The 57202-nt window shown below is 60.9% G+C and carries 54 protein-coding genes and 2 pseudogenes (1 of these 56 cut by a window edge); 28 read left to right on the forward strand and 28 right to left on the reverse strand.

Annotated features, from left to right (window positions below; genetic code table 11):
* Positions 1 to 101 precede the first annotated feature (101 nt).
* Positions 102 to 3122, forward strand: coding sequence for an FAD-binding and (Fe-S)-binding domain-containing protein (locus CO660_RS16880; RefSeq protein ID WP_097599689.1), 3021 nt, complete (start codon positions 102 to 104; stop codon positions 3120 to 3122).
* A gap of 337 nt (positions 3123 to 3459) precedes the next feature.
* Here the strand turns inward: CO660_RS16880 and CO660_RS16885 are convergent, their stop codons facing one another.
* Positions 3460 to 3798, reverse strand: coding sequence for a hypothetical protein (locus CO660_RS16885; protein WP_097599690.1), 339 nt, complete (start codon positions 3796 to 3798; stop codon positions 3460 to 3462).
* A 2019-nt stretch (positions 3799 to 5817) separates the two neighbouring features.
* Between CO660_RS16885 and CO660_RS16895 the strand changes: the two genes are divergently transcribed.
* The 9 genes from CO660_RS16895 (at position 5818) to CO660_RS16935 (ending at position 14624) form a co-directional block, all read left to right on the forward strand.
* On the forward strand, positions 5818 to 6174 hold the full coding sequence (locus tag CO660_RS16895) for a hypothetical protein (RefSeq protein ID WP_097599692.1): 357 nt from the start codon (positions 5818 to 5820) through the stop codon (positions 6172 to 6174).
* 96 nt (positions 6175 to 6270) lie between these two features.
* Positions 6271 to 6522 carry a hypothetical protein gene (locus CO660_RS16900; protein WP_183704250.1) on the forward strand — a complete coding sequence of 84 codons (252 nt, stop codon included), beginning with the start codon at positions 6271 to 6273 and terminating at the stop codon, positions 6520 to 6522.
* Between the two features lie 159 nt (positions 6523 to 6681).
* On the forward strand, positions 6682 to 9084 hold the full coding sequence (locus CO660_RS16905) for an FdhF/YdeP family oxidoreductase (RefSeq protein ID WP_097599694.1): 2403 nt from the start codon (positions 6682 to 6684) through the stop codon (positions 9082 to 9084).
* A gap of 221 nt (positions 9085 to 9305) precedes the next feature.
* A complete protein-coding gene (locus CO660_RS16910; protein ID WP_097599761.1) occupies positions 9306 to 9848 on the forward strand; it encodes a cytochrome c in 543 nt (180 codons plus the stop codon).
* On the forward strand, positions 9845 to 10828 hold the full coding sequence (gene coxB / locus CO660_RS16915) for a cytochrome c oxidase subunit II (RefSeq protein ID WP_097599695.1): 984 nt from the start codon (positions 9845 to 9847) through the stop codon (positions 10826 to 10828). The genes CO660_RS16910 and coxB overlap by 4 nt, the downstream gene beginning before the upstream one ends.
* Positions 10825 to 12738, forward strand: coding sequence for a cytochrome c oxidase subunit I (ctaD, locus tag CO660_RS16920; protein ID WP_097599696.1), 1914 nt, complete (start codon positions 10825 to 10827; stop codon positions 12736 to 12738). The genes coxB and ctaD overlap by 4 nt, the downstream gene beginning before the upstream one ends.
* The gene (locus CO660_RS16925) at positions 12735 to 13337 is read left to right on the forward strand and encodes a cytochrome c oxidase subunit 3 (RefSeq protein WP_097599697.1); all 603 of its coding nucleotides are present in this window, start codon (positions 12735 to 12737) and stop codon (positions 13335 to 13337) included. Before ctaD ends, CO660_RS16925 begins: the two co-directional genes overlap by 4 nt.
* Entirely contained in the window at positions 13334 to 14227 is an 894-nt protein-coding gene (locus CO660_RS16930; RefSeq protein WP_097599698.1) for a cytochrome c oxidase assembly protein, read from the forward strand. The genes CO660_RS16925 and CO660_RS16930 overlap by 4 nt, the downstream gene beginning before the upstream one ends.
* Positions 14202 to 14624 (forward strand): c-type cytochrome, encoded by a 423-nt coding sequence (locus CO660_RS16935; RefSeq protein ID WP_097599699.1) that lies wholly within the window; start codon positions 14202 to 14204, stop codon positions 14622 to 14624. The genes CO660_RS16930 and CO660_RS16935 overlap by 26 nt, the downstream gene beginning before the upstream one ends.
* A 392-nt stretch (positions 14625 to 15016) precedes the next feature.
* Here CO660_RS16935 and CO660_RS16940 read toward each other — a convergent pair whose 3' ends face one another.
* From CO660_RS16940 to CO660_RS16985, 10 genes are all read right to left on the reverse strand, one after another.
* On the reverse strand, positions 15017 to 16189 hold the full coding sequence (locus CO660_RS16940; RefSeq protein ID WP_097599700.1) for a helix-turn-helix domain-containing protein: 1173 nt from the start codon (positions 16187 to 16189) through the stop codon (positions 15017 to 15019).
* A gap of 147 nt (positions 16190 to 16336) precedes the next feature.
* Positions 16337 to 17251 (reverse strand): cytochrome c, encoded by a 915-nt coding sequence (locus CO660_RS16945; protein WP_097599701.1) that lies wholly within the window; start codon positions 17249 to 17251, stop codon positions 16337 to 16339.
* A 121-nt stretch (positions 17252 to 17372) separates the two neighbouring features.
* Complete coding sequence (locus CO660_RS16950) at positions 17373 to 18107, reverse strand: TIGR04290 family methyltransferase (RefSeq protein ID WP_097599702.1); 735 nt, start codon at positions 18105 to 18107, stop codon at positions 17373 to 17375.
* A 20-nt stretch (positions 18108 to 18127) separates the two neighbouring features.
* A complete protein-coding gene (locus CO660_RS16955; RefSeq protein WP_097599703.1) occupies positions 18128 to 19174 on the reverse strand; it encodes a UDP-glucuronic acid decarboxylase family protein in 1047 nt (348 codons plus the stop codon).
* A gap of 12 nt (positions 19175 to 19186) precedes the next feature.
* Entirely contained in the window at positions 19187 to 20287 is a 1101-nt protein-coding gene (locus CO660_RS16960; RefSeq protein ID WP_097599704.1) for a glycosyltransferase, read from the reverse strand.
* Positions 20284 to 21372 carry a glycosyltransferase gene (locus CO660_RS16965; protein WP_097599705.1) on the reverse strand — a complete coding sequence of 363 codons (1089 nt, stop codon included), beginning with the start codon at positions 21370 to 21372 and terminating at the stop codon, positions 20284 to 20286. Before CO660_RS16965 ends, CO660_RS16960 begins: the two co-directional genes overlap by 4 nt.
* The gene (locus CO660_RS16970) at positions 21369 to 22499 is read right to left on the reverse strand and encodes a glycosyltransferase (protein ID WP_097599706.1); all 1131 of its coding nucleotides are present in this window, start codon (positions 22497 to 22499) and stop codon (positions 21369 to 21371) included. Before CO660_RS16970 ends, CO660_RS16965 begins: the two co-directional genes overlap by 4 nt.
* A 2-nt stretch (positions 22500 to 22501) precedes the next feature.
* Positions 22502 to 23614: a glycosyltransferase family 4 protein gene (locus CO660_RS16975; RefSeq protein WP_245421337.1), complete on the reverse strand. Its 1113-nt coding sequence runs from the start codon at positions 23612 to 23614 to the stop codon at positions 22502 to 22504.
* Complete coding sequence (locus CO660_RS16980) at positions 23611 to 25653, reverse strand: NAD-dependent epimerase/dehydratase family protein (protein WP_097599707.1); 2043 nt, start codon at positions 25651 to 25653, stop codon at positions 23611 to 23613. The genes CO660_RS16975 and CO660_RS16980 overlap by 4 nt, the downstream gene beginning before the upstream one ends.
* Positions 25650 to 26753, reverse strand: a complete 1104-nt coding sequence (locus CO660_RS16985; protein ID WP_097599708.1) for an NAD-dependent epimerase/dehydratase family protein — start codon at positions 26751 to 26753, stop codon at positions 25650 to 25652. The genes CO660_RS16980 and CO660_RS16985 overlap by 4 nt, the downstream gene beginning before the upstream one ends.
* A 178-nt stretch (positions 26754 to 26931) precedes the next feature.
* Between CO660_RS16985 and CO660_RS16990 the strand changes: the two genes are divergently transcribed.
* Both CO660_RS16990 and CO660_RS16995 read left to right on the forward strand, forming a co-directional pair.
* Positions 26932 to 27921, forward strand: a complete 990-nt coding sequence (locus CO660_RS16990; protein WP_097599709.1) for a zinc-binding dehydrogenase — start codon at positions 26932 to 26934, stop codon at positions 27919 to 27921.
* Complete coding sequence (locus tag CO660_RS16995) at positions 27918 to 28943, forward strand: Gfo/Idh/MocA family oxidoreductase (RefSeq protein ID WP_097599710.1); 1026 nt, start codon at positions 27918 to 27920, stop codon at positions 28941 to 28943. Before CO660_RS16990 ends, CO660_RS16995 begins: the two co-directional genes overlap by 4 nt.
* 4 nt (positions 28944 to 28947) lie before the next feature.
* On the opposite strand, the gene CO660_RS33320 is transcribed toward CO660_RS16995, so the two are convergent.
* The 3 genes from CO660_RS33320 to CO660_RS17000 are packed head-to-tail and all read right to left on the reverse strand — an operon-like array spanning position 28948 to position 29530.
* Positions 28948 to 29118, reverse strand: coding sequence for a hypothetical protein (locus CO660_RS33320; protein ID WP_176536301.1), 171 nt, complete (start codon positions 29116 to 29118; stop codon positions 28948 to 28950).
* Complete coding sequence (locus tag CO660_RS32825) at positions 29115 to 29312, reverse strand: hypothetical protein (protein WP_141504863.1); 198 nt, start codon at positions 29310 to 29312, stop codon at positions 29115 to 29117. The genes CO660_RS33320 and CO660_RS32825 overlap by 4 nt, the downstream gene beginning before the upstream one ends.
* Positions 29309 to 29530 (reverse strand): hypothetical protein, encoded by a 222-nt coding sequence (locus CO660_RS17000; protein WP_097599711.1) that lies wholly within the window; start codon positions 29528 to 29530, stop codon positions 29309 to 29311. Before CO660_RS17000 ends, CO660_RS32825 begins: the two co-directional genes overlap by 4 nt.
* A 187-nt stretch (positions 29531 to 29717) precedes the next feature.
* Here CO660_RS17000 and CO660_RS17005 point away from each other — a divergent pair, with 187 nt between their 5' ends.
* Both CO660_RS17005 and CO660_RS17010 read left to right on the forward strand, forming a co-directional pair.
* On the forward strand, positions 29718 to 30524 hold the full coding sequence (locus CO660_RS17005; RefSeq protein WP_097599712.1) for a nucleotidyltransferase family protein: 807 nt from the start codon (positions 29718 to 29720) through the stop codon (positions 30522 to 30524).
* A gap of 10 nt (positions 30525 to 30534) precedes the next feature.
* On the forward strand, positions 30535 to 31257 hold the full coding sequence (locus CO660_RS17010) for a metallophosphoesterase (RefSeq protein WP_085781463.1): 723 nt from the start codon (positions 30535 to 30537) through the stop codon (positions 31255 to 31257).
* 18 nt (positions 31258 to 31275) lie between these two features.
* Here CO660_RS17010 and CO660_RS17015 read toward each other — a convergent pair whose 3' ends face one another.
* On the reverse strand, positions 31276 to 31482 hold the full coding sequence (locus CO660_RS17015; protein WP_097599713.1) for a hypothetical protein: 207 nt from the start codon (positions 31480 to 31482) through the stop codon (positions 31276 to 31278).
* 82 nt (positions 31483 to 31564) lie between these two features.
* Here CO660_RS17015 and CO660_RS33325 point away from each other — a divergent pair, with 82 nt between their 5' ends.
* The 3 genes from CO660_RS33325 to CO660_RS17025 are packed head-to-tail and all read left to right on the forward strand — an operon-like array spanning position 31565 to position 33734.
* On the forward strand, positions 31565 to 31756 hold the full coding sequence (locus CO660_RS33325; RefSeq protein ID WP_176536302.1) for a hypothetical protein: 192 nt from the start codon (positions 31565 to 31567) through the stop codon (positions 31754 to 31756).
* On the forward strand, positions 31753 to 32922 hold the full coding sequence (locus tag CO660_RS17020) for a zinc-dependent alcohol dehydrogenase (protein ID WP_097599763.1): 1170 nt from the start codon (positions 31753 to 31755) through the stop codon (positions 32920 to 32922). The genes CO660_RS33325 and CO660_RS17020 overlap by 4 nt, the downstream gene beginning before the upstream one ends.
* 11 nt (positions 32923 to 32933) lie before the next feature.
* Positions 32934 to 33734, forward strand: coding sequence for an SDR family NAD(P)-dependent oxidoreductase (locus CO660_RS17025; RefSeq protein WP_097599714.1), 801 nt, complete (start codon positions 32934 to 32936; stop codon positions 33732 to 33734).
* A gap of 71 nt (positions 33735 to 33805) precedes the next feature.
* On the opposite strand, the gene CO660_RS17030 is transcribed toward CO660_RS17025, so the two are convergent.
* From CO660_RS17030 to CO660_RS17040, 3 genes are all read right to left on the reverse strand, one after another.
* The gene (locus CO660_RS17030; protein ID WP_064712032.1) at positions 33806 to 34069 is read right to left on the reverse strand and encodes a hypothetical protein; all 264 of its coding nucleotides are present in this window, start codon (positions 34067 to 34069) and stop codon (positions 33806 to 33808) included.
* Positions 34070 to 34123: 54 nt separating this feature from the next.
* Positions 34124 to 34369 carry a hypothetical protein gene (locus CO660_RS17035; protein WP_097599715.1) on the reverse strand — a complete coding sequence of 82 codons (246 nt, stop codon included), beginning with the start codon at positions 34367 to 34369 and terminating at the stop codon, positions 34124 to 34126.
* A 75-nt stretch (positions 34370 to 34444) separates the two neighbouring features.
* On the reverse strand, positions 34445 to 36343 hold the full coding sequence (locus CO660_RS17040; RefSeq protein WP_097599716.1) for an APC family permease: 1899 nt from the start codon (positions 36341 to 36343) through the stop codon (positions 34445 to 34447).
* Positions 36344 to 36555: 212 nt separating this feature from the next.
* Between CO660_RS17040 and CO660_RS17045 the strand changes: the two genes are divergently transcribed.
* The 7 genes and pseudogenes from CO660_RS17045 (at position 36556) to CO660_RS17070 (ending at position 43591) form a co-directional block, all read left to right on the forward strand.
* Positions 36556 to 37962, forward strand: coding sequence for a cytochrome B6 (locus CO660_RS17045; protein WP_097599717.1), 1407 nt, complete (start codon positions 36556 to 36558; stop codon positions 37960 to 37962).
* 39 nt (positions 37963 to 38001) lie between these two features.
* Complete coding sequence (locus CO660_RS17050; RefSeq protein ID WP_245421338.1) at positions 38002 to 38607, forward strand: DUF4142 domain-containing protein; 606 nt, start codon at positions 38002 to 38004, stop codon at positions 38605 to 38607.
* Positions 38608 to 38668: 61 nt separating this feature from the next.
* Positions 38669 to 40651: a protein-L-isoaspartate(D-aspartate) O-methyltransferase gene (locus tag CO660_RS17055; protein WP_097599719.1), complete on the forward strand. Its 1983-nt coding sequence runs from the start codon at positions 38669 to 38671 to the stop codon at positions 40649 to 40651.
* Between the two features lie 102 nt (positions 40652 to 40753).
* Positions 40754 to 41281 (forward strand): DUF4142 domain-containing protein, encoded by a 528-nt coding sequence (locus CO660_RS17060; protein ID WP_097599720.1) that lies wholly within the window; start codon positions 40754 to 40756, stop codon positions 41279 to 41281.
* 51 nt (positions 41282 to 41332) lie between these two features.
* Positions 41333 to 41418: pseudogene (locus tag CO660_RS33855) on the forward strand (DUF2934 domain-containing protein); the annotation flags it as partial.
* A 52-nt stretch (positions 41419 to 41470) separates the two neighbouring features.
* Positions 41471 to 41728, forward strand: a complete 258-nt coding sequence (locus tag CO660_RS17065; protein ID WP_245362264.1) for a hypothetical protein — start codon at positions 41471 to 41473, stop codon at positions 41726 to 41728.
* A gap of 78 nt (positions 41729 to 41806) precedes the next feature.
* On the forward strand, positions 41807 to 43591 hold the full coding sequence (locus tag CO660_RS17070; RefSeq protein WP_097599722.1) for a thiamine pyrophosphate-requiring protein: 1785 nt from the start codon (positions 41807 to 41809) through the stop codon (positions 43589 to 43591).
* 63 nt (positions 43592 to 43654) lie between these two features.
* Here CO660_RS17070 and CO660_RS17075 read toward each other — a convergent pair whose 3' ends face one another.
* From CO660_RS17075 to CO660_RS17105, 7 genes are all read right to left on the reverse strand, one after another.
* Entirely contained in the window at positions 43655 to 44419 is a 765-nt protein-coding gene (locus CO660_RS17075) for a FadR/GntR family transcriptional regulator (protein WP_085781452.1), read from the reverse strand.
* 25 nt (positions 44420 to 44444) lie between these two features.
* Complete coding sequence (locus CO660_RS17080) at positions 44445 to 45509, reverse strand: four-carbon acid sugar kinase family protein (protein WP_097599723.1); 1065 nt, start codon at positions 45507 to 45509, stop codon at positions 44445 to 44447.
* Positions 45506 to 46498, reverse strand: coding sequence for an oligopeptide/dipeptide ABC transporter ATP-binding protein (locus tag CO660_RS17085; protein ID WP_097599724.1), 993 nt, complete (start codon positions 46496 to 46498; stop codon positions 45506 to 45508). The genes CO660_RS17080 and CO660_RS17085 overlap by 4 nt, the downstream gene beginning before the upstream one ends.
* A complete protein-coding gene (locus CO660_RS17090) occupies positions 46498 to 47505 on the reverse strand; it encodes an ABC transporter ATP-binding protein (protein ID WP_097599725.1) in 1008 nt (335 codons plus the stop codon). Before CO660_RS17090 ends, CO660_RS17085 begins: the two co-directional genes overlap by 1 nt.
* Entirely contained in the window at positions 47502 to 48461 is a 960-nt protein-coding gene (locus CO660_RS17095; RefSeq protein ID WP_097599726.1) for an ABC transporter permease, read from the reverse strand. The genes CO660_RS17090 and CO660_RS17095 overlap by 4 nt, the downstream gene beginning before the upstream one ends.
* Before the next feature lie 2 nt (positions 48462 to 48463).
* Complete coding sequence (locus CO660_RS17100; protein ID WP_097599727.1) at positions 48464 to 49420, reverse strand: ABC transporter permease; 957 nt, start codon at positions 49418 to 49420, stop codon at positions 48464 to 48466.
* Between the two features lie 132 nt (positions 49421 to 49552).
* On the reverse strand, positions 49553 to 51190 hold the full coding sequence (locus tag CO660_RS17105) for an ABC transporter substrate-binding protein (RefSeq protein ID WP_097599728.1): 1638 nt from the start codon (positions 51188 to 51190) through the stop codon (positions 49553 to 49555).
* 308 nt (positions 51191 to 51498) lie between these two features.
* Here CO660_RS17105 and CO660_RS17110 point away from each other — a divergent pair, with 308 nt between their 5' ends.
* The 4 genes from CO660_RS17110 to pdxA all read left to right on the forward strand — a co-directional run bounded on the left by CO660_RS17110 (position 51499) and on the right by pdxA (position 56095).
* Positions 51499 to 52404, forward strand: a complete 906-nt coding sequence (locus CO660_RS17110; RefSeq protein ID WP_097599729.1) for a dihydrodipicolinate synthase family protein — start codon at positions 51499 to 51501, stop codon at positions 52402 to 52404.
* A gap of 11 nt (positions 52405 to 52415) precedes the next feature.
* Complete coding sequence (locus CO660_RS17115; RefSeq protein ID WP_097599730.1) at positions 52416 to 53603, forward strand: exo-alpha-sialidase; 1188 nt, start codon at positions 52416 to 52418, stop codon at positions 53601 to 53603.
* Positions 53604 to 53949: 346 nt separating this feature from the next.
* Positions 53950 to 55083 (forward strand): iron-containing alcohol dehydrogenase, encoded by a 1134-nt coding sequence (locus CO660_RS17120; RefSeq protein ID WP_097599731.1) that lies wholly within the window; start codon positions 53950 to 53952, stop codon positions 55081 to 55083.
* A 25-nt stretch (positions 55084 to 55108) separates the two neighbouring features.
* A complete protein-coding gene (pdxA, locus tag CO660_RS17125; RefSeq protein ID WP_097599732.1) occupies positions 55109 to 56095 on the forward strand; it encodes a 4-hydroxythreonine-4-phosphate dehydrogenase PdxA in 987 nt (328 codons plus the stop codon).
* A 115-nt stretch (positions 56096 to 56210) separates the two neighbouring features.
* Here pdxA and CO660_RS34480 read toward each other — a convergent pair.
* The 3 genes and pseudogenes from CO660_RS34480 to CO660_RS17135 form a co-directional block, all read right to left on the reverse strand.
* Positions 56211 to 56399, reverse strand: a pseudogene (locus tag CO660_RS34480) (hypothetical protein); the annotation flags it as partial.
* Between the two features lie 23 nt (positions 56400 to 56422).
* Positions 56423 to 57193 (reverse strand): ABC transporter permease, encoded by a 771-nt coding sequence (locus CO660_RS17130; RefSeq protein WP_097599733.1) that lies wholly within the window; start codon positions 57191 to 57193, stop codon positions 56423 to 56425.
* On the reverse strand, positions 57190 to 57202 hold the end of the coding sequence (locus CO660_RS17135) for an ABC transporter ATP-binding protein (protein WP_097599734.1). It continues 776 nt past the right edge of the window; only the last 13 of its 789 coding nucleotides appear in the window; its start codon lies off the right edge, out of view — the gene reads right to left on this strand; it ends in the stop codon at positions 57190 to 57192. Before CO660_RS17135 ends, CO660_RS17130 begins: the two co-directional genes overlap by 4 nt.

Below are 57202 nucleotides of genomic sequence, written 5' to 3' on the forward strand. Positions count from 1 at the left end.
GACCGCGCCATGGCGGCCCGCGAAAGAGGTATGAAAGGGTTGATCTTGCCGACAGCGCGGAAACCTTTAATGCTGCTCTGGCGTTTCGGCAGCGATAAAAAATGATCCCTCGTATCAAGACTAGAGAATCGTCACTTCTTCCCGGAGCCGGCGTCTTCGAGCGGCTGCTCGAGGCGGGCTTTGCGGGTGATATCGAAACCAGCGCCGCCTCGCGCACCGTTCTTTCGACGGACAACTCGATCTATCAGGTAGAGCCGGCGGGGATCCTCTTTCCCAAGGATATCGAGGACATGAAGACCGTGATGCGGGTCCTCTCCGAAGACCCGTTCCGCGGTCTGCGCGTCGTCGCGCGCGGCGGCGGCACCGGCACCAATGGCCAATCGCTGACGGACGGCCTCGTCGTCGACTGCTCACGGCATATGAACCGGATCCTGGAGATCGATCCGGTGCGGCGTGTCGCTCGCGTCGAAGCCGGCGTCGTCAAGGACCAGCTCAATCGCGTCCTTGAGGATCATGGCCTGTTCTTCGCACCGGAACTTTCGACCTCCAATCGGGCGACGATCGGCGGCATGGTCTCGACCGATGCCTGCGGCCAGGGCTCCTGTCTCTACGGCAAAACGAGCAACCATGTGCTCGGCCTCAGGATCGTCCTGACCGACGCAACGGATTGGTGGTCGCGTCCTCTCGACGACGTGTCTCTCGCCGAAATCAAGTCACGCGGCGACCGCGTCGGGGAGATCCATCGGACGATCGACGGCATTGCGCGCGATAAGCGCGAGCGCATCGAGGAAATTTTTCCGCGCCTGAACCGCTACATGACGGGTTATGACCTCGCGCATATCCGCCGCGAGGACGGACGCTTCGATCTCAATGCGATTATGTGCGGCTCGGAAGGCACGCTGGCGATGATCGCCGAGATCGAGCTCAATCTGTTGCCGATCCCGAAATATGCGGCGCTGGTCAATATCCGCTATGACGACTTCAACACAGCCCTCGAAGACGCAAGGTCGCTGACCGCGCTGAATGTCGCCTCAGTGGAGACGATCGACGAGAAGGTGCTTGGCCTTGCCAAGGACGACATCGTGTGGAGCGGCATCGCCCGGTTTTTTCCGGACGATCCGCGCGGCGCGGCCAACGGCATCAATATCGCTGAGGTGTTGGCCGACGAACCGATGGAGTTGGAACAGAAGCTCATGGCGGTGACGTCGGCACTGGCCGGCGCCGATGTCGTCCGCAACATCGGCCTTACGATCGCCCGGGAGAAAGCGGACGTCGAGGCGATATGGGCCATGCGCAAGCGCGCAGTCGGCCTTCTCGGCAGTGTCGAAGGCCCGGTGCGCCCGGTGGCTTTCGTCGAGGATACTGCCGTCCCTCCCGACAATCTCGCCGCCTATATCCGCGAATTCCGCGCGCTCCTCGATGCCGCGGGCGTCTCCTACGGCATGTTCGGGCATGTGGATGCGGGCGTGCTTCACGTGCGGCCGGCCCTCGACCTGACGCGGGACGACCATGTCCCGCTCATCCGGGAAATCACCGACGCGGTGGTGGCGCTTACCCGCAAGCATGGCGGCGTTCTCTGGGGAGAGCACGGCAAGGGTGTGCGGTCAGAATATGTGCCGGAATTCTTCGAGGATCTCTATCCTAGCCTTCAGCAGATCAAAAAGGCGTTCGATCCGGAGAACCGCCTCAATCCGGGCAAGATCGCCACACCCGGCGATGGCGCACTGATGAAGATCGACGAGGTTCCCTTGCGTGGAAGCGTCGACCGCATCATTGGCAACGAGATCCGCGCAGCCTTCGACAATGCGGCCTATTGCAACGGAAACGGCGCCTGTTTCGATTTCGACGAGACCAGCCCGATGTGCCCGTCCTACAAGGCAACCCGCAACCGGCTCTACTCGCCGAAAGGGCGCGCCGCTTTGATGCGGGAATGGCTGCGGCTGCTCGTCGAGCAGGGCATCGATCCCCGTAAAGAAGCGGTTCGGCTCCGCAATTCCAACAAGGCGATCGGGTTCATCAGACGGGCGTTCAATTCGCTGAACCCGGCCAACCGCTCCGATTTTTCGCACGAAGTGCGGGCGGCCATGGATACCTGCCTTGCCTGCAAGGCCTGCGCCGGTCAATGTCCCGTCAAGGTCAGCGTCCCGGCGTTCCGGTCGAAGTTCCTGAACCTCTATTACGGCCGCTACCTCAGGCCGCTGAAAGATCCGCTGGTGGCCGGCATCGAGACGACGTTGCCGCTGATGGCGCAGATCCGTCCTCTCTACAATCTCCTTTCCGGAACGGCTGCCGGCCGCGCGGCGATGAAGCTTGTCGGCCTGACCGCGCTGCCGAAGATGCCGCCGGCATCGCTGGCCGGCCTCGGCGTCCCCGTCGCCGACGCGGAGCAGATTGTGACGATGTCTTCCGAGGCGCGCGCCCGCACCGTCGTCTTCGTTCCCGATGCCTTCACCGCGCATTTCGACCCCAAAGTGGTCGTCGCCGCCGTCGAGGTCGCCCGCAAGCTCGGCCTTGTGCCGTTGATCGCGCCGCCGCTCACCAACGGAAAGGCGCTGCATGTGCACGGTTATCTCGACCGCTTCGAAAAGGCGGCCGCCGCGACCTCGCGCTCTCTGGATCGTTTGGCGAAAACCGGCGTGCCGCTTGTCGGGCTGGACCCGTCCATGACCCTTGCTTATCGCAGCGAGTACAAGACCCTGCCGAAAGGGCCATCCCACGCATCCGTGCTGCTACCGCAGGAATGGCTCGCCGCAAACGGCAGGAACCTGGCGGAGGCGATCCGGCGGCAGGCCGGGGCGACGGTCCGGCTTCTGCCGCACTGCACCGAACGCACCAACATGCCCTCGGCGGTCGCGCAATGGAAAGCAGTCTTCCGCAGCCTCGGCATCGAGCTGCAGGTGGCCGATGCCGGCTGCTGCGGAATGGCGGGAACGTTCGGCCACGAAGTCCGCAACAGAGAGATTTCCGAAAAGCTCTATACGATGAGCTGGGCACAGATCACCGCCGGCGAGGAAGGGACCGTGGTCATGGCGAGCGGCTATTCCTGCCGGTCGCAGGTCAAGGAAATAGACCGCAGGACGATCCCCCATCCTCTGGAAGTCATCCGGGATCTGTTAGGTTGAAAACCCGGGTGCCGCAGGCAAGCAGCGAGACCGTGGAGTAGGATCGCGGTCGGTTTCGCGGCTATCCGAAACGAAGCTGCGGCGTCTCGCAGGGAAAGAGCCCGCACGCCAGTGCCGGCCTGCTGACAAACCACTGCAAAACCCGCGCTTCATCCCACGGTCTGTGCCGAGGATCTGCGCAGGCCGTCAGATGCTCGACACCAGGCCGAGCACGACGCGCGGCGATGTTGAACAGCCCACCACATGAATCAAGTTCCATAATTCAGCTTATGCCAGATTCGCCTGTGGCGGGGTACATTCTATTTCCAAGTGCGACATGCCAATGATTTCAATGGCTTCACTTTGGAGATTTTGCCGCCATCACGGGTGTTATCACCGTCGCCCCGCCCGCCGCCACGATGCTCGCTCCGATGATTTCAGCTAGTGCCGGCGCGAGCGCTGCTCCGGTAACGCCGCCCAAGAACTTGAGAGCCGAGTCTCGCAGTTGCTCCGGAAGGCCCTGAGTGGGATCGTCAGGCGTCGCCGCGCCAGTAAGCTGCCCCACGCCATCGATAATCATCGGGCCTACGTATTGCAGAGCCGGGTATTGGGGAAGGAGCTTAGCGAAGGCGGCCGCGATGGCTCCTACAACGTCAGCAACCTCTGCAAAATCATCCCACCCTCTCGTCTCAGCCATTTTTGGTTCTCCCTCTACGCCAGCGCTTGGCTAGAAAAACAATATTTCCGATGATCACGTAAGATGAAATGAACAAAATCGGAAGTTGAACAATTACAACGAGGTAGCTTCCGCTCCTGCAAATCCTCTGGACCGAAGAAGATATTAAAATAATTTTAGTATTATCGAATATCGTCGCAAATGGATAGCTAAAGAACACAAAGCATACGAGGACAAAAATAAACGTTGCTCGATCGAAGAAATAAGCAAATACGACAGAAGCCAAAGATAGTAGTATTAGTGCGAGCCCAGTATACGTATATACAAAAATAATTGCGTTTAATAACGCGGCGACTGAGCGATCGCATTCAATATAATTACCGCCAGCGTACACTATCGGAGCCCCAACTTGGTTGGCGTGGTAAATTGAGACAAAAATTACAGATACCGTTCCAATGGCGCTTAAACAAAGCGGGAGCAGACCCCACTCCTTGTGGAGCGACTTAGGCTCAGATGACATTTTGATTCCGCATTGTTAGAAATTTGTCAGGGTACGCGTCGACGCCAATCCAAATTGCAGGGATCGCGTCATTTTTGGGAGAGCGGATTGTCTTTGTCAAAGGCGCAAGACCGGACACATTTCGCAGTTTAATTTGGCATCATCTCAAATTGACAGACGACTTGCACACCGTGACCACGATACAGCAATCATCCTGGGAATTGCGATTGAGATTGGTCACGACCAACGCATAGGTCACCAAAGGTGACAGACTGAGTCGCTCGACTGCCACAAGTCCTGCGGCCTTCTCTGCGTCCAACCTGCGCCCATTTTCCTAGAGAGATGCAGTTGCCCTCATGCTCCTGTTGCAGCAGCATTCACGTCTTCCCCTACCCCGAGCTGCCTGATCGTAAGTTGTGTCCGAACAGCCACGACACAGCGGCGAGATTACAAGTTGAAAATGCGATTGCAAGTAGAATTTTTTTCTATTTGCTTGCGATGGTGGAGTCTTTTCACAGGCTGAACTCGCGTCTTCCGAAGTCGTTGAAACAGCTCTCGCCAAAGTACGGCAATTCCCGCGCGGCGGATGGCAAAAACTGCCCCGCTGTCGGCGTCCATCATCGCAACAAGGGCCGGCGAGCCCAGGGCGCTCCGATCCGAGCTCGTAGAGCGCCCTTTTCTTCATCATACGCAGCGCCTGCACAACACGGTAGAGCCGGTAGCCTCTCGCCTACCGATGATGACTGGATCTGGTGGATTCAAACGACCTGCATCGCTCCCCGCCAGGCGTCTGCGGTTCTTGGCACGCGCTACTACCGGATCGTCCGAGATCTCGAACTCACCGCTCAGCACCAGAGCACGCATGTCACCCGACAGCGTCATGCGCTCATAGGTTATGGCAGCGCAACTTCCCAAATAAGTCTCCTGTCTCTGTCAGATGCCTGGAATACTGGCGATTTGTATTGCCTGTATCCACGGGAGGCGCGGCGTTGTTTCAGCGCCGTGGAAATGGCGCTATTTGACCGGCCAATAACCCGACGAGTTGGTCCGCCATCATGGATTCACGGTCGGAGATATGAAATGGCGCCTCTGGCAGCGCTTCTCAGGAGTGTCGCGAATACTTTCAATGCAACCAGGTCATCGGATTTCAACGATTGTGGTGAACGCTTGTCCGGGTCCTGGGAAATCACAAACGATGCAGAGAGCGTATTGGCTTTCACGAGCCACATGGAGATGTGGCAGTGCGTGACGATCCCGCAACCCGTCTTCAAAGGCATCGTGGTTCGAATGGAGCAGAAGACAATTAAGACAAAGCTCTACTCGTTCAAAACGCCGGCGCTTTTTCAAACGGATACGCGAACGCCGTCAGGGCTGCAAAGAAGGCGGCAAAGGAGGCCAGGGCTCGGGCGGAAGAAGGCGGCCGGCCAGAGTCCGTCGCCTTCCCCGTCCTCACTCCCCGCCAAGCCGCGGAGGCTGAGTTCGAGGAGCCTGTCGCACAGCACATCAGCAACATCTTTGGCGAAGAGTAAAGGAGAGACGACGTGAAACGAGCTATCGGCTCCCACGAAGCAGAGCGCAGCCTGGCTGCGATCAATCACATCCGCGAGCAGCTTGACCCGGAACGCCTGGCGATCAACGACCGGCTTGCCGATATTTGGGAACCGTACCTTCCGCTGGCCCGCGACGAACTTCTCCACGAGGCTTTCAAAAGCCTCGTGGACAGCGTCACTACGCCGATCGAAGGGCGGCCTGACAAGCGGCGAATTCTCGCGATTTGTGGGCGATCGGGGGCCGGGAATGCCAACGTCAGGAGCAAGGACGACGACCTCCAGCCTGGCCGAAACCATGAGCGTTCGGAGTCGTCATATCAGGGCCAGACCGCCATGGGCCTGCTCTGACGAGGTGCGCAGGGAACGGAATCCGGGCAATCAGGTTAGTCCAAGGAAATGCGGCCTTTCGAGCCCTGGCGACGAGGTGAACCCGAGGAGCAGGTTGTGAATGTTGTAAGTTTTCCGCGCCAGCGCCGCGATGATCCCGATCGCGCTTTCGTCAGCACCGATGCAGATGAGCGACGGCTCTATAAATTTGCCCTGCAGTACGAAATGGATGGCAAGAGCTGGGCGACCGACATCTGGGCCTATTCATCCAAAGACGCCGAAGATCGCGTCGCTGCGATGCGGCGATCGCTGACGATGTGCGGTCAGCTCTATGCCGAGGTGGAGGCCAACGCTCCGACGCCGCTCTGAGCATTTGCGACGCGGCTATTGCCAATCGTCTTCCGTCATCGGCTATCGACAGCGCCGCTCGTCACTTTGCCGACTCGCCTGGAACAGTTTGTTTCTCGAAGAGTTTGGATCGCAAAATATCTGTCGGGGATTCTCCTTCGACAATATCGGGAGGCAAAAATGTCAGCGCGATCGAAACATCCGCCAACTATCGGCGAGAGCACGCATGCGGCTGGCGGATGGGCGGCGGCGCGATCTCTTGGAGAAATTCTTCTCCGCGAACACGTCCCCCGATCGGGGCCGTCACTGCTTTCCCATCACAACAAACCAGACGGCTACATGTGTGTCAGTTGCGCCTGGGCCAAGCCTGCAAAACCGCATGCGATGGAATTTTGCGAAAACGGCGCAAAGGCGACCGCCTGGGAGGTCACTTCCCGCCGCGCCGACCGCGCCTTCTTCGCCGCCCATACATTGCATGAGCTGGAGCAATGGAGCGATCACGATCTCGAAGAACAAGGTCGCCTGACCCATCCGATGCGGTGGAACCGCTCGACCGACAAATACGAGCCGGTGGACTGGAACGATGCATTCGCAGAAATCGGCGGGGAGCTCCGGTCAATTCCTCCGCGTGAGGTTGATTTCTATACGTCCGGGCGCGCCTCCCTCGAAACCTCTTACATGTATCAGCTTTTTGCCCGCATCTTCGGCAGCAATAACCTGCCCGATTCTTCCAACATGTGTCACGAAAGCTCCTCGGTCGGCCTGCCGGAAAGCATCGGAGCCTCCGTCGGCACGGCAATCCTGTCCGATTTCCAGAACTGCGATTGCATTTTCTACATGGCGCAGAACGTCGCCACCTCTTCCCCGCGGATGCTGCATGACTTGCAGGATGCCGTCGACCGGGGCGTGAAAATCGTCACCTTCAATTTGTTGCGCGAACCGGGCCTCGAACGTTTCACCAACCCGCAAATGCCGAGCCAGATGCTGACCGGCCGGTCGACGCCGATTTCGTCGGAATATTATCAGGTGAAGAACGGCGGCGACATTGCGGCCCTCTTCGGCGTCTGCAAAGCCTTGATCGAGGCCGACGATGCAATGAAGGAAATGGGGATGAGTAAGGTTTCCGGCTCCGATGCCGTGCCCCATAAACCGGATAATGCCGCGTCGGTGGCGTTCGCCGCTTCCATTGCGGCGGCCGACAAAAAGCATGTTCTCGACCACGATTTCATCAACACGCATACATCGGGTTTCGAGGAGTTTGCCGAAGCCGCCCGCCGATATGACTGGGCCGAACTGGAACGTGTTTCCGGCTTGACCCGCGAGCAGATGATCCAGGCAGCCCGCACCTATGCCCATTCGGAAGCGGTGCTGATGGTCTATGGCATGGGTCTGACGCAGCATGTGATGGGTGTCCAGAACGTTCATATGGTCGCCAATCTCGCGCTGCTGCGCGGCAATATCGGCAAGCCGGGCGCCAATATCTGCGCCGTGCGCGGCCACTCGAACGTGCAGGGCCAGCGCACGGTCGGGATAACGGAAAAGCCGGACCTCGTGCCGCTCGACAAACTGGCGCAACTCTACCAGTTCGAACCGCCACAATGGGAAGGACGCTCAACCGTCGACACCTGCAAGGCGATCATGGAGGGCGAGGCCAAAGCCTTCGTCAGCCTCGGCGGCAACTTCCTGCGCGCCGTCCCGGAAACGGAAGCGATGGAGGAGGCCTGGCGCAAACTCCGCCTGACCGTACAGATCGCGACGAAGCTCAATCGCAGCCACGTCATCCATGGCGAAATCGCCTATCTCCTTCCCTGTCTCGGCCGTATCGAAGTCGATGAACAAGCGAGCGGTCCGCAAGCCGTCTCCATCGAAAGTTCCGTGGCGCATTTCCATGGCTCGCGCGGCAAGGCGAAGCCCGCAAGCGAGGAGCTTCTGTCGGAGCCCGCCATCATCGCCGGCATCGCCAAGGCGACGCTGGCGAAGGGTCGAGTCCCGTGGGACGAATGGGTCGGCGATTATTCGAAGATCCGCGATGCGATCGAAGCGACCTATCCCGAGACGTTCAGGGATTTCAACAAACGCATGTTTCAACCTGGCGGCATTCCGAGACCCGTGCCGGCCAGGGAACGCAAATGGACGACGCCCAACCAGAAAGCCAATTTCATCACGCCGCCGCGGCTCTTCCCCGAACTTGACATCGGTCCGGGCGCCACAGAGGTTCTCAACCTCGCCACGTTACGCTCCAACGACCAGTTCAACACGACCATCTACGGTTACGGCGATCGCTATCGCGGCGTGCGGGGATCGCGAAAGGTGGTATTCATGAACGAAGAGGATATTGGCAGACTGGGCTTCAAGGAAGGCGATTTCGTCGATCTGACGACCGCCATCGATGTCGCCACAACGCGCCGCGTCACCGGCTTCAAGGTTGCTCGGCACGCAATTCCGGCCGGGTGCTGTGCGGCTTATTACCCTGAGGCGAACCCGCTCTTTCCGCTGGCGCATCACGACGCCAAGGCCAAGACCCCGTCTTACAAGATGTTGCCGGTGCGGCTCAGTCTCTCGGCCCTGTCGTCGCGGTCCTGACCCGGGTCCCGGCAATGCGCGAAAGCAAGCAGGTCCCCTGGTCGGCGGCAGTATCGCTTCTCACGATGGCAGCCGTCTGGGCCGCCATCGCCTGGGCAAGCCAACCGCGCTTGCGTCGCGCCCATCCCGCCGTGACGTCCGGTCCCACTCGCTTCCCTTTGCTTGCCAATAGCGCCGTCAAGAAGGACGGCACCTGGTTGGTCTCGATAGTGCTGCTCTGTATGTTCGTGATCGGAGCCACGATCGGCTGGGCAAGACATCCAAGGCAATATCGTGCCGATCCACCGGTCACATCGTCTCTCGATGAGTTCCGGCTGATGCCGGACAGGATCGGCGGCACACCACCCGACGTCTATTTCGCGCTTGGTAAGCCCTATGAGCGCACCGCCTATGATCTGAGCCAGGGCAAGCGCCTTTATTCCTGGTTCGGCTGCCCTACTTGCCATGGAGACGGACGAGGCGGGACCGGCCCTTCGTTTCTTGACGGCTGGTGGTTTTATGGCTCGGAAATGGTATCGGTCGTGGCATCCATTCGCGACGGACGGCCTCACGGCATGCCTGCCTTCGCGAACAAAATGACGAGCGACGAGATCTGGCAGCTCGCCGGCTATGTCAGGACGATCGGCGCCTATTCGGCCCTCTATACCGCGCCAAGCCGCAACGACGACAAGCATACAAGACCGGCCGAGAACCGGGCGCCGGCCGTAACTCTTTTCGAGGAAGGGCCGGTGGGCGTCCGCTCCGATCGAGGTGTCCGGCCTTGAAGACCGCCCCGGCATGCACCCTGTTTCTGTCCGGCTGCGCTGCGGGCACGCAATCGGCACTGAATGCGGACGGACCCGCCGCTTCGGAACTCAGAAGCCTGATATTGCTGTTTGTCGCCGTCTGCGGAGTCGTCTTCGTGCTTGTCATGAGCGGCGTGGTATGGGCGCTGGTTCGCAGGAAAAACCAGATCCCCGGCGAACCGCAAGCCGAGCGTTCCATGGCAAGGGTCGTTGCCGGCGCAATCGTTATGACCGTCCTGGTCGTAAGCTTCCTGACGATCACCAGCTTCTACGCAACCAATGGCGTCGACCGCGGCCGCGACAATTCGCCGACCATCGCCGTTCGCGGGCAGCAGTGGTGGTGGCAGTTCACCTATCTCGATGCGGATCCCGCCAGGACGTTCCAGACCGCCAACGAGCTGCATATCCCCGTGGGAACCGATGTCCGGCTGCGCCTGGACTCGACTGATGTCATTCATTCCTTCTGGGTGCCGAACCTGACGGGAAAGCAGGATCTGGTCCCCGGCCGCGACAACCGGCTGACGCTGCATGCCAGCAAAGCCGGCATCTATCGCGGCCAATGCGCCGAATTCTGCGGCCTGCAGCACAGCCACATGGCGCTGTTGGTGATCGCCGAGGAGCCGGAGGACTATGCCAGATGGCTGGAGCTGCAGAGAAAGACGGCAGCCGCGCCGGCCGACGGTGACGCCGCTACGGGAAAGCTCGTGTTCATGAGCAAGCCTTGCGCCGCCTGCCACACCATCCGCGGCACCGAGGCATCGGGCACCTCCGGGCCTGACCTCACCCATGTCGGCAGCCGCAGCATGATTGCGGCGGGGCTGTTGGAGAATACCCGAGGATCGGTTGCGGCATGGATTGCCGACCCGCAAACGCTGAAGCCGGGCAACAACATGCCGTTGGTCCCCCTCACCGGCGAAGAGCTGCGACAGGTGAGCGCCTATATGAGTGGTCTGCGATGACGGTCGGCGGCAGAACCCCTTCCCCCGCCGACCTGGCTGCCGGCTGTCCCGAGGCGGAAGCCTTCCTCAGGCGCACATGGTCGACGCCGCCTGGATTATTAGCAGCGCTCTCCACGGTCGATCACAAGATCATCGGCAGACGCTATATCGCGACAGCCTTTGTCTTTCTCATCCTCGGCGGCGTGCTTGCACTGGCGATGCGCCTCCAGCTTGCTTTCCCCGAGGCCCGCTTCATCAGCGCGGACCGGTACAATCAGATCTTCACCGTGCACGGGACCAACATGATGTTCCTGTTTGCGGTGCCGGTCATGGAGGCGATGGCGGTCTATCTCGTTCCTCTGATGGTCGGAACCCGCAACATCGCCTTTCCCAGACTGAACGCCTTCTCCTACTGGATCTATCTCGCCGGAGGGCTGCTGCTGTGGATCTCCCTCGCCCTCGATACTGCCCCCGATGTCGGCTGGTTCTCCTACGTGCCTCTGGCCGGCCCGCAATATGGCGCGGGGAAACGGGCAGACCTCTGGGCACAGATGATCACCTTCACCGAGGTCTCCGCCCTCGCCGTTGCCGTCGAAATAGTCGTGACCGTTTTCAAGCTGCGGGCACCCGGCATGTCGCTCGATCGAATCCCCGTCTTCGTCTGGTCGATGCTGGTCACCGCCTTTCTCGTCATCCTGGCCATGCCGGCAATCATGTTCGCCAGTTCGTCGCTCATTCTCGACCGGCTGGTCGGCACCCAGTTCTATAATCCCGCGGAAGGGGGCGATGTGCTTCTCTGGCAGCACCTGTTCTGGTTCTTCGGTCATCCCGAGGTCTACATCATCTTTCTTCCGGCAGTCGGCATCGTCTCCGCCATGATCTCCACCTTCACGCGGCGTCCTGTGTTCGGCTATATGCCGCTGGTGCTAGCAATGATCGCCACCGGAATTCTCTCCTTCGGCCTGTGGGTGCACCACATGTTCGTGGCCGGCCTGCCGCGGCTGGGGAGCAGCTTTTTCACCGCCTCGAGCATGGCAATCGCCATTCCCGCCGGAACCCAGATCTTTTGCTGGCTGGCAACGCTGTGGGATGGCCGTCCGGTGTTCAAGACACCGCTGCTTTTCATCATCGGCTTTCTCATCACCTTCGTCATCGGCGGCCTGACCGGCGTCATGGTGGCGTCGGTGCCGCTCGATACCCAGGTCCACGACACCTATTTTGTCGTCGCCCATTTCCATTATGTGCTGATCGGCGGCTCCGTCTTCCCGCTGATCGGCGCGATCTATTACTGGTTCCCGAAGATGACCGGCCGGATAATGAGCGAAAGGCTCGGCCGTTGGGCCTTCGGCCTGATCTTCACCGGCTTCCACCTGACTTTCTTCCCCATGCACATCCTGGGCCTCCAAGGCATGCCGAGGCGGGTCTACACCTATCCGCCCGAGCTGCCCTGGGCTGGCCTGAACCTGTTCGTCAGCCTCAGCGCCTTCATCCTGGCCGCCGGCTTCCTCGTCTTCTTCATCGATGCCCTGCGCAGTTTCCGCCACGGCCGGCCGGCCGGCCCCAATCCCTGGAACGCCTCGACATTGGAATGGGCCGTAGCTTCGCCCCCTCCCCCTTACAATTTTCGGCATATTCCCGTAGTCGAATCGCGCGAACCGCTCTGGACATCCGGCGAGACGTTGCCGGTGGCGACCGGACTTCGGATCGATCGGCGGGAACTGATCGTCAGCAGCGTCACATCAGGCGAGCCGGAAGCGCGGGAGTCCTCGCCAGCCGATTCCATCTGGCCATTTCTGGCCGCCATTGCCACGAGCATTATGCTGATCGGCTCGATCTTCAGCCCGTGGGCCGTCGTCTGGGGAGCCGTGCCGGTGGCAATCACTCTGACGGGATGGTTCTGGCCCAAGCAAACGCCGGAGGACGAGTCATGAAGGAGCGCGTGGTCACCGATCTGTCGAAGCTTCCCCTGCACGGCCTGGGCAGTGCGAGCCTGACGTTCTGGGGCACCAGTGCCTTCATGCTGATCGAAGGCATGGGATTCGCCTTGGCGATTGTCGTCTACTTCTATCTCATGAGCCTGGCGCCGCGTTGGCCGATCGAAGCCCCTGCCCCGGATCTTCTTCCCGGCACAATTCTCACCCTGCTGCTTCTCGTCAGCATCGTGCCGAATATGCTCGTCGCGCGGTGGGCAAAGCACAGGGATCTCCCCAAGGTGCGCGCGGGACTGATCGTCATGGCGCTTCTCGGAGCGGCACCCCTCATACCCCGCGCCTACGAATTCCCTGCCCTTCACATCGGCTGGGACGATGATGCCTATGGATCGATCGTCTGGACCATGCTCGGCCTGCACGCAACCCACATCATCACCGACCTCGTCGATACCGTCGTTCTCGCCTGCCTGATGTTTTCGAAGCATGGCGACAATGCGCGGCGCTACGGCGATGTCGAAGACAACGCGCTCTACTGGAACTTTGTCGTCCTCGCCTGGCTTCCTCTCTACGGATGCATCTATTGGGTGCCGCGGCTATGAGAACAGCAACCACAATCGCTTTTTTTCTTATGGCGACACCGGGATTGGCACATGACGGCCATGCCCATTCGAGTTCCTTCCCATGGACGGCCGATCCCTGGATAATCGCGCCGCTCGCAGTCTGCGCAGCCCTCTCTGCAAGCGGAAGCGTTTGCTTGATGTCGCGATCATCCACGGGCCGCCGCATCGTCGCGCAGCGGCTTTTGGCCTATTGGGCGGGCTGGCTGGTGCTTGCCGGAGCGCTTGTCTCTCCCCTGCATTGGCTGGGAGAGCAGCTTTTCACCGTCCATATGATCGAACATGAGCTGGTCATGGCGGTTGCCGCGCCGCTCATCGTATCGGCACGCCCGTCGGCGGTGTTGCTCTGGGGGTTGCCTAGGATCGTCAGGCGCCGGGCAGGACAGATGCTCGCCTCGAGCATCGTCCGCAGGAGCTGGACGTTGCTGAGCAACGGCACTGTCGCGACGCTGCTGCACGGGGCGGCAATCTGGGCATGGCACGCGCCTGTTCTGTTCGACGCCGCGATCGAAAGCACGCCGCTCCATCGTCTGCAGCATCTTTCCTTTTTCTTAAGTGCCGTCCTGTTCTGGTGGTCCGTCATCTGGAAGACGAACAGGGGGCTGGCGGCCTGGCATCTCTTCCTGACCATGCTCCATATGAGCATTCTCGGGGCCCTCCTCGCCCTGTCACCGAACGTGCTCTACGCCGTGCAGACCCGATCGTCTGGGGCTTGGGGGCTGTCGCCGCTCGAAGACCAGCAGATGGCAGGCCTGGTAATGTGGGTTCCCGCCGGCGTCATCTATGCCGCGATTGCGCTGGCGCTGACGGCTTTGTGGATCAGGGATTCCGGAAAGGGAGGCGCAGATGGAACACGTATCGTCGCCCCATAATTCCCTTCGCCCCGCTTTGCTGATTGCCGCCTGCTTGGTGAGCCTGACGGCGGCATTGACCTTGACCGACATCTACCGGCAGCGATCCGAAAGGCAAGCTGTTGCCGTCGCCATGACAAAAGGCGATCCGGCGCGGGCGCCGGCGATTTTTCGCCGATATGGCTGCGCCGGATGTCACACCATTCCAGGCATCGAGGGCGCCGACGGCAAGGTCGGCGGCGATCTCTCCGGTCTGCGCGAGCGGGTCTACATTGCCGGCGTGCTCAACAATTCCGCCGACAACCTCATCGGCTGGATTGTCGCGCCGCAGGCCCATTCGCCAAGAACGGCAATGCCGGCCACCGGAATATCCGACCAGGAGGCCCGCGATCTGGCAGCCTATCTCTATGCTCGTTAGAAATCTGGGTTTCCGATCAACCCGCCTTTAAAGTTGCTCGGATCATCACGGCGCTCGACAGCGCGAGATTGTCGCTGAGCTGACCAACCGCGGCGCCGACGTGAAGGCGATACGGCTTTTGACCAATTTCGAGGAGTCGCAGGACATGCATGTGGCGCACCTTGAGAGGCTTAAGGCAGAGTTGCTAGAATGTGACGAGAAGCAACAGGCCGGCGGATCCGCGCTGCGACGGGGCAAGAACTTTACGTCGATCTCTTAGCGACAGCATCCGCTGCAAAAGTCTTTGCGCGTCCCAAAAACGGGGTTGGGGTCGAACGATTGCGGCGTGCAAAACTTGCCCTCCAATGGGATCCCCGTCTGTGACGAAATTCAGCAATTTTCGCCACTGTGATTTAGGAGCGGCTATTCCTACCCGGTATTTGGGGGTTGTAGAAGTGAGGACGTGATTGGTCATGCGCCCTTCTAACATTCTCGCCACCCCGCAATGAAAACCCCATCAACCGCTCGTATTCCGCCTCCGGAATGCCATAAGAACCACTGGCCTTGAGAATGAGGCCCTCGCGATCGAGGACGATTACCTTTCCTCGTACCGACCGGATGAGTTTTTCGCCTTCTAGAATTGGAAGTACGCCCGTAACTCCGGAACGCCGGACGCCGAGCATCGAAGATATATGCTCGTGGGTCAGAAGCAGCACCTGGCCTTCCGATCGATCATCGAGCATAAGCAGCAAACGGGCCAGTCTCTGTTCGATGGAATATCGGCTGTTGGCGAGGGCCGTATAACCAATTTGAATTGCGAGCGTCCTTGAAAACGTTGATGAAAGCGATCGCAACTGCGGTGCCCTCTGCGTCAGACGAAGGAAGCTGTCGACGTCGGTGCGCTGCGCGGTTCCTTCGGTCTGCACCACAAGCTTGTAGGGAGTGCGCCAATCGCCCTCCAACAGCCCCGTGCCGGTTACCCCTTCACGCCCGATAAGGCCAACCTCTACCTGTGAGCCATCCAGCGACAAGGCGACCAGCGAGACCGTCCCGCTTTCAATGAAGGAAACCGTCGTGATCTCTCCAAACTGCCTTTCAAGAACCTCGCCTTGAACCAGCTGAACCTGCTTGAGATGCGGCCGGATAAGATCATCTTCTCGCGGAGAAAGAGCGGAAAGAACGAGATTCTTCTGACCGCCTGATGACCTCGCCGTCGAACCTCGGCACTCGGAAAGGGCAGTATAAATCGCGCTCGTGTCCAGCGGTTTTTCCACGAAAATCCGATCCGCAAAGCGGGGAGGCACGACATCACGGCTGTAGCCGGTTGCGAAGAAGAACGGGATATTGCGCTTAGCCAGCGCATCGGCGACAGGGAACACCGTCGTTCCACCGAGATTGATGTCCAGAATGGCCACTTCAATTTGGGAATCTTCAATATATTGCAACGCTCGTTCGACGCTCGGTGCAGGCCCGACTATCTTGATTCCGGTTGCTGTCAGCTTCGATGCGAGTTCGCTGGCGAGAGCGTAATCGTCCTCGACGACCAGGACAGCCTTTTGCGCGAGTTCGTCAAAAGCCGTATTCATGACGATCTGCCTCTCACATTATACCTGTTCACTCAAAACGTTGCGGCCATTGCACTGTTCCGTCGCCCAACCTGATGACGTTGCATCAATAATAGCTTAATCCCCCCGTTCTCGCGTTCTTCAATATCACTCGATCGGCGATACGCATCAAGGATGGGACGTCGGGCGCGGCGGCAGCGACTTCAGGTATCGGGCGATAGCCATCCGGTCGGCCTCCGGGAGCTCCGCCGTATTCTCGACCACATCCGCCATGGACCAGCCGACATAGCCGTGACCCGGCGTCCTGCCGCTGTGAAGCATTTCGGCGACATCCTGCTGCGACCACGAGCTGATACCTGTCGGCGTGATGTTAGGGTTGAAGCCGACACCTTCAGAACTCACTCCGCCGGCGAACCTGGTTTTTGGCTTCAACGCGCCGAATATGTTGCGGGATGAGTGGCACTCGGCGCAATGACCGAGCGTCTCCACGAGATAGGCACCGCGATCATGCACGGGATCGCCGCTCAGCGCTGCTTCCGATCTGCCTTCGTGGAAGAACAGAAGCTTCCAGAAGCCGACGAAGCGGCGGATGCGAAACAAGGGGGAAATATCGTGTGGCTGCGGGCACTCCGGCACGGGCGAAAGCGAGTGCAGAAAGGCGTAGAGATCTCTGACGTCGCCGAGAGTCATCCCCGTGTAGCTGGGATAGGGGAATACCGGGTAATAATGCTGCCCTGAGGGAGAGACCCCTGAAATCAGCGCATTGGCAAGGTCGGCAACCGACCACGATCCGATACCGGCAACCGGGTCGGGCGAGATATTGGGAACTCTGAAGGTCCCATAGGGCGAGGCCAGTGCAAGATCTCCTCCGAGCCTTAAGCGGTCCGGCTGACCGGGGGAAGCATGACAGGAGGAGCAGCCGCCTGCAGCAAAGACCACTCTGCCGCGCTCGACATCCCCCGGCGTCAGCGTGGGATCGCCGGCAGCGAAGCGTGGATGCGGCCTCGTCAGCAGCCAGGTTGCGAGGCAGACAAGGAGGACCGCGGCGACAGCGGTCGAAAACAATCGGGCACCTTTCACCATCCTGGACCCGCTAGAGCAATCCCGGGAAACCTGTGAAACAGTTTTCCGTCCGGAGTTGCGAACGACAACTCAGAGCGGTTTCGCGTTTCCATGGAAAGCTCAATCGCTCTGCATGAACACCTCAACCGGGCGGCGGCTCGACCATATATGGCCGCCGCCCCAGGCGGCAGAGATAAACTTCTCGCTCGGGATTGGCCTCTATGACAAAACCCGAGCTGCGCAGCATCGCTTCGACCGCCGCCTTGTTGGGAATGAACCAATTGGTGGGATCGGCAGCATAGCGCTCTTCGACAAAGAACAGCTTCGGAAAATCCGGCCGGTTAAAAACCTTCCATTCCGAAAAGTCGTAATCCTCTTCAAGAGTGGCAATACGCTCTTCGCCACGCTGCAGGCATTGGAACAGCATGAGATCTGCAACCACGTGCTCGTATAGCAGATCCAGTGCCAACAACGGATGGCGCAGATGGTAAAGCACGCCCATGAAGAGCACCAGATCGAACCTCTCCCCGAGTTTCGACACCTCATAAACCGACATCTGCCTGAACTCGACATCAAGGCCGAAATGATCGGCGGCGAAACGGGCCTGCTCGAGATAACGTGGATCGCTGTCGATGCCCAACACCCGACCGGCGTTGCGGCGCTTCATTTCGAGCGAATAAAAGCCGGCATTGCAGCCGATATCGAGAACGCTCCGCCCTTCCAGGTCCTTGGGCACGACATGTTTGAAGCCTTCCCACTTGAATGCCGGGTAGTCACCGAGAAAGTGATCCGGTGCGGTTTCGAACTCCCCGAGCCGCATATTCTGAAACCAGGGGCCGAGTTCGTTGATACGCTGCTTCAAAGCCAGGTTCGTCATCGCTTGTATCCGCTTCTCGCTTAGTTGTCCAAGGGAGCAGCCTGCGGGGCCACCGCGCCCCGATGACGACGAGCCGCCGCGACGCGTTTTCGGGGGCCATCATTCAAATTGGCGGCAAACCAATCGATCGTATATCTCAGCCCCTCGGCGAGGGGCACCGTCGGCTGCCAGTCGAGAAGTTCGGTGGCGCGGGAAATGTCGGGGCGGCGGCGCTGAGGATCATCCTTCGGCAAAGGTCTGTAGGCAACAGCCGTTCGCACCGGCACCATCGAGCGGATCATCTGCGCGAGGTCGTTGATGGTGAACTCGCCCGGGTTGCCGAGATTGACGGGCGCTCCGGGGTTGGGCCGCAGATCCATCAGGGCCATCAGACCGCCCACGAGATCGCTGACGTAGCAGAAGGACCGCGTCTGCAAGCCGCTTCCGTAAATGGTCAGCGGTTTGCCCGAGAGAGCCTGCACGATCAAGTTGGAAACGATCCGCCCGTCATTCGCCTGCATTCGCGGCCCATAGGTGTTGAAGATGCGGGCGACCCGCGCGTCGACGCGGCCCGCACGCAGCATGTCGAAGCAAAGGGCCTCAGCGGCGCGCTTTCCCTCGTCATAACAGGCGCGCGGTCCCGTGCAGCTGACATTGCCGCGATAGTCCTCTTTCTGAGGATGCTCGGCCGGATCCCCATAGACCTCACTGGTCGATGCCTGTAGAAACGAGGCCCGGTGCCGCTCGCCGAGCGCCAGCAGATTACCCGTGCCGGCGACACACGTCATCATCGTGTGAACGGGATCCGCCTGGTACTGCGGTGGCGAGGCGGCGCAGGCCAGATTGTAGATCTGGTCGAGCGGTTCGTCGATTTCGAGGATTTTGCAGATGTCCTGTTCAATCAGCCGGAAACCCGGGTGATTCATCAACGGTCGGACATTGCCGGGCGAGCCGGTGAGATAGCTGTCGACGCAGATCACGCTGTCGCCACGGCCGAGAAGAGCATCACAGAGATGCGAGCCGACAAAACCGGCGCCTCCTGCCACCAGAACAGTCTTGCCTTTTCCGCGACGATTGACTTGAAGCATCGATACTCTCCTTCACGCTGAGATACGGTCGAAAGCTGGATTGGCGGGCAGGTCGGAAAGAGCCCGGACGAGCTCACCGGCACGTGCGGCACCGGTATGACTGCTCATCACCAGCTTTCTCGCTGCGGCGGCGACCGCCAGACGGTCAGTGTCGGGAAGCTCCGTCAGCAGCGCCACGACATCCTCCGGCGCGCGCGCAATGAACAAGGCCTCGCCGTCCGGCAGCAGCTCATCGAGGCCCTGCCAGAAGTCGCTGATAATGGGCGCCCCGCAGGCGGCAGCCTCGAACAGCCGCACGCTGGGAGACCAGCCGGCGGCGATCATGTCGCCGCGGGTCACGTTCAGCGTGAACCGCTGCCGGCTGTAAAAGCTTGCGTGATCGGCAGGCGGCAGATGCTCGATGCGCTCGACATTGGCCGGCCATTCGATCTCGGCGGGATATTGCGGCCCGGCGACAACGAAGCGCATCCACGGCAGGCGGCAGGCCGGCTCCAGCAGAAGCCGCTCCAGTGTCGGCTGCCGGTCGGGGCTATAAGTTCCGAGATAACCGAGATCCCAGCAAGTGGGCTCGCCGGTATTGGCATAGCGCCTCTCGTCGACCGAACAATAGAGCGCGATGGCCCTGCGCGCGCCATATCTCTGTTCGAGCCGCGTCAACACCCTTCCTCCGGAGAAGGAGAAGTAGGTGTCAAATAAAGGAATCTGGCGCAGCGCCAGATATTCCTCGTCGCCGCGATCGAGCTTGGCGAGGGTGACCGGCGTGTCAATGTCATAGAAGCAGAGCCGTTTCAGCTCCAGCGCCCCGAGCCTGTCGATGAGCGGCACGCCATCGGGAACATAGGATCCGACGATGACGGCGTCGGCCTTGCCGAGCCTTTCGCCGTGACGCTCGACCATTGCGCCGATATCGGAATAATAGGCGAGCTCGCAGAAATCAGGCGAAGGTAAGTCCCGATGGCTGGCATACCACGGCACGTCCCGCTCCAGGAACAGGACCCGATGGCCACCCTGCCTAAGGCCTTTGATCAAGGCGCGATAGGTCGTGGCATGGCCATTTCCCCAGGAAGAGGAAAGAGAGAGGCCGAAGAAGACGATGTCGAGCGATCCCCTCATTCGGCGGCCTCCCGCGCGCCAAGACGGGCGCGAAAAATCTCGTCCGCCGTTTCGGCGCGATTGACATAGGTATGTTCGGCCAGAACGCGCCGGCGCGCCCTTTCTCCGATTTCCCGTGCGGCTTGGTGGGACAAGCCGCTGAGCAAGGCAGCCACGTCCTGTCCGTCGCGGGCGACCAGGACCTCCTCGCCGGGCTTCAGAAAGACATCGATGCCTTCCCAGTAGTCGGTAATAAGGCAAGCCGCGGCGCCAGCGGCCTCGAAGACCCGCGTCGCAGGGGAAAAACCATTCTCCGCCATACTGGCGCGCGATATGTTGAGGACCGCCATCGGCGTCACGTTGAAGGCGTTGTGATCACGCGTCGGGACATGGCCGATATAGCGGACGTTTGAAGGGATCGGCTTGTCCTGCCAGCCGGAACCGCCGAGCAGGAACGTCCGGTTCGGCAGACGCGACGCCGGTTCCAGGAAGAAATGCTCGACCCTGGCCTCGCGATCCGGCAGGCGGTTGCCAAGGAAACCGAGATCGGCGACGAAGCGGTAGTCCTGCGGCACCGGATGATGCGTTTGCGGGTCCAGCGCATTGTAGATAGGCACGCATTCGGCCGCTCCGACGGAACGATATGCGCTCACGACAGGATCGCCGCCGCCATAGGTCAGCACGAGATCAAGCCCGGCGAGGGCCCGGCGCAAAGGATGATCTGGGTCGGCCCTGAGTTCGGCAAGCGTCGCCGGCGCGTCCACGTCCCAGAAGATCTTCAACGCTTGGGGCCGGGCATTGCGCAGCACCTCTTCCAGCAATCGGTCGTCCTCGAAACCGACGCCGCTTGCCTTGACGACGATATCAGCGTCGGCCGCCTCGCTTGTCACGGCCTTGAGGGCGTCAATCGTCCCTTCGTAGACGACGACCCTGCACCAGTCCGGCGGATCCATGTCGCGGTTCTTCTGCCGATCATAAACATCGGGCTCATAGAAGGTGATGTCATAACCCTTCTCCGCCAGCGCCCGCAGCAGACCGCGATAATAAGTGGCGGCGCCGTTCCAATAGGCGGAGACGAGACTTGAACCGTAAAAGGCGATCTTCATTCGGCGGCCTCCCTGGATTGCAGGTTTGCGGTGACCCTATGCGTGCCGCAGCGCGCCAGGATGGCGAAAAGCTCGTCGACGCGGTGGCGGCAGGTGTGACGGGCCTTGATCGTTTCAAGGCCGGCAGCGGCAAGGCTCGTAGCCAAATCGGCGTCGGAGAGGATATCGCGCAGGCTTTTCTTCATCTCTTCACCATTGCTAACGACAAGATAGTCGCTGCCGGACTCGAACAGATGTTCGACGTCGTTCCAGGGCGCCGAGAGCAGGGGTATTCCGCAGGCGAGCGCCTCGAAGACACGGATGGTCGGAATACCCGGCAGGTGTTCGACATAGGGTCGGCGCGGAATGTGTACGGTGACCCTATGGCGGGCGAAGGCCGCGGGAACGTCGGCATTGGCTATCCAGCCGCCATAGGCGATGCCGGCCTTGCGCAGCTCGTCCAATGCATGGCCGGGATAGCGCACGCCGCGAACGATCGTGTTCAAGCCGAGATCTCTGGCGGGACGGATCAGGAATTCGCCGATTTCGGCCGACCGTTCGTCGTCGCCCCAGTTGCCGATCCAGATGAGGTCTCCGGTTTTCTCGATCTCCGGCAGCGGCCGAAACAGGGCGTCGTCGGCCGCCTCGTGCCAGGTAAAGACCGACTTTCCCCAGCCGGCTCTGAGATAACGGTCGCGCAGCGTCTGCCCGAAGGCCAGCACACCATCATAGTCGTCAAGCGCCAGCCCCGCGATATCGCCTTCGGCGGAGACAGCGCGATGATGCGTATCGTGGAAAAGCAGCGTGAAGGTCGCGCCATCGCGCCGGATGCGGCCGAGCCTCTCGACCAATTGCGGTTCCGTCCACTCGTGAACGATGACGACGTCGGCGTCGGCAAGCACTGCTTCGTGGTCGAACTCGACACCATAAGTCCGCGAACGGTGCTGCGGAAATGCCTGGTGAAATGCCTCGACCGCAGCCGCCCCCTGGTCTCGCACCAGATTGGCCCGGCTCCAGGCATCCTGCGGCTCCAGCGCCAGCGTCTCATGACCGCGCCGCTGGAGATCGCGCATGACGCCGCGAAGAAAATGAGCATTGCCGTGATTCCAGTCGGAGACCAGTGAATGGGTGTAAAAGACAAACTTCATGATTACTCCGCTGCTGTTGAAAAGCCACGCGCGCGCGTGCCGGAATAGATCGCGCACATCGCCTCTGCCTGAGCCTCGACGCTGAAGGCGGCGGACCTGGCACGAGCTTTTCGTCCGAACGCTGCCCGCAGCTGCGGATCGTCGGCAAGCCTATTGAAAGCATCGGCGAAGGCATCGGAGCGATGCGGCTCGGCAAAAAGAGCAGCCCCGTCCCATATCTCGCGATAGGTTGGGATATCAGAAAGCACCAACGCCGCGCCCGCCCGCGCCGCCTCGAGAGCGGCTAGACCGAAAGGCTCGTAGAGGGACGGCGAGGCGACGATGGCCGCCCGCCGCGTCAAGGCGCTCATCCGCTCATGCGAAAGCTCGCCGCGGTGATCGGCATGGCGAAATCGCATGGTCTGGCCATTGGGACCGGTGGTCGCGCCGGCCGCCGCCACCGTCCATCGCGTCATAGCTGCAGCCTTATCAAGCACCGCGCCGTTTTTGCCGTCGTCCCACCAGCGCCCGGCGGCAAGAACAAACTCCTGCTTGGGCTCGTCGGAGGCCTCAAGGGCGCTGGCGTTGTGAACGACCTGGAGATTTCCGATCGTTCCATAGGCCGCTTCCATCGCTCTAGCATGGCTGCGGCTTGGTGCGATCACCGCGTCCGCACATGCAAAGCCCTTCTGGTTCAGACGATGCTGCCATTGCCAGTCCTTTGGCACTTCACGTCCGCGGACGGCGGCAAACCATGTGACGACACAGGAATGGCAAACCACGGCAATCGGCAGGTTTGTTTCCATGCCCGCCGCCTGCGACGGCAGATTGAGATGCAGAAGATCGGCCTGTTCCCGGCGCGCGAGATCGGCGATCAGCCCCGGAACTTCGGCAACTGCCTCTTCATTCTCGACCGTCCAGTCGAGCGGCGCATCCAGCCAGACGAGCTTGCCGGCCCGGCCGGCCTCCGCAACCTTGTCGTCTGTCGGGAAAGGCCCCAGCCCCGCAAAGACAACCTCGATGTTGTTCGATTTCAGAGCTGCGGCCAAATCCATCGCGTAACGCCAGACGCCGCCGATGGCATCAACCGTCATCAGCACGCGGCGGTGCCCCTTGCTTCGTTCATGTTCGCTCATGCCGATGCCTTCCGCTTCTCCCTGCGGATCTGCCGGCCTCCGAAACGATGGGCGGTCAGCCATTCGGCGAGGTGCCGCAAACCATGACGCCATCCGATTCCGGCTTGCCAGCCGGTTTCCTGTTCAAGTCTCGTCGTGTCGGCCACGAAATAGAGTTGATCGCCGGCGCGCCATGGGCCAAAGCTGGTTTCGACAGGATGGCCGGCAAGCACTTCGATCTCGCGCAGCACCGCGAGCACGCTGACGGCGTTACGCGGCCCTCCGCCGAGGTTGAATGCTTTGCCGCTGACCCGCTCGATATTGGAAAACAGCGCCCGATAGGCAGCGACGGCATCATCGACATGCAGAATGTCCCGAACCTGCTTGCCGTCGCCGTAGATGGAAATGGGCTCGCCGCCGAGCGCGCGGATCAGGAAATGCGCCACCCAGCCCTGGTCCTCGGTGCCGAACTGGCGCGGTCCGTAGATGCAGCTCATCCGCAGGACGGCGGCAGGAATGCCGTAGGACTTCGCGTAGTCGAGGATATACTGATCGGCCACGCCCTTCGAACATCCATACGGCGTGCAGAAATCGAGCGGCCGATCCTCGCCGATCCCTTGCGTCCTGATGGTCTCGTCTTCGGGAAGATAACGATCGTCGAGTTCGATCATGCCGAGTTCGTCGAGAGCACCATAGACCTTGTTGGTGCTGGCGAAGATGACGGGAGCCCGTTTGCCTGCTCTGCGCACCGATTCCAGCACATTGAGCGTGCCGCGCGCGTTCGTTTCGAAATCCTCCAGCGGGTCGACGAGGCTGGTGGTCACCGCCGTCTGGGCAGCATAATGGAAGACGGCCTTGGCATCCCTGAAGGCTGCTTCGATGCCCAGCAGATCACGAACGTCAGCGAGCACCGGATGCACCCGCCCGCCATGCCGCTCTTTCAGCCAGGAGAGATTCTGATCGACTCCCGATCGTGCCAGATTGTCGAGGATGATGACGTCCTCGCCATCGCTCAGCAGGCGGTCGGCGAGATTGCAGCCGACAAACCCGCTGCCGCCGGTGACGATGATCGGCGCGGCGCCAGAGGCGATGTTGGGAGCGGCAAGGGCCGCGACCTCCTCCAGCCTCTTGACGCCTCCTTCCATAAGAAGGCGGGCAAGCAGCTTCGGTTTATTGTCGTGGCTGACAGCGCCCAGATGATAATGCCTGGGATCGAACCACAGGCCTTCCTGAACTGGAACATCCGGCGGCACGTCGCGCCATGAATACCAGTACATGCGATCGGCCGGCACGTTCAGTGCCTTGATGAAGCGCCGCGCCTGTTCGACCTCGTCATTGCGCCAGGTGGAGTAGCCGGTTTCGGTGATCCATATTTCTGCATCGGCATTATAACGATCGATAATCCCACGCATCTCTCCGAGATGCATGTCCCAGCCGCCCCAGCTTGCCTCCTCGCTGTCCCAGGTTCCAGGGAAACCGTGGAAGCCGACGGCATCGACGACGCCAAGCACGCCGCGCGTGCCCATCAGATTGAGCCAATGGGGATCGAAGGGGCACGGGCCGCCAAGCACCGGCTTATAGCCCCTCTGCTTCGCCCAGTAGGCGGCGCCTCCGACCATTTCGCAGAAAAGCAGAAAGTCGCTGTCGTGGCGCCAATCCCAGTCAAGCAGGTTGTTCGGCTCGTTCCAGAGCTCGATATGACTGAGATAGCGGCCATAGCGCGTCAGGATATGATCGACGAAGTCGGCATAGGATTTGAGATCGACAGGCGCGCCCGAAGACTTGCCAGTCCGGGACAGAGACGGCGGCGTATAGTGTATACACGGCAGAAGATCGATTTCGCTGCCGATACGCGGGATCAGCCAATCGAACCATTGCCGGCCGCCGGGGGCCAGATATTCGGCCCAGGAAAGATGCGTACGGAGATAACTGGCGCCGCTTCCCAGAATATCCGGCAGCGCGACCTCAGCCCGCTCATATTCACCAGGCCGGAACCATTCGACGAAACCGAATTGCCTCGTCTCCTGATGATCGGATGCTCGAGCACCGGCCTTGTTCATGAAACCAGCCCCCGCTCTTCCAGTTGCCGCTTCATTTCGGCGCCGCGGTCGACCGCCCCGGTTTGCCGCACCCATTCGGCAAAGGGGGCAAGCGCATTTTCGAGACGATATTTCGGTTCGAAGCCGAGCAGTTCGCGCGCCTTGGAAATGTCGGCGAAGCAATTGCGGATGTCTCCCGAACGCGCCTTGTTCATGATGTCAGGGCCGATCTCGGGCACGCCCATGGCATCGGCAAGAAGCGTCGCGACATCGGCGATCGAATAGGCCTGGCCGCTGCCGATGTTGATCACGTGACCGGCTGCCGCGGGTTTTTCCAGAGCCAGGCGGAAGGCTGTCGCCACGTCGCGAACATGGACGAAATCGCGCCGCTGCCTGCCATCCTCGAAGATCATCGGCGGCTGGCCGTTGGCGAGGCGCGAACCGAAATTGGCGAGTACGCCGGTATAAGGATTGGAAAGCGCCTGGCCCGCTCCGAAAACGTTGAAGAGACGCAGCGCGACTGCATCCAGCCCGTAGGCTTCGCCGAAAATCAGAACCTGCCTTTCCTGGGCATATTTCGTCAAAGCGTAGATGGACGCCAGATCGACCGGTTTCTCCTCATCGGTGGCGACCGGTGTCAGCGGCTGGTTATCCTGATCAAGCGGATCCCACCGGCCCTGCTTGACATGCTGCATGCGCCGCTTGACATAGCCGAGCCGCTTTCCATCCACCGTCCGATAGAGCCCCTCTCCATAGACACTCATCGATGAGGCGACGACGATTGTCTTGACGGGAAGGCCGATCATGGCTTCGAGGAGCACCGCGGTGCCGAGGTCGTTGCAGCCGACATAGCGGGCAATTTCATACATCGACTGTCCGACGCCGACTTCGGCGGCGAGATGAATGACGCCGTTCACACCGACAAGCGCCGCGCGCACAGCGTCCTTGTCCCGGACATCGCCTTGGATGATCTCTGCTCCATCAGGCACGCTGACTTCGGCATCGCCATGCACCTGATCGATCAGCGCATCGAGAATGCGCACATCATAGCCATTGTTCAGAAGTTCTTCAGCAACGTGGCGACCAATGAAGCCGCATCCTCCAGTTATCAAAATCGTCATTATGAGATCCGTCCGGTTGAATAATTTGCTTCGGAGATAGGCGCCGAACCGAACGCGAATGGAAAAGTTCCTTCTTCAATGACATCTTTATTGACTTCATCATCAATGACTTCTTTGAGCTCTACCGGAACTCTTCAGGAGGCCTATTGTTCTAGGGGTGCCACATGGAGGACATCTCATGGACATTGCGGCGACACAGAAGGCCGGGCTCATGCGGGCTGCCATCGTCACCGGCCCCGGACATATCTCGGTCGAGACCCGCCCCCTGCCCGAACCCGGTTCGGGCCAGGTCAGGGTGAAACTGGAAGGATGCGGCGTCTGCGCCTCAAACCTCACGCCCTGGGCCGGACCGGACTGGATGACGTTCCCCACCGAGGCGGGTGGGTTAGGCCATGAAGGCTGGGGTATTGTCGACGCCATTGGCCCCGATGTCACGGGGATTCGGATGGGAGAGCGGGTTGCCGCTCTTTCCTACCATGCCTACGCCACGCACGACATTGCCGATGCCTCGATGGTCGTATCACTGCCGAAGGAGTTGGATGGCAAGCCCTTTCCGGGCGAACCGCTCGGCTGCGCCATGAACATCTTCGGCCGCAGCAACATCGAGAGCGGCCAGACCGTCGTCATTATCGGCATCGGTTTCCTGGGCGCCCTCCTCACCCGGCTTGCCGCGGCAGCCGGCGCAAGGGTGATCGCCGTCTCGCGCCGGCCCTATTCACTCGAGGTGGCGAGAGAGATGGGAGCGGCCGAGACCATTCCGATGGACGATCATTGGCAAATCATCGAGAGCGTCAAAACACTCACGGAGGGAAAATTCTGCGATTGCGTCATCGAAGCCGTCGGCAAACAATGGCCGCTCGACCTGGCGGGCGAGCTTACGAAGGAACGAGGGCGACTGATCATCGCCGGTTATCACCAGGACGGGCCCCGTCAAATCAACATGCAGCTTTGGAACTGGCGCGGGCTCGACGTCATCAACGCTCATGAGCGCGAGCCGGCCCTCTATATCAAAGGCATTCGCGACGCCATAGAAGCCGTGCGCCAGGGCCGCATCGATCCGCAGCCGCTCTACACGCATATCTATCCGCTGGAGAGGCTGGACGACGCCCTCAACACGACGCGCGACCGGCCGGACGGTTTTCTCAAGGCTCTGGTGCAATATTCATGAATGTGTTGATTTCCGAAGATAATGCGGCGACCGCCAAACGGCTGAAGCTCGGCTTTCTCGGCGTAGGCTGGATCGGCCGGCATCGGATGAAAGCGATCCTCGGGAGCGGCGTGGCCGAGGCTGTCGCCATCGCCGACCCCTCAACAAATATGGCCCGAGAGGCCCTGGCGCTTGCCCCGGATGCCAGGATCGTCGCCGATCTGGACGCGTTGCTTGACCTGGAGCTCGACGGAATCGTCATTGCGACGCCGAGCGCCGCACATGCCGAACAGTCCATCCGCGCCCTCGGGGCAGGGTTTGCCGTCTTCTGCCAGAAGCCGCTTGGCCGAACCGCATCCGAGGTCAGGGCCGTTGTCGATGCTTCCAGAACCGCCGATAGGCTGCTAGGCGTCGATCTTTCCTATCGACACACGCAAGGCATGCAGCAGATCCGGCAGCTCATCCGCTCGCATGCCCTTGGAAAGATCTTTGCGGCCGATCTGACCTTCCACAATGCCTATGGCCCGGATAAACCCTGGTTTTACGACAAGAGCCAGTCCGGCGGCGGCTGCGTCATTGATCTCGGCGTTCACCTCGTCGACCTGGCCTTGTGGTGCCTCGATTTTCCCTCCGTCACCAATGTCACGAGCGCTTTGAGAGCCGGTGGGAAAAGGCTCGAACACAACGGTCAGGTCGAGGATTTTGCAGCCGCAACGCTGACGCTTGCCGGCGGCGAAATCATCCGACTGACATGCTCCTGGCGTCTCAATGCCGGCTGTGACGCCGAGATCGGAGCCGATTTCTTCGGAACCGAGGGAGGGGCCTCCTTCAGGAATGTCGATGGCTCATTCTACGATTTTACGGCCGTCAGGATGTCCGGCACTTCGAGCGAAACTCTGGCCCTCCCCCCAGACGATTGGGGCGGAAGGGCTGCCGTGGATTGGGCAAGAAAGCTCGCCGGAGGCCAGCGCTACGACCCCGCGTGTGAGAATTTTATCGCAGTGGCGCAGGCGATCGACGGTATCTACGGCGCCGGCATGTAATCGATCAGGAGCCCTCGATAAGGCCGTAAAGCACTATCGTCGCATAAAGGGTGAATGCAACGACGGCGACCGTGCCGACCAGGATCAGTGCTATCCTGCCGGCATTGAGCCTCGTGCGCCTGCCCACTGAAGATGACGACGGCCGCTGAACTGGATCCTTATCCCCATCGCTCATCGTGTCTGCTCCGTCGCCGCGGCAGGTGATTTCTCGTCCGGTTCGCCGTGATGCGTCATCCATGTGAATGCGAGTGCGACAAGGCAGGCGATCAGGAAGATGGTGACGACGAATATCATCATGCGCCGCGGCGGCTGGGAGTTATCGTGGCTCATTCCTGAAGGGAAAGAGCCGCCTTTCCTCACCTCGCTCATGGCGCGCCCCTTTGCGGAAGCTCCGTCTCTTCATCGAGCTTCTCCTTGAGTTCGTCGAGCCGATCGCGCAGCAGCGACGCTTTCATGCGCCTTGCTTCCCCATCCGGCACCTCAACCGTCTGGCCGCTATCATCGGGAATGCCGGGGCCGCTTTCAGCAATCGTCTCGTTTCTGGGCCTGTCATTCGTGCCGGTCGATATTTTTGCTTTTCTGTCCATGACAGCCTCCGTTCAATTTTGGGGACGGTTACGCGCCCTTTGGCCAAACGACGCGGCGCTGGCGAAGTTCCGGAATGACCCGGGGGTGTCATGGCATGTCCTCTCCGAGCTCATCGTCAGGATGGAGCGCGGCGGAACATAGAAGCCATCCAAGTGTTGCTTTGCGTATCAATCACTGGGATCGACGATGACCGCTCGAAGTGCCGAAAGAGACAAAAACAACAACACGCTCATGAAAGTGAAGGCGGTTCCGGAACTCATCGATCCCGACGCCGAGCCGTTCGTGACCCAGGCCGTCCGAGAGCTCGTCGGATCGCAGATTCCGTTTCTGGTCGCCGGCACCTATGCCGTCTGCGCCTATACGGGCATTTCGCGCCAGACGAAGGACTTCGACATATTTTGCAAAGCGGGCGACTACGCGCGCATCCTCGGCCATTTCAAATCCAAGGGCTACACGGTCGAAGTCGAAGACGAGCGCTGGCTCGGAAAGGTCTTCAAGGGCAACCATTTCTTTGACGTCATCTTTGCCTCCTCCAACGGAACGATGCCGGTCGGCGACGACTGGTTCGAGGATGCGCGCAGGGTCAAGATGTGCGGCCACACGGTCAGGATCGTCAGCCCGACCGAATTGGTCTGGTCGAAGTGCTTTGTCCAACTGCGCCACCGCTATGATGGCGCCGATATCGCGCACGTCATTTTGAAGGCACATGACTCCATCGATTGGCGCAAGCTGCTGGCTTATCTGGAAGTCCACTGGGAAGTCCTCCTCGTCCATCTTCTCAATTTCAGGTGGATCTACCCGACCGAGCGAGACAAGATTCCGCAATGGCTGCTGGACGAACTGCTGGATCGGCTCAAGGCGCAGCAGGAGCTGCCATTGCCGCAAATGAAAATATGCCGCGGCCGGATGTATTCCCGCGTGGATTTCGAAATCGACGTGAAGGAATGGGGTTTTGCCGATGTCGGCGGCGAAGGTGAATTGCGAGGAGATTAGGAGAACCGTAATGGATGAACAGCGAAAGAGCGTGAGAATTGCGGCGGTGGCCGATCTTCATGTGACCGAAGACGGCGCCAAGTCCTACAAGGATCTGTTCGCGGAGATCTCCTCCGTGGCCGACGTTCTCGTCATCGCCGGCGACCTCACCGATCTCGGCAAGCCCAAGGAAGCCGAACTGCTTGCGAGCGATCTGCGCCATTGCACCGTGCCGACAGTCGCCGTCCTTGGCAACCATGATCACGAGAGCGGCCAGGTCGACGACGTCTGCCGGGTGCTGACGGATGCCGGCGTGAAACTGCTCAACGGCCAGGCGGCCGAAGTCGCCGGCGTCGGTTTCGTCGGCGTCAAGGGCTTTGCCGGCGGCTTCGGGCGACACATGCTCGGCTCGTTCGGTGAGGCGGCGATCAAGGCGATGGTTGCCGAAAGCGTCGAGGAGTCAATGCGCTTGGAAAACGCGATGCGCCAAGTCCGCTCCGATCGTTCCCTCGTCATCCTGCACTACGCGCCGATTGCCGAAACAGTGGCGGGCGAACCCCTGGAAATCTATCCGTTTCTCGGCTCTTCACGGCTGGCCGAAACGATCGACCGATTCCGCGTCAATGCGGTCGTACACGGTCATGCCCACCGGGGATCTTATGAGGGCCGCACACCGGGCGGCGCCCCCGTCTACAATGTCGCGGCCCATATCGAGAAACCCACCGGCAAGACTTACGCGTTGCTTGATCTCTGACTGGCCCGACTGTCACGATTATTTGTTGGTGCGTCCACGATGGCGTGGATTCACACCGCCCTGAGGCGTCGTGTCGTTGGCCGTATCGCCTTCCACGGTGTTTTCGGCCTGCATCGCTTCGTCGTCCGGCGGCGAGACGATGCCACGCGAACGGCTGATGCCCGGATCGTCTGTAAGGTCGATATCGCTTGGCTTCGTGGTCTTGGCATGTTTGGGGGAGGTCATGATTTTCTCCTTGAAACGTTGCGACCCTTCCGCAGTGAACTCACTGGATGGTCCCCGGTTCCCCTGAGGCGGCCCAGAACCCGTGACCATGAAAGCCCTGCATCGTCGGGAACATTTCTCCGAAGCTGAGGTTGAAGCGCCATTAGAGCGCTGCGCGTCCCTTCGGACGCTCAAAAGCGCTCTAACACCTTGGATCTGCGCATCGGCCTTTCCGAAAATCGATTCCAATTTTCGGACCGATGCGCTGGCGACCGGCGAGGAGGAAACATCGTGAGAGCTCTGACGTGGCACGGCAAGCATGACATCCGCTGTGACAGCGTCCCCGATCCTCATATCCAGGACGGGCGCGATGCCATCATCAAGGTTACGGCTTGCGCGATCTGCGGATCGGATCTGCATCTCTACGACGGCGTCATGCCGGAGATGCACAGCGGCGACATCATGGGTCATGAGACGATGGGCGAAGTGGTGGAAGTCGGCAAGGACAATACCAAGCTCAAGGTCGGCGACCGCGTCGTCGTGCCCTTTACCATCTCCTGCGGCGAATGTTTCTTCTGCAAGCGCGGCTTCTATTCCGGTTGCGAGCGCTCAAATCCCGATCGAGCCAAGGTCGCGAAACTCTGGGGCAATTCGCCGGCGGGCCTGTTCGGCTACTCGCATCTGCTCGGCGGATATGCCGGCGGACAGGCGGAATATCTGCGCGTGCCCTATGCCGATGTCGGGCCGATCAAGGTGCCGGCAGGGCTTTCCGACGAGCAGGTGCTCTTTCTTTCGGATATTTTCCCAACCGGTTATATGGCGGCCGATTTCTGCAACATCCAGCCCGGCGATACGATCGCGATCTGGGGCTGCGGCCCGGTCGGCCAGATGGCAATACGCTCGGCCTTCCTGCTCGGAGCCGAACGGGTGATCGCCATCGATGCAGTGCCCGAGCGGATGGCGCTCGCGCAAGCGGCCGGCGCCGTCACCCTCGATTTCATGGACAAGGACGTCTACGAGCAGATCATGGAATTGACGGACGGGCGAGGTGCGGACGCCTGCATCGATGCCGTCGGAACCGAAGCCGAAGCAGCCGCCAGCTGGGATTCGCGCCTCGACCGCATCAAGGTCGCCATGTTCATGGGCACGGACCGCCCGCATGTGCTGCGTCAGGCCATCCACTGCTGCCGCAACTTCGGCACGGTCTCGATCGTCGGCGTCTATGGCGGTTTTCTCGACAAGATCCCGATGGGTTCGGCAATCAACCGGGGCCTGACCTTCAAAATGGCCCAGACGCCGGTCCAGCATTATCTGCCGATCCTAATGGAGCGTATTGAAAAGGGCGACATTGATCCGTCCTTCGTCATCACACATCGCGGCACCCTGGAAGACGGTCCGGCCCTCTACAAGACGTTCCGCGACAAGCAGGACGGCTGCATCAAGGTCGTCCTGAAACCTTAAGGAGAAACATGATGGCTGATCGTCAATCAGGCAAAGGCCTGGCGGTCGTCACCGGCGCCTCCACCGGCATCGGCTACGAACTGGCGAAGTGCGCGGCCCGGGACGGTTATGATCTCATCGTTGCCGCCGACGAGGAACGGATCAACCAGGCAGCCGCCGATCTCAAGGCGTTCGGCACCTCAGTCGATGCTGTCGAGGCCGACCTTTCAACGCTTGAAGGTGTCGACCGGCTGACCGAGCGCATCACCGCGAGCGGCCGATCGGTCGATCTGTTGATGGCCAATGCCGGGCGCGGCATCGGCGAAGGTTTCCTCGACCAGAATTTCAATGAAGCGCGCAAGGTCATCGAAACCAACATCACCGGAACGATCTACCTGATCCATCAGATCGGCAACCAGATGCGCAGCCGCGGCGCGGGCCGCATCCTGCTGACAGGCTCGATCGCCGGATTTATGCCGGGCTCCTACCAGGCCGTTTATAACGCCACCAAGGCCTTCATCAACAGCTTCTCCTTCGCCTTGCGCGAGGAGTTGAAGGATTCCGGCGTCACCGTCAGCTGCCTCATGCCGGGGGCGACGGAAACCGAGTTCTTCAAACGCGCCGGTCTTCTGGATACGGCGATCGGTCAGTCGAAGAAGGACGACGCCGGCGAAGTCGCGCGCATCGGCTATGACGCGATGATGGACGGCGAAGGCGATGTTGTGAGCGGTTGGAAGAACAAGCTCCAAGCTGCCGTTGCCAATGTCACGCCGGCAAGCGTGCTCGCCCATCAGCATTCGAAGGTGGCAAAGCCCGGTTCGGGCACAAAATAGATGGCAGCTTGCCTAAACGACTGGTCGCCGCCATCATCACGGCAGCGACCAAAGCCAATGAGATCGAGCGCTCAGTCGCGCTCGACGAATTTGTTGAAGCGGCTCGTCTTTCCGTCCTTGGTCTTGTCCTGGTAGAGAAAGGCGAGCTTGTTTTCATCGAAGATCTTGAAGAATTCGTCCCAGTCGATCTCGTCGAATTCCTCTTCCTTTTCTCCGAAATCGATCCGGAGAACGCCGCCTTTGCCGCGCGTCCGGATAGCTGCCGGCCTGCCGTCCCTTTCCTCCGCCCATTTGCGGATTTTCTTGTGATCCGTCGTTGTCTCGGAACTGCTCATTGAAGCCTCCATTCCTCTTGGTTTTGAGCGATGGTGCTGCCATGGCTCACGCGGTTACAGCAGCGGTTGTCTTTGCTTCCAGTCACGATAGGGCGCGAGCACTTGGCCAGGATAACGCCGCTCGATCTCGTCCTCGGTCAAAGCAATCCGGAAGAGAACCTCCGCCGTCGCATCGTTCTTGGCGGCATTGCTCGCATTTTCCAGCGCGCTCATCGTCAAGAACAGCTCGTCGTCAGTCATCGCCTCGAGGCGGGTGGCAAGCTCTTCGACCGGTTCTGTCATAAGTGGATTCGCGGACATCGGCGCCTCTTTGCTGATGCCTGTCCAACTTCCCTCCGCACACTAAGTTCCGCCACGGGGCGGCGCAAAGGCCCCTCACGCCGCCGACTGCTCCTCCCGATATAGCCGCCAGGGAACCATCGCCACCGTCAGGCGGGGACCTCCAAGCTTGACCAGTTTTGCCCTTAGCCGTCCTGCCCTGTTCATGTGCAGCAGCTTCTGCCACCATTTGTCTTTCACCGTTTCAGGGATCAGAACCGCGACCCGCCTCTCCGGACTATCGGCATCGAGCTTTTCGATCAGCCGCAAAAGCGGCTCATGCAGTTGCCGATAAGGCGCTGGGATGAGCATGAGCCGCGGCGGCTTCAGCCCGTGGGCGGCGATCGGCTCTTCCACCTCGATGCGCCATTCCTCGCGAAGCGCTTTTTCACCTTCCTCCCGATCGGGCCCACCGAGACGGATGAAATGGACGGCGACAACATCGGGCGAGATCGTCAGTGCGAACTTGATGGCGCGTTCGCTCAACCTGTTCCATGTTTCGGTTACGACGAGAACGGTTGGCGGCTCGATATCTTCGACGGTGATAGGACCAGGCGTCCTGAGTTCGCGTTGAAGCGAGCGGTAGTAGCTCTTGATCGATTTCAGAATGGCAATGGTCACCGGGACCGTGATGAGGGTGATCCACGCGCCCTCCGCAAACTTGGCGATCAGGATGATGATGAGCGCCGCACCTGTCGAAACCGCGCCGACCGCGTTCATCGTCAGCTTTGCGGTGCAACTTTTGGGCTGACGGCGCCAGTGAACGGTCATCCCTGCTTGAGAAATCGTGAACGTCAAAAATGCGCCGATTGCAAAGAGCGGGATCAGATGATCGGTTATCCCTTCGAAGACGGTCAAAAGCAGCGCGGCGAAGCCGGAAAGGAAGAGGATGCCGACAGTAAATACCAGCCGGCGTCCCGGCTGGGCGAAGGCCTTGGGAAGATAGCCGTCGGCGGCGACCATCTGGCAAAGACGTGGGAAGCCGACAAAGCTGGTATTGGCCGACAGGCAAAGAACGCTGAGAAGGCTTGCCATCGCGATATAGTAGAACGCGCCATGGCCGGCGACGGCGGCAATCAGCTGCGACAGCACGCTCTGATAGCCCTCTTTCGTCTGATCCATTGCGCCGATTTCGAAGACGCTGACAATGGCGGCAATACCGCCGAGAAGCAGACCGAGAATGACAACGATGACGCTGAGCGTGATATAGGCGTTCCGCATGACGGGCTGCCTGAACGACCCCATCCCGTTGGAGACGGCTTCCACTCCGGTCATCGCCGTGCAGCCGCTGGCGAATGCATGCATAAGCAGCCATATGGTCGCGCCCTGTGCTATCGGGTTCAGCGGAGGCGGGGAGACGACGGGTGCAGGTTTCTCCACCAGGGCCATCGCGATCAGGCCGTAGCCGATGACGCCCAGGAAGCAGATGATAAAGAGGTAGGTCGGCAGTGCAAATAGCCAACCGGCCTCTCCCGTTCCGCGCAAATTGGCGAGCATGACTATGAGGACGACGACGAGGCAGAGAGGCAGAATGTACGGATGAAGGCCCGGTAACGCCGAGACAAGCGCTCCGATTCCTGCCGAAACGCCCACAGCGACATTCAAGACGTAATCGATCATCAACGCCGCAGCAGCAAGCAGGCTCGGATATTCCCCAAGATTTTCCTTCGCCACCACATAGGCGCCGCCATTCGTCGGGTAGGCGGCAAGCGTCTGCCGGTAGGAGAAATACAGGATCGTCAGCAGAGCGACAATGCAGCCCATCACTGGCCCGATATAGGTCAGACCGAGCGCCCCCAGCGGGATGAGAATGGTGAGCGCTGCCTCGGGGCCATAAGATGACGAACCCAAGCCATCGAGCCCCATTGCGGGCACTGCCTCTATCCAACCGATCTTCTTGTCTTCGTGCTCGCGATTGGCGAGACGGCGACCAAACAGGAAAGTCGCGAGGTTCATTTCTATTCCTATCCCGGGGCTGACGGCGATAACCAACAATCGGCGCTCGCTCGGGTTCCCGGCGCCGCGGCATAGGCTATTCCCGGCACGAGACAGTCCGCTGCCCCCGAACCGATCAACCAGAAACTGCAGACCGCACGCGAATTGTGCGGAACAATTAGTTCCGCGTGCAGTTCGGACGCCAGCTCACCCCGCGAGCAGAGGAGAGGGACATGCGGAAATCTCATGCTGTTGGACTGCTTTACGCGGCCTCTTTTGCCGGTGTCGGCGTCCTTGCAGCCGGCGCCTTGTCAGACCCCTTACCGCCCGACACTACCTATCGGCCTTTGCCGACCATGCCGTTTTCCGAGGCAAGGAAAATCGACGAGGCGCAGAAACCCGAGGTCGCTCAACGGCAGCGCACCCTTCTGGAGCGGCGTTACGATCTGGCGGACAAGCCGATGCCGGGTGTCATGATGTCGGGGGGCATGAAGCCGGTGCAAGATGGCATCCGCGTGAAGCTTCCGGCGGACACGAGCTGGGATCAGCTGGCGGACATGACACCGGCAGAGATCAAGGAGAAGAACCTGCTTCCGGAAGGCTTCCTGCCCCTGCCGCATGTGAAGCAGGCGACCGGCGGGCAAGTTTTTCCCAATCGCCAGATCGATGAGATAAATGCGAGGGAAATGCGGGATCTCCGCCGCTTCGACGTCGATTTCGACCTTCCCGACAACCTCACCCCGGAATTCCCGCCACCTGTCTTTCTGACTACCCATCCGGAGCTCGGCGACGTTTCCCGTGGCCAGTTGCTGACGATCAAGAACTTCTACGAAATCATGAACGGCATCATCACGCCGGTTCAGATGGAAGGGCTGCGGCTGCTTCTGACGCCCTTTCCGCAGGAAGAGTTCAACCAGACCGAGGACAGGAAGGTCGCGGACCAGAGCATGGGCGTCGCCTGTCTCGACTGTCATGCCAATTTCCACACCAATGCCGCCTTTCACCTGACCCCGGATGTCCGCCCCCAGGCGGACCGTTTCCGCTTAGATACGACAAGCCTGCGCGGCCTTTTCAACCAGCAGATTCACGGATCTAAGCGCTCGCTGCGGTCGGTCGAAGACTTCACCGAATTCGAACAGCGAACGGCCTACTTCAACGGCGACCATGTCAGCGCGACACGCAAAGGCGTCAATCTTCCCGACCGCCCGAACCAGGTCGCGATGATGGCGCAGATGCAAAATATCATCGATTTCCCACCCGCTCCGAAGCTCGACCCGTTCGGTCGGCTGGATCCCGCGCTCGCCACCTCCCAGGAACTGGCCGGCGAAAAAATCTTCATGGGCAAGGGACGCTGCGCCGATTGCCACGTTCCCCAGACGGAGTTCATGGACAACAACATGCATGACCTGAAGCTCGAACGATTTTACAGGATCGGCCAGGCTTACAATGATCTCGTCACGCTGCCTGACGGCCCCATCAAAACCTTCACGCTGCGGGGCATCAAGGATTCGCCGCCATATCTGCATGACGGACGGCTGATGACGCTCGCCGACACCGTCGAATTCTTCAATCTTGTCCTCGGGGTCAAACTGACCGGACAGGAGAAGGAGGATCTTGTCGCCTACCTGTTGACGCTGTGAGGCATGAAGGAGAGGCCCATGTATCGCAACCCTATCGCCGTGCTCACCACGATCATGCTGCTCAGCAGCACCGCTTTCGCTCAGATCGGCAATCCGGCCGGAATGGGCGCCGACACAAAGATGTCGAAGCCCGGCGTTCCCGCTCCGCACCAGACTAATAACCAGGACAGGCTGTTTGCTCAGCTCACAGCCGCCGGCGGGCTGGCGGAGGTCGAACTGGGCAGGATGGCGTCCAGCAGAGCGAAAGCGGATGCCGCCAAACAGTTCGCGGACATGATGGTCCGCGATCACACGGAGGCTAACGCCAAGCTGAAAGAGTTGGCTGAGGCTGCCAAAATTCCGCTTCCCGAGACGCTCGATCCGGATCATCAAGTGGTTCGCGACCAGTTGGACAAGCTGAGCGGCACGCCGTTCGATATTGCCTATATCAAGGCACAGATCGTCGACCATCAGAAGACGGCGCAACTGCTGGCTTGGGAAATCTCCCTTGGTGAAGACGCCGAAATGCAACGTCTGGCGGCGTCGATGCTGCCAATCGTGCTCGATCACCTGCGACGCGCGCAGGAAATCAATGCCGAGCTGACGGGCGCGGCAATCCGGTTGCCCGCGCAAGCCATGGCGGCAAGCGGGCCGAAGCCGCAATAGCGCCATTGCCCCGGAACAACCGCCTGCTTTCAGCTGTTCTCCTTGAGAGTGGAGGTGATCCATGGATATGACCCGCAGCCGAGACCACATGGTCGAACATCATGTCGTGGGTCGCGGCATTCGCGATCGAAGCGTCACCCGAGCTATGCGGATGGTGCCGCGCGAGAAATTCGTCGATCCCGGCTTCGAGGAATTCGCCTATGAGGATGCCCCGTTATCGATCGGCGAGGGGCAGACAATTTCGCAGCCTTACATCGTCGCACTGATGATCGAAAAAGCCGATCTGGACGCCGGCGACAAGGTTCTGGAGGTCGGAACCGGTTCCGGCTACGCCTCCGCCCTCATCAGCCGGATCGCAAAACACGTCTATTCCATCGAACGGCATGAAAGATTGGCGGTTCAGGCCCGGGAGCGATTCGACAAGCTCGGATACCGCAACATCGACGTCCGGGTCGGCGACGGCAGCAAGGGCTGGGCCAAAGCCGCTCCCTTCGATGCGATCATCGTGTCGGCGGGCGCACCGGAGGTTCCGGCCTCCTTGAAGGAGCAGCTGGATCTCGGAGGGCGCCTCATCATCCCGGTCGGCCGAGGTGAAGAGCAGCGGCTGAAACGCATCACACGCACCGGTGCAACCACCTTCGAGGAGGAGGATCTCGGCGGCGTTGTCTTCGTGCCCCTGATCGGTGAGGATGCCTGGACTGCCGCACATCCGATGTACACGGCGGCAGCCTCGTCATCGCGCTGGGAGGAAACACCCTGCAAACTCATCACGGCCATGGCGAAGGAATTTCCCTCTGTCGACGACCGGAGTTTTGCCGCCCTTTTCGATCGGTTTGGCGAAAGCCGCATCGTTCTGCTTGGTGAATCCACCCATGGAACCGCCGACTTCTACGAGGCGCGCGCTGCCATCAGCCGTCATCTGATCGAGCATCACCGGTTTAATATGGTGGCGGTCGAAGCGGATTGGCCGGACGCCGCCGCAGTTGACCGCTGGATAAACGGCCAGACATCGAAAGGCGATCAGCCATTCAGCCGTTTTCCCAAGTGGATGTGGCGGAACCTGGAATTTTCACGGTTCCTCGGCTGGCTGAAGAGCGATAATGAGCGTCGCAAGGGTTTACACGCCGATCCGGTTCGGTTCTACGGCCTGGATCTCTACAACATGTCGGGATCGATCCGCTCCGTCCTCGACTATCTCGAAAATGTCAGCCCGGAAACCGCCCAAATTGCCAGGGAACGCTATGGCTGCCTCAGCCCCTGGCAGAGCGATCCGGCGACTTACGGCCGGGCCGTGCTTACCGATGCCTATAGATCATGCGAGGAGGCGGTGCTAAGGCAATGCACGGAGCTGCTGGCGCGCTCCCTGGACGACGCTGCCTCAGACGGTCATGACTTTCTGAACGCCGCCCAGTCGGCGCGGTTGCTAGCCGCAGCCGAGCGGTATTACCGGATCATGTATTACGGCGGTTCTCAGGCCTGGAATCTCCGCGACACCTACATGGCCGATACCGTCGAGCATCTCCTCGACTTCCACGGTCCGACGGCAAAGATCATCATATGGGCGCACAACTCGCATATCGGCGATGCCCGCTATACCGATATGGCAGCCGCCCGCGACGAGCTGAACCTTGGCCAGCTGTGCCGGCAGCGTTTCGACGGAATGACAAGCCTCATAGGACTGGGAACGCATTCCGGTGAGGTGATCGCGGCAAACGACTGGGATGGACAGGCCGAGAAGAAGCAAGTCAATCCGTCCCTGCCGCAAAGCTACGAGCGTCTCTGTCACGATTCCGGAAAGCCGCGATTTCTTCTCGACCTCGCGGCCGATGAAGAATTGCATGCAAGCCTCGTCGAACAGCGGCTTCAGCGCTTCATCGGCGTCATCTACCGGCCGGAAACGGAACGGCTGAGCCATTACATGTCGACATCGCTGTCGCGGCAATATGATGCATTTCTCTGGTTCGATGAAACTCGAGCGCTTTCACCGCTTATGGCACCGGAGTCCGGTACATCGGATCCGGAAACGTTTCCCTTTGGGCTCTAAGGCCCGGCCTCTGTCCGACGAAAAGCGATCATCAACAACGCGATAAGGCGGGAACTCTGCGCCTGCCCGCAAGTTTGGCGATTACCAACCCAGGAGATCCTCATGAAACACTTTGTTATCGCTTCGCTCGCCCTCTCGCTTGCTGTTCCGGCCTTTGCGCAATCGGCTGCCGAAAAGAGCGGGGTCAATTCCCTGATCGGCGTGCCGCCGAAAACGGAAGATTTCGTCAAGGAAGCAGCCGCAAGCGACATGTTCGAAATCGCCTCCAGCAAGCTTGCGATCGAACGTGGCGACGATGCGACGAAGGCCTTCGCGCAGCAGATGCTCACCGACCATCAGAAGACCAGCGAAGAACTCAAGGCGTTGGTTTCCGGCGGCAAGGTCAAGGCAGCGCTTCCGAGCGCCATGACGTCGGATCAGCAAAGCATGCTCGACAAGCTGAACAGCCTGCAAGGAGCCGATTTCAACAAGCAATATCACTCCGACCAGGAATCTGCCCATGAGGACGCGGTCGATCTCTTCAAGCGCTATGGCGACGAAGGGGACAATCCAGAACTGAAGGCATGGGCTGCAAGCACGCGCCCCGCTCTGGAACATCATCTCCAGATGGCCGAGGAACTCAACAAGTAAGCGGCAAGATCGCATGGTCAAGGCGATCATGAGGCCCGCCGGGAGGCAAGGATGATCGATGAGGAGACAAGAAGGATCCGCGCCTACCGGATTTGGGAAAGCGAGGGACGCCCGGAAGGTCAGGACCTCGCACATTGGTATCGAGCGGGCGACGAACCGGTTGACCCGGCGCAAGATGGTCGGGAATACATCCGATATTCCCATGGCGCGGCGCCGGCAGGGTCGCTGATCATCAAGCTCTATCGATCGAGCAACCAGATCCGGGGATATGTTCGGAAGGTCGCGGAAGGCGACCTGGATGACACGGTCTATCCCGGCGAGGAAATGGAGCCCGAGGCGGCATTCAAACTGGCAGAGTCCCATAGAGGCAACAGCAGCCAGCCCGTCTTCGTCGAACTTGTCGAGGACGTCGAATGGGATCCGTCTTGGGGCCGCCTCCGCGATTAAACCCACGGCTGAAACGGGCTTGATCCGGAGTAGATCCGCTTCCAGCACATTCCACACGATTCCGGGAGAACAGCATCCATGGCGAAAACTGTCGGCGATTTTCTTGTGGCACGGCTTGGCGAATGGGGTGTGCGACGTATGTTCGGCTATCCCGGCGACGGCATCAACGGCGTCTTCGGGGCGCTCCATCGCGCATCCGACAAGATGGAGTTCATCCAGGCACGGCACGAGGAAATGGCGGCTTTCATGGCAGCCGCCTATGCGAAGTTCTCAGGCGAACTCGGCGTCTGCATCGCAACCTCGGGACCCGGCGCCACCCATCTGATCACCGGTCTTTACGACGCTCGCATGGACCATCAGCCGGTTCTCGCCATTGTCGGCCAACAGGCGCGCCGCGCGCTCGGCGGACATTACCAGCAGGAGCTCGACCTTGCCGCCCTCTTCAAGGATGTCGCCAGCGATTTCGTGCAGCAGGCTTCCGCTCCGGCGCAGGTGCGCCATCTGATCGACCGCGCGGTTCGCATCACACTTGCAAACCGGACGGTGACAGCGATCATTCTGCCCAACGACCTGCAGGAAATGCCCTATGAGGAGCCAGCGCGAAAGCATGGAACCGTGCATTCGGGTCCGGGTTACCGCCCGCCGCGAGTCTTTCCGCACGGAGACGATCTTCAGGCCGCGGCCGATATTCTGAACGCGGGAAAGAAAGTGGCGATCCTCGTCGGCGCCGGCGCGCTCAACGCCACGGACGAGGTCATTGCCGTTGCGGACCGCCTCCAGGCGGGCGCTGCCAAGGCCCTTCTCGGCAAGGCCGCTCTGCCGGATGACCTGCCATGGGTGACGGGCTCGATCGGCCTTCTCGGGACGGAACCTTCATGGAACCTGATGCGCGACTGCGACACCCTGCTGATGATCGGCTCCGGTTTCCCCTATTCCGAATTCCTGCCGGAGGAAGGCCGGGCGCGCGGCGTGCAGATCGACATCAATCCCGACATGCTGTCGCTGCGCTATCCGATGGAGCTCAACCTGACGGGTGATGCGGCCGAAACGCTCAGGGCGCTGCTGCCTCTGTTGCGGGAAAATCCTGATACCAGCTGGCGGCAAACGATCCAGAAAGACGTCGCCTCCTGGTGGAAGACCCTGGACGAGCGCGCCCACGTCGACGCCAATCCGGTCAATCCGCAGCGCGTCGTCAGCGAACTTTCGCCGGTGCTGCCGGCAAATGCCGTCGTCACCAGTGATTCCGGTTCCTGCGCGAACTGGTATGCACGGGACCTGAAGATGCGCCGCGGCATGAAGGGCTCGCTTTCCGGCGGCCTGGCATCGATGGGAGCTGCCGTCCCCTACGCGATCGCCGCTAAATTCGCTCACTCCGATCGCCCCGTCATCGGCCTGGTCGGCGACGGCGCCATGCAGATGAATAATCTCGCCGAGATGATCACCGTTGCCAAATACTGGAAGGACTGGGCCGATCCGACTTTCGTCATCTGCGTCTTCAACAATCAGGATCTGAACCAGGTGACATGGGAGCAGCGGGTGATGGAGGGCGATCCGAAGTTCAACGCGTCGCAGTCCATTCCCGACATAGCCTATCACAAGTTCGCCGACCTCATCGGATTGCGAGGCATTTTTGTCGACCAGCCGGCTCAGCTCGGCGCCGCGTGGGAAGAAGCTCTGAGCGCCAGTTGCCCCGTCATCCTCGAAGTAAAGACCGATCCGGAAGTGCCGCCGCTGCCGCCGCACATCAGCTTCGAGCAGATGCGGAACATCACCTCTGCGTTGATGACGGGGGATCCGCATGAAGCAGGAGTCATTGCCGGCACCTTCCGCCAGCTCTTTGCTGGCATCCTGTCACGGCGGTAGCTCACCGCATCGTGGCGAGCATTTGGACGCCGCCCCTTTACGCAGGTTGCAACCGGGGGTGCCTCAGAAGGACAGGTCGAGCACCCTGCCCTCGAAGAGACGGTCGCGAGAACCTTCGAGATGCGCCTTCATCAACCTTTGCGCATCCTCCGGCCTGCCATCGGCGATCGCCTTGTAAATGGCGTTATGCTCTTCATAGACCTGTTCTAACCCTTGGCGCGGGCCGAGCAGGGAAAGGCCGTGGAGATGCATGCCGACCGCGATATGGGCTTTCAGTGCATCGATCGAGGCCGTGTAATAATGATTGTTGGCAGCCTCCGTCACCGCTCGATGGAAAGTGAAATCGGCATCGGCCCGATGAAGCTGATGGCTGGTCGCCTCGCGCAGATCCGCAAGGGCGCTGGCGATCTTCTGGATGGCCTGCTCATTGCGTCGCTTGGCGGCGAAATAGGCGGCGGCCGGCTCGATGGTCAGGCGGAATTCGTAGCAGCGCTGAATATCGGCAATGGTTTTAACAGGCGAATAAGCGAGTTGCGTCGTCGGCGACCCATGCGCGCTGACGAAGGTGCCAGCGCCTTGCCGGGCATAGACCATGCCCTGATCGCGCAGCCGTGCCAGCGCATCGCGGACGATAGGCCGGGAAACACCCAGCATCGAGGCCAGTTCGTGTTCGCCTGGAAGGCGTGAATCCGGCGGATAGTTTCCGCCGCGGATCCGCTCGAGCAGCTGGTCGAAGACACGGTCGACCAGCTTGACGGCCTTGCCGCGTTCGGGCTTGCCCGGCGGGCCGGCTTCCGCGTTCAAAGATTCGCCATTCGCGTCAACCACGTCTCATATTCTCCCCGACGGTATCTTATGCCGCCTGATTCCGAAGAACCAGTTTTAGCAGACTATCCGGTTTGCCGAAGCCCCCCGACTTGACGGCGCACCGAAAACGCCGGCCATCGGCGGCCGTCACATCGAACCACGGAATGCCGGCTTCTATCTCGCCCTGGGGCGCCAATACCCGCACCCCCAATGTGCGGAAAACGGCAAGAGCCGTATCGCCGCCCCCGACCATCAGCATATCCGGCCTCGTATCATCGATGACAGCCTTGACGCCTGACGCAAAGTTGCGAACGACGAGGCCCGCATCGACCGCCATATCGCCTGTGCAACGCAACAGCACCGGCAGCGCCAGACCCTCGCCACATTCGATCTCGCCCATCGGCGCATCCAACACCACGCGTAGGGCGCCCGTGCCTTCAAGCCGGCTCATCTGAGCGACAGTGATCGGATCGCGCGAGCCGAAGGCAAACAGGGTCCGCGGGCTTGCCGCAAATTCCCTCCTAGTCGACTGACCTGCCTCGCCGAGGCGGCGGGCAAGTGCGGCGCCGAGACCCCGGGCGCCGACGGCAAGGGTCGTCTGCCAGTCATGTCCCGCGGCGATCTGGTCAAGATCGGCATCGTCCCCGGCATCGGCAACGACAACGCGGTCCGCACCCCTTTTGAACAGCTCAGCGATCGGCAGCGGACGGTTGATGCCGCGGCCGACGACACAGCCACGGTAGGTCAACCGCTCCTGATCGGGAATGGCGGGCGCAACGAGGATGGCCTTCAGGTCGAATGCCTTCGCCAGCGCCATGGCTTCCGCCGCGACATTGCCCTTCAACCGGGAATCGATCTTCTTCATGACGACCGCAGGCTTCTCGCCACGAAAGACATCCGCCGCCAATTGAACTCTTTCGGCGGCTTCGCGCTCATCCAGTGCGCGAGACGCGGTGTTGATGACGACGACATCGCAGGCGGTAGCCACCGCCTCCCGCGCCGCCTCTATATCGATGGCGACGGCGACCGAAAGGCCAGCTTCGACAAAGGGCGTGCCGGTATCGAGAGCGCCGGTCAGATCGTCGGCAATGATCGCCACCTTCAGCGTCATGCGATTTGCTCCGTATTGACGGCGTGGCAGGCGACGAGGTGGCCAGGCCTGGCTTCTTTCCAGGCGGGGATGACCTTGCTGCAGACATCCATGGCGATCGGGCAGCGCGTGTGGAAACGGCAGCCGGACGGCGGGCTCAGCGGGCTCGGCACGTCGCCCTGCAGGATCTGGCGCTGACGTGTGCGCTCCAGTTCCGGATCGGTTTCCGGAACGGCCGACAGCAGCGCCTTGGTATAGGGGTGCAGCGGATTGTCGAAGAGTTCCTCGCGGGTGGCCAGTTCGGCCAGCCGCCCGAGATACATGACGCCGACGCGGGTGCTGATGTGGCGCACGACGGCGAGATCATGGGCGATGAAAAGATAGGTTAGCCCGTATTTCTCCTGCAGATCGAGCAGCAGGTTGATGATCTGCGCCTGGATCGACACGTCGAGCGCCGATATTGCCTCATCGCAGACAATGAATTTCGGCTGGCAGGCGAGCGCCCGGGCGATGACGACGCGCTGGCGCTGACCGCCGGAAAGCTCGTGCGGGTAACGCTGGGCAAAGCGTGTGGGCAAGCCGACATCGGTGAGCAGCGTCGCCACCCTCTCCTTCAGCTCGGCCTTGGCGCAGAGCTTATGAAAGAGGATCGGCTCGCCGATCGCTTCGCCTACCGTCATGCGCGGATTGAGCGTCGAATAGGGGTCCTGGAAAACGATCTGCAGGTCGCGGCGGAAGGGCCGCATCTGCTTTTCGTCGAGTGTGGCGAGATCCTGGCCCTTATAGACGACCTTGCCGCTGGTCGCCTTGTAGAGGTTGAGGATGGTGAAACCGGTCGTCGACTTGCCGCAGCCGGATTCGCCGACGAGGCTCAGCGTCTCGCCTTCCATGATGTCGAGATTGACATTGTCGAGCGCATAGACGGTTGCCGAGCGTTCGCCGAATGCGCCAAGCTTGACATGAAAATGCTTGACCAGGTTTTCGACCTTGAGCAGCGGTTGAGCAAACATCACGCGGCCTCCTGCATTCTCTGGACGACGAAACAGGCGGCGCGATGATTGCTCCTGCCGGCGAGCAGTTCGAGCCGTGGCACCTTCTCGTGACAGATTGTTTCGGCGAGCGGGCAGCGCGGCGCAAAGGGGCAGCCCTTTGGCCGACGGCCGGGCTCCGGCGGCGTGCCGCCGATCGAGCTCAGCCGGCTTGCCGGCGGATCTGAAAGTTTCGGGATCGAGGAGAGCAGGCCGCGCGTATAGGGATGGCTCGGCCGGGCGTAGAGCTCGTCGACCGGCGCGTCCTCCACGACCGTGCCGGCATAGAGAACGGCGACGCGATCGACGAGGCCGGCGATCAGCGCCAGATCGTGGGTGATCCAGACGACGGACATACCGAGCTTGGCTCTGAGATCCTTCACCAGATCGACGATCTGGGCCTGGATCGTGACGTCGAGCGCCGTCGTCGGCTCGTCGGCGATCAGGAGCTTGGGATTGCAGGCAAGGCCGATCGCGATCATCACGCGCTGGCGCATACCGCCTGATAGTTCATGCGGAAAGGCCTGCATCCGCTCTTCCGGCCCGGGTATGCCGACGAGGCGCAGCAGCTCGGCGGCGCGAGCCCGGGCTTGCGCCTTCTTCATGCCGCGATGGTAGATCAGCGGCTCGCAGATCTGGTCACCGACACGCATGACGGGATTGAGCGAGGTCATCGGATCCTGGAAGACGAAGCCGATATCGCCGCCGCGCACCTTGCGCAGCTCGGCGTTCGACATCGTCTGCAGGTCGCGGCCGTCGAAGGTGGCCGATCCCCTGGTGACCTTGATCTTGTTCGGCAGCAGCCGCATCAGGCTCAGCATGGTCAGGCTCTTGCCGCAGCCGGATTCGCCGACGACGCCGAGGGTCTCGCCCTTGTCGACATGCAGATCGATGCCGTCGACGACGACGGCCGGGCCGCTGCGGCCATCGATCTCGACGGTAAGGCCCCTGACGTCGAGCAGGCGGTCTGTGCTTTTCGTGTCCATCATTTGCTGCCCCGCGGATTGAGCGCGTCGTTGAGGCCGTCGCCGAGGAAGCTGAAGGCAACCGAGGCAAGGCCGAGCACGGCCGCCGGAGCGGCGAGAAGATGCGGATAATGCTGCCAGACGCGAAGACCGTCCGAGATCATGTTGCCCCAGCTCGGCGTCGGCGGATTGACGCCGACACCGAGGAAGCTGAAAGCGCTTTCCAGCACCATCGCCGTGCCGAGACCGGCGCTGACCGAGACGATCAAAGGCCCGAGCGCATTCGGCACGACATAACGCTTGATGATGATCCAGTTTGAAAGGCCGAGCGCCTGGGCCGCAGTGATATATGGCCGGCTGCGGATCGACAGCACCTGGGCGCGCACGAGTCGGGCATAAGGCGGCCAGGAGATCAGCGCCATCGACCCGAAGACGAGGATGAAATCCACCCAGATGGTCTGGCGGTAGAAGGGGTTGAGGGTCTCGAGGTAGCGCGCCTCCATCCACCGGGTGATCGGCGATTTCAGCGACGCGTTGATCACGACGACGAGCAGCAGGTTCGGAACCGACATCGTCACATCGGTCAGCCACATGATAGCGCTGTCGAAAGGGTTGCCGAAGAAACCGGCGACGGCGCCGAGCGTGAGGCCGATCAGCACCGCGAAAAAGGTGACGATCACGGCGACGAGGAAGGCTGTCCGCGTGCCGAAGACGACGCGGCTGAAGACGTCGCGGCCGAGATCGTCGGTTCCGAAGAGGTGGCTCATCGACGGCAGCGCGTTGCGGGCGTTGAGGTCCTGGCTCAGATAATCATAGGGCGTGAGATATGGCCCGAAGATCGCCGTGAAAGCGAGAATTAGAACAACCATGAGACCGAAGACGGCAAGCTTGTTGCGCCGCAGACGATGCCAGGCGTCGCGCCACAGGCTGACCGGCGGCTCATCCACGGCTTCGGTGGTGGAAAGAGGGATTGCAGACATGGTCAGCGGCTCCTTCTTGAATCATTGGCGCGCGGGTCGAGCAGCGGATAGAGCACGTCCACCAGCAGGTTCGACACCATGACCAGGAACGATCCGATCAGCGTAATTGCCAGGATGACGGGATAATCGGAATTGATCAGCGCCTGCACAGTCAACCGGCCGAGACCCGGCAGGCCGAAAACGAGTTCGACGAAGATCGCACCGTTGACGATGGTGATCATGATCAGGCCGAGCTGGGTCACGACAGGCGTCAGCACCGGCCGCAGGATATGGCGCAGCGCCACGACGATCTCCGGCACGCCCTTGGCGCGCGCAGTGCGGACGAAATCCTCCGACAGAACCTCGATGACGGCGGCCCGCGTCTGGCGCACGATCAGCGCGATCGGCTGGAAGGAAAGCACGATCAGCGGCAGCAGGATGCGGACATCGAAGACGCCGCCCCAGCCGTAAGGCACGCTCGTGCCTGGCAGCAGCACGATGAGGCCGACCATCAGCAGCGGCCCGGCGACATAGGCCGGGATCGCCCAGAGAAAGAGCGCGGAGCCCAGAATGGCATAGTCGAGGCGCGAATTCTGATTCAGCGCAGCGATCATGCCGAGCGGGATCGCAACGACGGCCGTCAGGATGATGGAACAGAGGGCAAGCTGGAAGGAGACGGGTGCAGCGGCCGAAACCATCGCCCAGACGGCGCGGCCCGATGTCAGCGAATTGCCGAACCGGCCGTGCAGCAGGTTCCAGATGTAAAGGCCGAACTGTTCGATGAAGGGCCGGTTGAGACCCGCACTTTCGCGAATGGCCTCGATGCGCTGCGGATTGTAGGCGACGTCGCCCGGCGCGCGCAGGAAGATGAGCTTGATCGGATCGCCGGCGCCGTAGAAAGCCAGCGCGTAGACGGCCAACATCACCACGAGAACGGACGGAATCCAGATGGCGAACCGGGTTAGCACGTAGCGCAGCAAGGGGCCACCTCCCACCTGTTGAACGATGCGCTCCCGCTCTTTGCTGAAGCCCGGCGGATCGCATCTCTTCTTGAAACTTGCGCGAAGGCCTTGCGGCCTTCGCGCGCTTATTGTCAGAAACGAAAGTCCCGATCAGCCGATGGAGATGTTCCAGGGCTCGGCGATCTGCCAGTCGAGATTCTTCTCCATACCCTTGACCTCCTTGGTGGCCCAGCGCGACATCGCCTGAGAATACCACGGAATGAAGGCCCAATCCTCGCGGAACGCCTTCTGGGCCTCCTGGGCGAGAGTAACGCGCTGCGGATCGTCCGCAGCCTTGGTCGCCGCTTCGGCAAGGGCGCTGTCAACCTTCTCGTTCTTGTATCCGCCGAGCTTGTTCTGCGCGTTCGACGAAGTCGAGGCGATGCTGCCCGTGAGATAGGAAACGGCGTCTGGAACACGGGTGCCGACGTCGTCGCGGAAGATCTGGACCGAGTTCTGATCCGGACCGGCATAGGCGTCCTGTTGCGGTTTCATGTCGACGGCCGTGATGCCGAGATTCTGGCGCCACTGCTCGGCGATGAACTGGGCGGCGGCCTGAATGGCCGGCGCCGAGATGCCGACGAACAGGAGCTTCGGCAGGCGCTCGGGCCCGCCATAGCTCGATTCGGCAAGCAGCTTCTTGGCGGCGGCCGGATCATAGGGGAAAGGCTCGAAGCCGGAATTGTCGGCGCCGGGAACCGAATTGAGGATCTGGTCGGCCTTCTTGTGAGGCCCATCCGGATAGGAGGCCTTGAACAGACCGTCGCGATCGACGGCCATGATCAGTGCCTGGCGGACCTTCGGGTCGTCCATCGGCGCGCGGGAGATGTTGAACCAGAAGTGCTGGCTGGTCGGGATCAGCGGGCCGGCCGAGAATTCCGGGCCGAGATCCTGGATGATGGTCGAGGTGACGAGCTCGGTATGGGCGTTGAACTCGCCCGACTTGATCAGCGACGTCGCAGTGACATTGTCCTCGATCGAGGTGATGTCGATGCGGGCAAGCTTCGGCTTCTGCCCAAAGAAGTTCTCATTCGGCTCGAACGTGATCTTGCCGGCATCGATATCGATGCTCGTCAGCTTGAACGGGCCGGAGAAGACCGGCTCATTCTCAGGCTTGTACCAGTCGATGATTTCCTCGCCATCGCTGCCGCGCGACTGCGATGCCTTTGTGATCGGCGCGATGTGGTTTGCCAGGCGCATGAAGAAGATCGGATCAGCCGCGGCGAGCGTCACGACCACCGTCCCCTCGTCGGGCGTCGCGACACCGGTCAGCTCGTTGCCGGAGCCGGCGGCGATTTCGGCGTAGCCCTTGACCTTGCTCAGCACCTGGTCGGCGCGCTGGCTCTTGGTGTTCGGCATCGAGGCGACTTCCCACGATCCCTTGACGTCGGCGGCGGTGATCTTGCTGCCGTCGGAGAAGACGGCCTTGGGGTCGATCTTGAAGGTCCAGACGGTGTTGTCGGCCGATTCCCAGCTGGTGAAGACGTAAGGCTTGATATTGCCTTCGCTGTCGAAATACATCGGCGCGGCCCACCAGATGGAATTCCAGCGGAAGGTTCTGCCGCCGCCGCGCAGCGGCGACCAGTCCTGATCGAAGGCCGGATGCGCGACCTTCAGCACCTGGCCTTCGTCGGCCAGCACGATGCGCGCATTCATACCGAACACGGTGAGGCCGACGCCGGCCGCAAGGCCGAGCTTCAGCGCGTTGCGGCGTGAAATATTGGTTTTATCCGATTGATCAAAAGACATGGCATTCCCTCCCACGGTGAATTCGGCAGCGTTCTCCCTGCGCCTGCCGGGCGCAGCACAATCCGTCGCCTATCGTTCACTCGTTATTGTAAATATGTCAACAAAAAATCGCAATTTTGACCCGTTGAAAATTTTGAGTTTAAAATAATTCAACAATTACAATCATGTAGATTTTCGCTCTCGTATTAATCAATTTTGTCTTCTTGACAAAAGCGTCACGATGGAAAAGTTCTTGGCACTCATCGCCACAGACGGACGACAATTTTTCTGCGCAGCCGGCCCGGCAAGGGCGCCTAAGGGAGGGCGGAATGAGCCATCACAGGATTACAGGCGTTTTCAGCGCGGCCGCTACGCCGCTGACCGCAGATAACGCGCCGGATCTCGCTCTTTTCACCGATCATTGCCGTCGGCTGCTGACCGAGGGCTGCCATGGCGTGGCCCTGCTCGGCACCACCGGCGAGGCCAATTCCTTCTCCGGAGCCGAACGCCGCGCCATTCTGGAAGCGGCGCTGGAAGCCGGCATTCCTGCCGGTAAGCTGCTGCCGGGTACGGGCGTCGTCGCCATTCCCGAAACCGTCGAACTGACCCGGCACGCGCTGTCGCTCGGCGTCACCAAGGTCGTGATGCTGCCACCCTTCTACTACAAGGGCGTTTCCGACGACGGCCTCTTCGCCGCCTATTCGCAGGTGCTGGACAAGGTCGCCGACACGCGCCTGCAGGTCATCCTCTACCATATCCCGCAGGTCTCAGGCGTACCGCTCTCCATTCCGCTGATCGGCCGGCTGATCGCCGCCTTCCCGGAAACCGTCGTCGGCATCAAGGAATCTGCTGGCGATTTCAACAACATGCAGGCGATCATCTCCGCCTATCCCGGCTTCTCGGTGCTGGCGGGCGCCGATCCGCTGCTGCTGCCACTGTTGAAGGCCGGAGGTGCGGGCTGCATCACGGCGACCTCCAATCTCGTGGCGGATTCGCTGCGCACCGTCTACGACCACGTCCATTACGAGGACCGCGCCGGCGACGTCGAGGCGGCGCAGGCGCGCATCAACGCCTATCGCACGCTTTCCAACTCCTACGTCCAGATCCCGACGATCAAGGCAATGGTCGGGCTGAAGACAGGCAATCCCGCCTGGAAGCGCACGCGCGCACCGCTGATGCCACTCAGCGAAGCGGATTATGCCGCACTCGCCGAAAGCTACGCCAAGCTGCCCTGAGGAGACCCGCCATGAGCTTTACCGGCCTGCGCCCCGAAGCCGTTCCCGCCCTGATGACCGGGATCATCGCTCCTCATCCCTCCTTCAAAGGCCGCGCGGATGCCTATCTGCCCTCGCCCTGCATTCAGAACCACGCGGCAAATCTTGCTTTTCTGCCCGACGGTACGCTGACCTGCGTCTGGTTCGGCGGCACGATGGAGGGCATGGGCGATATCTCGATTTACATGTCGCGGCTGGCGCCGGGCTCCGATCGCTGGTCCGAGCCGGAGAAGATGAGCGACGATCCGGAGAAATCCGAGCAGAACCCATTGATTTTCAACGCTCCTGACGGAAAGACATGGCTGCTCTATACCTCGCAGACCGCGGGCAACCAGGACAGTTCCGTTGTCAAATGCCGGATATCCGAGGATGGCGGCCGGACGTTCGGCCCGGTCCGGCTCCTCTGCGACAGCCCCGGCACATTCGTTCGCCAACAGATCGTCGTGAACGACAGGGGTGAATGGCTGCTTCCGGTCTTCCGCTGCGTCGGCCTTGACGGACGGCGCTGGAGCGGCGACGCCGATACGGCGGCGGTTCTGATCTCGCGCGACGGCGGTGCGAGCTGGCAGATGCACGACATTCCGAACAGTATCGGCGCCGTGCACATGAACATCCTGCCGCTCGGCGACGACGAGATGGTCGCCTTCTACCGCAACCGTTTCGCCGAAAACATTCTTTCCAGCCGATCGAGTGACGGCGGCAGGACGTGGAGCGCGCCCGAGCCCACGGAACTGCCGAACAACAATTCCTCGATCCAGGCAACAGTCCTGAATGATGGAGCGATCGCAATGGTTTACAATCATTCGAATGCAGCCATGTCGGACGCGCGGCGCCAATCTCTCTATGACGAAATCGAGGGCGACGAGGCTGGAGAAACGGCCGCCGTCCTCGCCGATATAGGTCGCAAGGCGGTCTGGGGTGTTCCTCGTGCGCCCCTGAGCCTTGCGATATCAAGGGATGGCGGCAAGAGTTTTCCGCGTCGCATGGATCTCGATACGGGTGACGGGTTCTGCCTCAGCAACAATTCCAAGGACTCGCTGAACCGCGAATTCTCGTATCCCTCGGTCATCCAAGGCGGCGACGGTACACTTCATGTCGCCTACACCTACTATCGGCGGGCGATCAAATATGTGCGCCTCGCCCCGCCACTCCTGCCGTAGCGAGGCGGCCGCTGGCTTGTTGTAAATTTGCGTCCCATCTAGCGCGAAAAGGTCGCTGGCATGATCGGTTCGACCGACTGAACGTGGAGAAATTGACAACAGAGTTGGCAGCCTCGTCGCCAGCGCAGTGAAGGCCGGCTCGCACCGTCTACTATCGACGACTGTCAGCTATATATCTGATTATAATTATCAAACATCAATGCAGATGGCTGCTGAAACCTGAATCCAGCGCATATCAGACGATAAAATTTCGCGCTCTCAGAAATGCCCGCTTGACTTCGATATGACAACTTTACATTAAAGAGGGCGACACTATTGCCGCAAGATCCTGCAGGGAGGACTGGTCATGGCCAGCTTGGGTTCGCCAATCACGATAATTCGGCCGCATCAGATCGAATTCGGCATCGGCACGGCAGGAAAGCTCGGCAAATGGGCTGCCGAGAAAGGTTATCGGCGCACGCTTGTCATCTCGGACGCTTTCAACGCTTCGCGCGTCGACGTGCTGGAACTGAAGGGCGAGGTTGCGGTTTTCTCCGAAGTAACGCCTGAGCCTGATACGGCCAATCTCGACAAAGTGCTGACTGCGGCCAACGCCGCCGATGCCGAGCTGGTCGTCGGCTTCGGCGGCGGCAGCGCCATGGATCTGGCAAAGCTCGCCGCCGTTCTCGCCGGTTCCGGGCAGACGCTGCATGAGGTCGTCGGCCCGAACAGGGTGCGCGGGCCGCGCAAGGTGGGACTCGCCCAGGTACCGACAACCTCGGGCACCGGCAGCGAGGCCGGCATCCGCGCGCTCGTCACCGACCCTGCGACGATGGCGAAGCTTGCTGTGGAGAGCCTGCATATGCTGGCCGACATCGCAGTCGTCGATCCAGCCCTGACCTTCAGCGTGCCGGCGCGCACCACCGCCGCAACCGGCGTCGACGCCATGGCCCATTGCGTCGAGGCCTTCACCAACCGCAAAGCCCATCCGATGGTCGACATCTATGCGATCGAGGGAACGCGGCTCGTCGGCAGATATCTCGCCCGCGCCGTCAAGGATGGCAACGACGCAGAGGCGCGCGCCGGCCTATCGCTCGCTTCGCTTTACGGCGGCTTCTGCCTCGGCCCGGTCAATACCGCCGGCGGCCATGCTCTCGCCTACCCTCTCGGCACGCGCTGGCACGTGGCGCATGGAGCGGCGAATGCCCTGATCTTCCCGCATGTTCTCGCCTTCAACACGCCGGCGGCCGCGGAGAAGACGAAAGCGGTGATGGCAGCGCTCGGCTATGAAGCCTCGGAAAATACGGCATCGGTCTTCGATGCGGCTTATGCTTTTTGCGCCGAACTCGGCATTGAGATGAAGCTCTCCGGCCTTGGCGTGCCGGAAAGCGATCTCGACGCCATGGCTGACGACGCCTTTGCCATTCGCCGTCTGCTTGATAACAATCCGCGTGATCTCAGCCGAGCCGACATCCGCTCGATTTACGCGGCCGCCTTTTAATACTGTTTCAGAAGGGACTTTGGTGATGGACAGGAATGCGAAAGTCGCCGTGACGTTGGGCGATCCGGCTGGAGTCGGCCCCGAGGTGATCGTCAAGGCCTTGGCGGCGCTTCCGAGTGAAGAGCGCCGCGATTTCGTCATCGTCGGCAATGTGGAAGCGCTGGAGCGGGCTGACCGCGTTAGCGGCACCGGGTTGAAGTTCGTGCCTGCCGATGGATCCGATGACGACAGGATTGCCGTAGATGAAGTCCCGCTCGGCGCACCGCTGCCGGAGATCGGCAAGGTCAGCCCGGTCGCGGGCGATGCGTCCGTGCGCTATATCACCCGCGCCGTCGATCTCGCCATGTCCGCCAAAGCCGATGTCATCGTCACCGCGCCGATCAACAAGGAGGCGATGAACCTTGCCGGTCATCACCATGACGGCCATACCGGGCTTCTCGCGCATCTCACGGGCTCGAAAAGTTCCTTCATGCTGCTGGCCTCCGAGCGGCTGAACACCATCCACGTCTCGACCCATATCTCGCTGAAGGGCGCGATCGAGCGCGCCAAGACCGAGCGGGTGCTGGCGACCATCGAAGCCGGCCACAGGCATTTCCTGCGCCTCGGCAAGACCGCGCGCATTGCTGTTGCCGGCCTCAACCCCCATTGCGGCGAAAACGGCCTGTTCGGCACCGAGGACATGGAGTTTCTGGCGCCGGCCGTCGAGCAGGCACAGGCTCGGGGTATCGATGTCGTCGGCCCGATCTCCGCCGATACGGTGTTTGCCCGTGCCTATAACGGCGCCTTCGATCTCGTCATCGCCCAGTATCACGACCAGGGCCATATTCCGATCAAGCTCGTCGCCTTCGAAACCGCGGTCAATGTCTCGCTCGGCCTGCCGATCGACCGCGTCTCGGTCGACCACGGCACCGCCTTCGACATTGCCGGCACCGGCAGGGCCAACCACGTCAACATGCTGTCCGCCATCGCCTATGCCCGGCTGATGGCCCGCTCGCCGCGGCGGCAGGTGTGATTGCGGCAAGATGTCGAACAGTGCCAACATCATAATCTGCTGACCAAGTCTCATCCGTCCGGCGTTTTGGTCTACTCTGCGGAAAGGTCGATTGAACCCCAACCCCGTCACATGCCCGGCGGTCCCAGAACACGGGGGCGGTGATCGAGGGGAATTCCGGGTGGGCCGGGTTGATCAAGATGTTACGGTCGACGCGGGCGACGACGCTTGGCACCGCAACGTGGCGCAGCGTTCTTCTTGCGGCATTTTTCGCCGAAAGACTTGCTACGGCGGCCGGCATGCTGTCCCAACCGGGCAGCGCGGGGCGGCGTTCGCTCGTGCCGGGGCTCAGCTTTGCCCCTGATGCAGCCGACGGAAAATCCGCTCGATCTGGGCAACAACGGCAAAAAAGACGATGCCGGAGAGAGAAGCGAGCACGACGGCGGCAAAGAGCCTTTCCGCCTGATAGTTGAACGTCGACTGAATGATGACAGCGCCCAGCCCCTGGTTCGAGCCGATCCACTCCCCGACGATCGCGCCGATCACACAGGTGGTTGCCGAAATGCGCAGCGACGCAAACAGCAAGGGGGCGGACCGTGGCGCGCGCAGGCGCCAGAACGTTTCCCACCCACTCGCCGAAAGCACATGCATCAGCTCAAGCTCGCTTACAGTAGCCAGATTGAGGCCCCGGGCGGTATTCACCAGGGTTGGGAAGAAGCAGATGAGAGCGGCGATGATGACCTTCGGGAGCATGCCGAGGCCGAAGATGAGAATGATGATCGGCGCGAGCGCCAGCACCGGAATCGTGTTGAAGAGCAGGACAACGGGAAAGTAGGCGGCCTGGAACCGCGGATTATAGACAAAGGCAACCGCCAGTATCACGGCGAGACCATTGCCCAGGAGGAAGCCGAGGCCCGCCTCGCCCCACGTCGGGACGGCGTTCGACAGCAGGAGGCGCCATTCGATGCCAAGCGTACGCATGATCGCCAGCGGCGTGGGAACGATATAACTCGGGACACCGAGCGCCGGCACCAGGCACTGCCAGGCGAGGAGCAGCGAAAGGGCGCCGATAACGGGAAGGCCGATCGCCTCTGTGAGGGACAACGGACGGTGCGTCATGCAGCCGCA

Origin of the sequence: Rhizobium sp. L9, from assembly GCF_002531885.1 — a bacterium.
GTDB lineage: Bacteria > Pseudomonadota > Alphaproteobacteria > Rhizobiales > Rhizobiaceae > Rhizobium.

Excerpts from the sequence above, each read along its gene's own strand:
- CO660_RS16960 (WP_097599704.1), bottom strand. The coding sequence starts at position 20,287 with ATGAGGGGATCGCTCGACATCGTCTTCTTCGGCCTCTCTCTTTCCTCT.
- CO660_RS16885 (WP_097599690.1), bottom strand. The coding sequence starts at position 3,798 with ATGGCTGAGACGAGAGGGTGGGATGATTTTGCAGAGGTTGCTGACGTT.
- CO660_RS16935 (WP_097599699.1), top strand. The coding sequence starts at position 14,202 with ATGGAACACGTATCGTCGCCCCATAATTCCCTTCGCCCCGCTTTGCTG.
- CO660_RS16975 (WP_245421337.1), bottom strand. The coding sequence starts at position 23,614 with ATGAGCGAACATGAACGAAGCAAGGGGCACCGCCGCGTGCTGATGACG.
- CO660_RS16880 (WP_097599689.1), top strand. The coding sequence starts at position 102 with ATGATCCCTCGTATCAAGACTAGAGAATCGTCACTTCTTCCCGGAGCC.
- CO660_RS16970 (WP_097599706.1), bottom strand. The coding sequence starts at position 22,499 with ATGAAGTTTGTCTTTTACACCCATTCACTGGTCTCCGACTGGAATCAC.
- CO660_RS17005 (WP_097599712.1), top strand. The coding sequence starts at position 29,718 with ATGACCGCTCGAAGTGCCGAAAGAGACAAAAACAACAACACGCTCATG.
- CO660_RS17070 (WP_097599722.1), top strand. The coding sequence starts at position 41,807 with ATGGCGAAAACTGTCGGCGATTTTCTTGTGGCACGGCTTGGCGAATGG.
- CO660_RS16980 (WP_097599707.1), bottom strand. The coding sequence starts at position 25,653 with ATGAACAAGGCCGGTGCTCGAGCATCCGATCATCAGGAGACGAGGCAA.
- CO660_RS33320 (WP_176536301.1), bottom strand. The coding sequence starts at position 29,118 with ATGAGCGATGGGGATAAGGATCCAGTTCAGCGGCCGTCGTCATCTTCA.
- CO660_RS17115 (WP_097599730.1), top strand. The coding sequence starts at position 52,416 with ATGAGCTTTACCGGCCTGCGCCCCGAAGCCGTTCCCGCCCTGATGACC.
- CO660_RS16950 (WP_097599702.1), bottom strand. The coding sequence starts at position 18,107 with ATGACGAACCTGGCTTTGAAGCAGCGTATCAACGAACTCGGCCCCTGG.
- CO660_RS16985 (WP_097599708.1), bottom strand. The coding sequence starts at position 26,753 with ATGACGATTTTGATAACTGGAGGATGCGGCTTCATTGGTCGCCACGTT.
- pdxA (WP_097599732.1), top strand. The coding sequence starts at position 55,109 with ATGGACAGGAATGCGAAAGTCGCCGTGACGTTGGGCGATCCGGCTGGA.
- CO660_RS16965 (WP_097599705.1), bottom strand. The coding sequence starts at position 21,372 with ATGAAGATCGCCTTTTACGGTTCAAGTCTCGTCTCCGCCTATTGGAAC.
- CO660_RS16910 (WP_097599761.1), top strand. The coding sequence starts at position 9,306 with ATGTTCGTGATCGGAGCCACGATCGGCTGGGCAAGACATCCAAGGCAA.
- CO660_RS16945 (WP_097599701.1), bottom strand. The coding sequence starts at position 17,251 with ATGGTGAAAGGTGCCCGATTGTTTTCGACCGCTGTCGCCGCGGTCCTC.
- CO660_RS17080 (WP_097599723.1), bottom strand. The coding sequence starts at position 45,509 with ATGACGCTGAAGGTGGCGATCATTGCCGACGATCTGACCGGCGCTCTC.
- CO660_RS17085 (WP_097599724.1), bottom strand. The coding sequence starts at position 46,498 with ATGTTTGCTCAACCGCTGCTCAAGGTCGAAAACCTGGTCAAGCATTTT.
- CO660_RS16925 (WP_097599697.1), top strand. The coding sequence starts at position 12,735 with ATGAAGGAGCGCGTGGTCACCGATCTGTCGAAGCTTCCCCTGCACGGC.
- CO660_RS17130 (WP_097599733.1), bottom strand. The coding sequence starts at position 57,193 with ATGACGCACCGTCCGTTGTCCCTCACAGAGGCGATCGGCCTTCCCGTT.
- CO660_RS17120 (WP_097599731.1), top strand. The coding sequence starts at position 53,950 with ATGGCCAGCTTGGGTTCGCCAATCACGATAATTCGGCCGCATCAGATC.
- CO660_RS17015 (WP_097599713.1), bottom strand. The coding sequence starts at position 31,482 with ATGACCTCCCCCAAACATGCCAAGACCACGAAGCCAAGCGATATCGAC.
- CO660_RS17010 (WP_085781463.1), top strand. The coding sequence starts at position 30,535 with ATGGATGAACAGCGAAAGAGCGTGAGAATTGCGGCGGTGGCCGATCTT.
- CO660_RS16930 (WP_097599698.1), top strand. The coding sequence starts at position 13,334 with ATGAGAACAGCAACCACAATCGCTTTTTTTCTTATGGCGACACCGGGA.
- CO660_RS17035 (WP_097599715.1), bottom strand. The coding sequence starts at position 34,369 with ATGTCCGCGAATCCACTTATGACAGAACCGGTCGAAGAGCTTGCCACC.
- CO660_RS17110 (WP_097599729.1), top strand. The coding sequence starts at position 51,499 with ATGAGCCATCACAGGATTACAGGCGTTTTCAGCGCGGCCGCTACGCCG.
- CO660_RS32825 (WP_141504863.1), bottom strand. The coding sequence starts at position 29,312 with ATGAGCGAGGTGAGGAAAGGCGGCTCTTTCCCTTCAGGAATGAGCCAC.
- CO660_RS17095 (WP_097599726.1), bottom strand. The coding sequence starts at position 48,461 with ATGTCTGCAATCCCTCTTTCCACCACCGAAGCCGTGGATGAGCCGCCG.
- CO660_RS17000 (WP_097599711.1), bottom strand. The coding sequence starts at position 29,530 with ATGGACAGAAAAGCAAAAATATCGACCGGCACGAATGACAGGCCCAGA.
- CO660_RS17105 (WP_097599728.1), bottom strand. The coding sequence starts at position 51,190 with ATGTCTTTTGATCAATCGGATAAAACCAATATTTCACGCCGCAACGCG.
- CO660_RS17030 (WP_064712032.1), bottom strand. The coding sequence starts at position 34,069 with ATGAGCAGTTCCGAGACAACGACGGATCACAAGAAAATCCGCAAATGG.
- CO660_RS16955 (WP_097599703.1), bottom strand. The coding sequence starts at position 19,174 with ATGCTTCAAGTCAATCGTCGCGGAAAAGGCAAGACTGTTCTGGTGGCA.
- CO660_RS17060 (WP_097599720.1), top strand. The coding sequence starts at position 40,754 with ATGAAACACTTTGTTATCGCTTCGCTCGCCCTCTCGCTTGCTGTTCCG.
- CO660_RS16995 (WP_097599710.1), top strand. The coding sequence starts at position 27,918 with ATGAATGTGTTGATTTCCGAAGATAATGCGGCGACCGCCAAACGGCTG.
- CO660_RS17090 (WP_097599725.1), bottom strand. The coding sequence starts at position 47,505 with ATGATGGACACGAAAAGCACAGACCGCCTGCTCGACGTCAGGGGCCTT.
- CO660_RS17040 (WP_097599716.1), bottom strand. The coding sequence starts at position 36,343 with ATGAACCTCGCGACTTTCCTGTTTGGTCGCCGTCTCGCCAATCGCGAG.
- ctaD (WP_097599696.1), top strand. The coding sequence starts at position 10,825 with ATGACGGTCGGCGGCAGAACCCCTTCCCCCGCCGACCTGGCTGCCGGC.
- CO660_RS16990 (WP_097599709.1), top strand. The coding sequence starts at position 26,932 with ATGGACATTGCGGCGACACAGAAGGCCGGGCTCATGCGGGCTGCCATC.
- CO660_RS17025 (WP_097599714.1), top strand. The coding sequence starts at position 32,934 with ATGGCTGATCGTCAATCAGGCAAAGGCCTGGCGGTCGTCACCGGCGCC.
- CO660_RS17045 (WP_097599717.1), top strand. The coding sequence starts at position 36,556 with ATGCGGAAATCTCATGCTGTTGGACTGCTTTACGCGGCCTCTTTTGCC.
- CO660_RS16905 (WP_097599694.1), top strand. The coding sequence starts at position 6,682 with ATGTCAGCGCGATCGAAACATCCGCCAACTATCGGCGAGAGCACGCAT.
- CO660_RS16940 (WP_097599700.1), bottom strand. The coding sequence starts at position 16,189 with ATGAATACGGCTTTTGACGAACTCGCGCAAAAGGCTGTCCTGGTCGTC.
- CO660_RS17055 (WP_097599719.1), top strand. The coding sequence starts at position 38,669 with ATGGATATGACCCGCAGCCGAGACCACATGGTCGAACATCATGTCGTG.